The organism is Cobetia sp. L2A1, assembly GCF_009796845.1.
Lineage (GTDB): Bacteria > Pseudomonadota > Gammaproteobacteria > Pseudomonadales > Halomonadaceae > Cobetia.
Window position 1 is genome coordinate 2,304,878 of the sequence record NZ_CP047025.1, and the last position, 57,671, is coordinate 2,362,548.

Annotated in this window: 49 protein-coding genes (2 of these 49 running past the window's edge); 20 read left to right on the forward strand and 29 right to left on the reverse strand. The window is 59.6% G+C overall.

Annotated features, from left to right (window positions below; genetic code table 11):
- From GQR90_RS09915 to GQR90_RS09950, 8 genes are all read left to right on the forward strand, one after another.
- On the forward strand, window positions 1-927 hold the 3' portion of the coding sequence (locus GQR90_RS09915; protein WP_176426449.1) for an ABC transporter permease. It extends 192 nt beyond the left edge of the window; 927 of the gene's 1,119 nt are visible here — the last part of the coding sequence; its start codon lies off the left edge, out of view; its stop codon occupies window positions 925-927.
- 110 nt (window positions 928-1,037) lie between these two features.
- Complete coding sequence (locus GQR90_RS09920) at window positions 1,038-1,820, forward strand: ATP-binding cassette domain-containing protein (RefSeq protein ID WP_084209753.1); 783 nt, start codon at window positions 1,038-1,040, stop codon at window positions 1,818-1,820.
- Between the two features lie 118 nt (window positions 1,821-1,938).
- Entirely contained in the window at window positions 1,939-3,930 is a 1,992-nt protein-coding gene (locus GQR90_RS09925) for a bifunctional 5-dehydro-2-deoxygluconokinase/5-dehydro-2-deoxyphosphogluconate aldolase (RefSeq protein WP_158773964.1), read from the forward strand.
- On the forward strand, window positions 3,927-5,804 hold the full coding sequence (gene iolD / locus GQR90_RS09930; protein ID WP_158773965.1) for a 3D-(3,5/4)-trihydroxycyclohexane-1,2-dione acylhydrolase (decyclizing): 1,878 nt from the start codon (window positions 3,927-3,929) through the stop codon (window positions 5,802-5,804). The genes GQR90_RS09925 and iolD (GQR90_RS09930) overlap by 4 nt, the downstream gene beginning before the upstream one ends.
- A 119-nt stretch (window positions 5,805-5,923) precedes the next feature.
- Window positions 5,924-6,826, forward strand: a complete 903-nt coding sequence (gene iolE / locus GQR90_RS09935; protein WP_158773966.1) for a myo-inosose-2 dehydratase — start codon at window positions 5,924-5,926, stop codon at window positions 6,824-6,826.
- A gap of 55 nt (window positions 6,827-6,881) precedes the next feature.
- On the forward strand, window positions 6,882-8,384 hold the full coding sequence (locus GQR90_RS09940) for a CoA-acylating methylmalonate-semialdehyde dehydrogenase (RefSeq protein WP_088743396.1): 1,503 nt from the start codon (window positions 6,882-6,884) through the stop codon (window positions 8,382-8,384).
- 100 nt (window positions 8,385-8,484) lie between these two features.
- On the forward strand, window positions 8,485-9,327 hold the full coding sequence (locus tag GQR90_RS09945; protein ID WP_199269399.1) for a sugar phosphate isomerase/epimerase family protein: 843 nt from the start codon (window positions 8,485-8,487) through the stop codon (window positions 9,325-9,327).
- 147 nt (window positions 9,328-9,474) lie between these two features.
- Window positions 9,475-10,929, forward strand: coding sequence for a sugar porter family MFS transporter (locus GQR90_RS09950; RefSeq protein WP_158773967.1), 1,455 nt, complete (start codon window positions 9,475-9,477; stop codon window positions 10,927-10,929).
- Window positions 10,930-11,079: 150 nt separating this feature from the next.
- Here GQR90_RS09950 and GQR90_RS09955 read toward each other — a convergent pair whose 3' ends face one another.
- The 15 genes from GQR90_RS09955 to GQR90_RS10025 all read right to left on the reverse strand — a co-directional run bounded on the left by GQR90_RS09955 (window position 11,080) and on the right by GQR90_RS10025 (window position 28,838).
- Entirely contained in the window at window positions 11,080-11,502 is a 423-nt protein-coding gene (locus GQR90_RS09955) for a VOC family protein (protein WP_199269400.1), read from the reverse strand.
- 160 nt (window positions 11,503-11,662) lie between these two features.
- Window positions 11,663-13,168 (reverse strand): sugar porter family MFS transporter, encoded by a 1,506-nt coding sequence (locus tag GQR90_RS09960; RefSeq protein WP_158773968.1) that lies wholly within the window; start codon window positions 13,166-13,168, stop codon window positions 11,663-11,665.
- Between the two features lie 164 nt (window positions 13,169-13,332).
- The gene (locus GQR90_RS09965; RefSeq protein WP_158773969.1) at window positions 13,333-14,241 is read right to left on the reverse strand and encodes a TIM barrel protein; all 909 of its coding nucleotides are present in this window, start codon (window positions 14,239-14,241) and stop codon (window positions 13,333-13,335) included.
- Between the two features lie 101 nt (window positions 14,242-14,342).
- Window positions 14,343-15,545, reverse strand: coding sequence for a Gfo/Idh/MocA family protein (locus GQR90_RS09970; protein WP_158773970.1), 1,203 nt, complete (start codon window positions 15,543-15,545; stop codon window positions 14,343-14,345).
- A 113-nt stretch (window positions 15,546-15,658) separates the two neighbouring features.
- Entirely contained in the window at window positions 15,659-17,509 is a 1,851-nt protein-coding gene (iolD, locus tag GQR90_RS09975; RefSeq protein WP_158773971.1) for a 3D-(3,5/4)-trihydroxycyclohexane-1,2-dione acylhydrolase (decyclizing), read from the reverse strand.
- 370 nt (window positions 17,510-17,879) lie between these two features.
- Window positions 17,880-18,644, reverse strand: coding sequence for an SDR family NAD(P)-dependent oxidoreductase (locus GQR90_RS09980; protein ID WP_158773972.1), 765 nt, complete (start codon window positions 18,642-18,644; stop codon window positions 17,880-17,882).
- 60 nt (window positions 18,645-18,704) lie between these two features.
- Window positions 18,705-19,487 carry an HpcH/HpaI aldolase family protein gene (locus GQR90_RS09985; RefSeq protein ID WP_158773973.1) on the reverse strand — a complete coding sequence of 261 codons (783 nt, stop codon included), beginning with the start codon at window positions 19,485-19,487 and terminating at the stop codon, window positions 18,705-18,707.
- Between the two features lie 130 nt (window positions 19,488-19,617).
- Window positions 19,618-20,553, reverse strand: coding sequence for an SMP-30/gluconolactonase/LRE family protein (locus GQR90_RS09990; protein WP_158773974.1), 936 nt, complete (start codon window positions 20,551-20,553; stop codon window positions 19,618-19,620).
- Window positions 20,554-20,624: 71 nt separating this feature from the next.
- A complete protein-coding gene (gene araD, locus GQR90_RS09995) occupies window positions 20,625-22,352 on the reverse strand; it encodes an L-arabinonate dehydratase (RefSeq protein WP_199269401.1) in 1,728 nt (575 codons plus the stop codon).
- A gap of 123 nt (window positions 22,353-22,475) precedes the next feature.
- Entirely contained in the window at window positions 22,476-23,720 is a 1,245-nt protein-coding gene (locus GQR90_RS10000) for a Gfo/Idh/MocA family protein (protein WP_158773976.1), read from the reverse strand.
- A 480-nt stretch (window positions 23,721-24,200) separates the two neighbouring features.
- Entirely contained in the window at window positions 24,201-25,229 is a 1,029-nt protein-coding gene (locus GQR90_RS10005; RefSeq protein WP_158773977.1) for a LacI family DNA-binding transcriptional regulator, read from the reverse strand.
- A gap of 594 nt (window positions 25,230-25,823) precedes the next feature.
- Window positions 25,824-26,156 (reverse strand): hypothetical protein, encoded by a 333-nt coding sequence (locus tag GQR90_RS10010; protein ID WP_158773978.1) that lies wholly within the window; start codon window positions 26,154-26,156, stop codon window positions 25,824-25,826.
- Between the two features lie 72 nt (window positions 26,157-26,228).
- A complete protein-coding gene (locus tag GQR90_RS10015) occupies window positions 26,229-26,570 on the reverse strand; it encodes a hypothetical protein (RefSeq protein WP_158773979.1) in 342 nt (113 codons plus the stop codon).
- A gap of 598 nt (window positions 26,571-27,168) precedes the next feature.
- Window positions 27,169-27,744 (reverse strand): HD domain-containing protein, encoded by a 576-nt coding sequence (locus tag GQR90_RS10020; protein WP_233266216.1) that lies wholly within the window; start codon window positions 27,742-27,744, stop codon window positions 27,169-27,171.
- Window positions 27,741-28,838, reverse strand: coding sequence for a TauD/TfdA family dioxygenase (locus GQR90_RS10025; protein ID WP_158773980.1), 1,098 nt, complete (start codon window positions 28,836-28,838; stop codon window positions 27,741-27,743). Before GQR90_RS10025 ends, GQR90_RS10020 begins: the two co-directional genes overlap by 4 nt.
- A gap of 252 nt (window positions 28,839-29,090) precedes the next feature.
- Between GQR90_RS10025 and GQR90_RS10030 the strand changes: the two genes are divergently transcribed.
- The 6 genes from GQR90_RS10030 (at window position 29,091) to GQR90_RS10055 (ending at window position 36,988) form a co-directional block, all read left to right on the forward strand.
- Window positions 29,091-30,128, forward strand: coding sequence for a LysR substrate-binding domain-containing protein (locus GQR90_RS10030; protein WP_158773981.1), 1,038 nt, complete (start codon window positions 29,091-29,093; stop codon window positions 30,126-30,128).
- Window positions 30,129-30,433: 305 nt separating this feature from the next.
- Window positions 30,434-31,933: an ABC transporter substrate-binding protein gene (locus GQR90_RS10035; protein ID WP_158773982.1), complete on the forward strand. Its 1,500-nt coding sequence runs from the start codon at window positions 30,434-30,436 to the stop codon at window positions 31,931-31,933.
- Window positions 31,933-33,159, forward strand: a complete 1,227-nt coding sequence (locus GQR90_RS10040; protein WP_158773983.1) for an alkaline phosphatase family protein — start codon at window positions 31,933-31,935, stop codon at window positions 33,157-33,159. The genes GQR90_RS10035 and GQR90_RS10040 overlap by 1 nt, the downstream gene beginning before the upstream one ends.
- A gap of 10 nt (window positions 33,160-33,169) precedes the next feature.
- On the forward strand, window positions 33,170-34,105 hold the full coding sequence (locus GQR90_RS10045; RefSeq protein WP_233266218.1) for an ABC transporter permease: 936 nt from the start codon (window positions 33,170-33,172) through the stop codon (window positions 34,103-34,105).
- Between the two features lie 7 nt (window positions 34,106-34,112).
- Entirely contained in the window at window positions 34,113-35,012 is a 900-nt protein-coding gene (locus GQR90_RS10050; RefSeq protein WP_199269402.1) for an ABC transporter permease, read from the forward strand.
- A 23-nt stretch (window positions 35,013-35,035) separates the two neighbouring features.
- The gene (locus GQR90_RS10055; RefSeq protein ID WP_199269403.1) at window positions 35,036-36,988 is read left to right on the forward strand and encodes an ABC transporter ATP-binding protein; all 1,953 of its coding nucleotides are present in this window, start codon (window positions 35,036-35,038) and stop codon (window positions 36,986-36,988) included.
- Between the two features lie 377 nt (window positions 36,989-37,365).
- Here GQR90_RS10055 and GQR90_RS10060 read toward each other — a convergent pair whose 3' ends face one another.
- From GQR90_RS10060 to GQR90_RS10095, 8 genes are all read right to left on the reverse strand, one after another.
- Window positions 37,366-37,713, reverse strand: a complete 348-nt coding sequence (locus GQR90_RS10060) for a hypothetical protein (protein WP_158773986.1) — start codon at window positions 37,711-37,713, stop codon at window positions 37,366-37,368.
- Window positions 37,714-37,804: 91 nt separating this feature from the next.
- Window positions 37,805-38,155, reverse strand: a complete 351-nt coding sequence (locus GQR90_RS10065; RefSeq protein ID WP_158773987.1) for a hypothetical protein — start codon at window positions 38,153-38,155, stop codon at window positions 37,805-37,807.
- A 71-nt stretch (window positions 38,156-38,226) separates the two neighbouring features.
- Window positions 38,227-38,571: a hypothetical protein gene (locus tag GQR90_RS10070; RefSeq protein ID WP_158773988.1), complete on the reverse strand. Its 345-nt coding sequence runs from the start codon at window positions 38,569-38,571 to the stop codon at window positions 38,227-38,229.
- An 868-nt stretch (window positions 38,572-39,439) separates the two neighbouring features.
- Window positions 39,440-40,534, reverse strand: a complete 1,095-nt coding sequence (locus tag GQR90_RS10075) for an ADP-ribosylglycohydrolase family protein (RefSeq protein ID WP_158773989.1) — start codon at window positions 40,532-40,534, stop codon at window positions 39,440-39,442.
- A 265-nt stretch (window positions 40,535-40,799) separates the two neighbouring features.
- Entirely contained in the window at window positions 40,800-41,840 is a 1,041-nt protein-coding gene (locus tag GQR90_RS10080; protein WP_233266220.1) for an Ldh family oxidoreductase, read from the reverse strand.
- Between the two features lie 32 nt (window positions 41,841-41,872).
- The gene (locus GQR90_RS10085) at window positions 41,873-43,201 is read right to left on the reverse strand and encodes a TRAP transporter large permease (RefSeq protein ID WP_158773990.1); all 1,329 of its coding nucleotides are present in this window, start codon (window positions 43,199-43,201) and stop codon (window positions 41,873-41,875) included.
- Entirely contained in the window at window positions 43,198-43,713 is a 516-nt protein-coding gene (locus tag GQR90_RS10090; RefSeq protein WP_158773991.1) for a TRAP transporter small permease subunit, read from the reverse strand. Before GQR90_RS10090 ends, GQR90_RS10085 begins: the two co-directional genes overlap by 4 nt.
- Window positions 43,714-43,793: 80 nt before the next feature.
- Entirely contained in the window at window positions 43,794-44,852 is a 1,059-nt protein-coding gene (locus GQR90_RS10095) for a C4-dicarboxylate ABC transporter substrate-binding protein (protein WP_158773992.1), read from the reverse strand.
- Between the two features lie 338 nt (window positions 44,853-45,190).
- Between GQR90_RS10095 and GQR90_RS10100 the strand changes: the two genes are divergently transcribed.
- Window positions 45,191-45,799, forward strand: a complete 609-nt coding sequence (locus GQR90_RS10100; protein ID WP_158773993.1) for a helix-turn-helix domain-containing protein — start codon at window positions 45,191-45,193, stop codon at window positions 45,797-45,799.
- Between the two features lie 103 nt (window positions 45,800-45,902).
- Here GQR90_RS10100 and GQR90_RS10105 read toward each other — a convergent pair whose 3' ends face one another.
- The 5 genes from GQR90_RS10105 to GQR90_RS10125 all read right to left on the reverse strand — a co-directional run bounded on the left by GQR90_RS10105 (window position 45,903) and on the right by GQR90_RS10125 (window position 52,468).
- Window positions 45,903-47,423, reverse strand: coding sequence for a sodium:solute symporter family protein (locus GQR90_RS10105; protein WP_158773994.1), 1,521 nt, complete (start codon window positions 47,421-47,423; stop codon window positions 45,903-45,905).
- A complete protein-coding gene (locus GQR90_RS10110) occupies window positions 47,416-47,604 on the reverse strand; it encodes a hypothetical protein (protein ID WP_158773995.1) in 189 nt (62 codons plus the stop codon). The genes GQR90_RS10105 and GQR90_RS10110 overlap by 8 nt, the downstream gene beginning before the upstream one ends.
- Before the next feature lie 24 nt (window positions 47,605-47,628).
- Window positions 47,629-50,742 carry a c-type cytochrome gene (locus GQR90_RS10115; RefSeq protein WP_158773996.1) on the reverse strand — a complete coding sequence of 1,038 codons (3,114 nt, stop codon included), beginning with the start codon at window positions 50,740-50,742 and terminating at the stop codon, window positions 47,629-47,631.
- The gene (locus GQR90_RS10120) at window positions 50,720-51,232 is read right to left on the reverse strand and encodes a (2Fe-2S)-binding protein (RefSeq protein ID WP_199269404.1); all 513 of its coding nucleotides are present in this window, start codon (window positions 51,230-51,232) and stop codon (window positions 50,720-50,722) included. Before GQR90_RS10120 ends, GQR90_RS10115 begins: the two co-directional genes overlap by 23 nt.
- A 177-nt stretch (window positions 51,233-51,409) precedes the next feature.
- Window positions 51,410-52,468, reverse strand: coding sequence for a 2,5-dihydroxypyridine 5,6-dioxygenase (locus GQR90_RS10125; RefSeq protein ID WP_158773998.1), 1,059 nt, complete (start codon window positions 52,466-52,468; stop codon window positions 51,410-51,412).
- Between the two features lie 596 nt (window positions 52,469-53,064).
- Here GQR90_RS10125 and GQR90_RS10130 point away from each other — a divergent pair.
- The 4 genes from GQR90_RS10130 to GQR90_RS10145 all read left to right on the forward strand — a co-directional run bounded on the left by GQR90_RS10130 (window position 53,065) and on the right by GQR90_RS10145 (window position 56,524).
- Window positions 53,065-54,231 (forward strand): FAD-dependent monooxygenase, encoded by a 1,167-nt coding sequence (locus GQR90_RS10130; protein ID WP_158773999.1) that lies wholly within the window; start codon window positions 53,065-53,067, stop codon window positions 54,229-54,231.
- Entirely contained in the window at window positions 54,228-55,055 is an 828-nt protein-coding gene (locus GQR90_RS10135) for an alpha/beta fold hydrolase (RefSeq protein WP_158774000.1), read from the forward strand. Before GQR90_RS10130 ends, GQR90_RS10135 begins: the two co-directional genes overlap by 4 nt.
- A 109-nt stretch (window positions 55,056-55,164) precedes the next feature.
- On the forward strand, window positions 55,165-55,866 hold the full coding sequence (locus tag GQR90_RS10140; RefSeq protein WP_199269542.1) for a maleate cis-trans isomerase family protein: 702 nt from the start codon (window positions 55,165-55,167) through the stop codon (window positions 55,864-55,866).
- A gap of 25 nt (window positions 55,867-55,891) precedes the next feature.
- Complete coding sequence (locus GQR90_RS10145) at window positions 55,892-56,524, forward strand: N-carbamoylsarcosine amidohydrolase (protein ID WP_158774001.1); 633 nt, start codon at window positions 55,892-55,894, stop codon at window positions 56,522-56,524.
- Between the two features lie 129 nt (window positions 56,525-56,653).
- Here GQR90_RS10145 and GQR90_RS10150 read toward each other — a convergent pair whose 3' ends face one another.
- Complete coding sequence (locus GQR90_RS10150) at window positions 56,654-57,133, reverse strand: MarR family winged helix-turn-helix transcriptional regulator (protein ID WP_158774002.1); 480 nt, start codon at window positions 57,131-57,133, stop codon at window positions 56,654-56,656.
- A gap of 336 nt (window positions 57,134-57,469) precedes the next feature.
- On the opposite strand from GQR90_RS10150, the gene GQR90_RS10155 reads away from it, so the two are divergent.
- On the forward strand, window positions 57,470-57,671 hold the start of the coding sequence (locus tag GQR90_RS10155; protein WP_158774003.1) for a xanthine dehydrogenase family protein molybdopterin-binding subunit. Its footprint extends 2,090 nt past the window's final position; only the first 202 of its 2,292 coding nucleotides appear in the window; its start codon is at window positions 57,470-57,472; its stop codon lies beyond the right edge, outside the window.

The window sequence follows — 57,671 nt, forward strand, 5'->3', positions numbered from 1 at the left end:
GAGGTCTCCGCTCAGCTGGGGATCCTGGCCATCGCGGCGTCATTGCTGATGATCGGAGGGGAGTTCGATCTTTCCCTTGGCTCCATGATCGGCTTTGCCGGCATCCTGATCGCCATCCCTGCCGTGCAATACGGTTGGCCACTCTGGTTGGCCATCACCTTCGCCTTTGCCAGCGCCGTGCTGATCGGCTGGATCAACGGCTATCTGGTGATGCGCACCGGCCTGCCCTCCTTCATCGTGACCCTGGGGTTCCTGTTCATTCTTCGTGGCCTGGCCATTGGCCTGACGCGCTGGACGACCGGCCGCACTCAAGTCGGGGGCATTCAGGAACTGGCGGATCACGATTGGCTGGCCCCGCTCTTCTCCGGCGAGGTATTCACCGGACTCTTCAGCTGGATGGCGGCGCAGGGCTGGATCGCGACCAACTTCGCGGGCAACCCTAGCGTCACGGGAGTACCTATCTCCATCGTCTGGTGGATCGTGCTGGCCATCGCCGCGACCTGGCTGCTGCTCTACACGCGATTCGGCAACTGGATCTTCGCGTGTGGCGGCGACGTGAATGCCGCTCGCAACGTCGGCGTCCCGGTCATGAAGGTCAAGATCGTGCTGTTCATCTTCACGGCTGTCGCCGCCACCATCTTTGCCTGCCTGCAGGTGATGGATACGGGGTCAGCTGACACGACGCGCGGACTGCTCAAGGAACTGGAAGCCATCATTGCCGTGGTCATCGGCGGTGCTCTGCTTACCGGAGGCTATGGGTCTGCCGTAGGGGCCGTCTTCGGTGCGCTTATCTTCGGCACGGTCCAGATGGGCATCTTCTACACCGGGGTCAACACTGACTGGTTCAAGGTCTTTCTCGGCGCCATGCTCCTGATCGCGGTGCTGTTCAACAACTACGTGCGCAAGAAAGCCCTGGAGGCCAAGTGATGACTGCCAATGCCAACCTGCAACAGGCGCCGGAACAGACCACGACCGCCGCCGATCGCGCCAGAGGTAACACCCCGAAAGCCGCTGACACTCGCACGCCATTGATCGAGATGCAGGCCGTCGACAAGCACTTCGGCAATGTGGTCGCTCTCTCCGACATTTCGCTGAAAGTGTACGCAGGCGAAGTCATGTGCCTGCTGGGCGACAATGGCGCCGGCAAGTCCACCCTCATCAAGACCCTGTCAGGGGTACATGCCCCGACCCACGGTGAGCTGCTGCTCGAGGGCACCCCTGCCAACTTCACGACACCAGGTCAGGCGCTTGATGCCGGCATCGCGACGGTCTTTCAGGATCTGGCGATGATTCCCCTGATGTCGATCACCCGCAACTTCTTCATGGGACGTGAGCCCACCAAGGGGGTCGGCCTCTTCAAACGTGTCGACTGGGCATTCGCTGACCGTGTCGCGCGGGAGGAAATGGCCAAGATCGGGATCGATGTCCGCGATCCGTCCCAGCCGGTGGGTACCCTGTCCGGTGGTGAGCGTCAGTGCGTGGCGATCGCACGGGCCGTCTACTTCGGTGCCAAGGTGCTCATTCTTGACGAGCCGACCTCGGCACTGGGGGTCAAGCAGGCGTCCAAGGTGCTGCGCTATATCGCACAGGCTCGCAATCGAGGGCTCGGGGTCATCTTCATCACGCACAACGTTCATCATGCCTATCCCATCGGCGATGCGTTCACCCTGCTCAAACGCGGTACCTCTCTGGGTAGCTGGCGCAAGGAAGACATCACGCGTGAGGAAGTGCTCAACATGATGGCCGGCGGCGAGGAAATGGCCAGCCTGGATGCGGAACTGGCGGAATTCCAGCGGATGGACGCCGCCACGGTGGCCTGACACGGCACCATCGCGCCGGTCACGCTGCAGCAGAGACGTCGAGGCTGCTCCAACGCCTCGACGTGCACCGATTACTGTCAATGCCGGTCATCACCGGCCTATATCAAGGGACATGCCAATGACGCGCCACTCACCTCACTCACCTGACCTGGATGTCATCTGCCTCGGCCGCGTCGCCGTCGACCTCTATGCCGAACAGATCGGTGCGCGCCTCGAAGACGCCACCAGCTTCAAGAAATATCTGGGCGGCAGCTCCGGCAACATGGCGTATGGCACGGCACGCCTCGGACTCAACTCCTCGATGCTGGGTCGCGTCGGCAATGAGCAGATGGGCGAATTCCTGCGCGAGGAACTCGCCTCGGTCGGCTGCGATGTCAGCCATCTCAAACGTGACCCCGAGCGTCTGACCGGACTGGTGCTTCTGGGCATCAAGGACAAGGACCAGTTCCCGCTGCTCTTCGTGCGCAACGACTGTGCCGACATGGCCATTGATGAAGATGATGTCGACCCGGCGTTCATCGCTCGAGCCCGCGCCCTGGCGATCACCGGCACCCACCTTTCCACTCCCCGCACCCAACGTGCCGCCCGCAAGGCACTGGATGCCGCACGCGAGGCCGGCGTGAAGCGCGTGCTGGATATCGACTATCGCCCCGTACTCTGGGGGCTGACCAGCATCGGGGATGGCGAGACGCGCTTCGTCGCAGACGAGAGTGTCAGTCAGCACATGGCCCGTTGGCTGGGTGACTTCGACCTGATCGTCGGCACGGAAGAAGAGTTTCATATCGCGGGCAACAGCACCGACACGCTGGACGCGCTGCGCGAGGTTCGCCGTCACAGCGATGCCGTGCTCGTGTGCAAGATAGGGGCACGCGGCTGCGTCATCTTCGAGGGCGACATCCCACAACATCTGGAAGACGGCATTCTGGTCGAGGGTGTCAAGGTCGAGGTCATGAACGTGCTTGGCGCCGGTGATGCCTTCATGAGTGGCTTCCTGCGTGGCTATCTTCGCGATGAAAGCTGGGACACTTGCGGCCATTACGCCAACGCGTGTGGCGCATTGGTCGTGTCTCGCCATGGATGTGCACCTGCCATGCCCACGGAAGCGGAACTGTTCGATTATCTGAGCCGCCGCGAGTCCGTGCCACGCCCGGACCTTGATGATCATCTGACCCACCTGCATCGCGTCACCACTCGTCGGGTAGCGCACTGGGAGAGCGTGCTGGGGCTGGCATTCGATCACCGTCGTCAATTCCTAGACATGGCACGCGATGTCGAAGGCGACCCCGAGCGCCTGCCACGCCTCAAGCAGCTACTGGTAGAGGCCACCCGCAGCGCGGCGCAACAGGCCGGTATCCAGCGCCCTGCCATTCTCTGTGATGATGTCCTGGGACAGGATGCGCTCAATGACACGGCAGCACTGGACTGGTGGGTAGGCCGTCCGGTCGAGCTCCCCAGCTCACGGCCTTTGCGCTTCCAGCATGGTGATGACATCGGTAGCCAGTTGCGACGCTGGCCGCGCCACCACATCGTGAAGTGCCTCGTGTTCTATCACCCGGACGATGAGGCCACGCTGCGCCTCGATCAGGAAGCCCGCCTGCGCCAGCTGTATGACGCCTGCTGCATGTCGGGGCATGAGTTGCTCATCGAAGTCATCCCGCCACGTCAGGCAGACGCACCCGCCTGCGATGAGACCACCGTCCCACGTAGCCTGGAGCGTCTCTACAACCTCGGCATTCGCCCGGACTGGTGGAAACTGCCCGCTCTGACGACGCAAGGTTGGGAACGCGTCAGCCGAATCATCAGCGCTCGCGACGCCTGGTGTCATGGTGTCGTGCTGCTGGGGCTTGATGCGCCGATCGAAGAGGTCAAACGCGGTTTCGAGCAGGCAGCGCGTTTCCCGATCTGCAAGGGGTTCACCGTCGGGCGCACCTTGTTCACTGCCCCCAGCCAGGCCTGGCTGTCAGGCAGCATTGACGATGCGACCCTGATTCGTCAGGCCGCTGACAACTATCTCGACTTGATCACCCATTGGCAGCAGCTGCGTGATGCCCATTGCGGCGCAGCGGATGTCAGTCCTGCCACACCGCTCGCAGAAGGAGTCCTGCAATGAGCCCCGTTTTCCACTCGGCGGCGGCGCCGGATACCGTGCGTCTGACCGTCGCCCAGGCACTGGTGCGCTACCTGAGCCGGCAATACATCGAACAATGTGGACAGGAAGTCCCCTTGTTCGGTGGCTGCTTCGCCATCTTCGGCCACGGCAACGTGGCGGGTCTCGGCGAGGCCTTGCACGCCGCGGGCGATGATTTTCCCACCTATCGCGCCCACAACGAACAAGGCATGGCCAATGCGGCCATTGCCTACGCCAAGGCCAACAATCGCCGTCGCATCATGGCGTGTACCTCGTCCATCGGGCCTGGTGCCACCAACATGGTGACGTCTGCCGGGCTTGCTCATGTCAATCGGTTACCGGTGCTGTTCCTGCCCGGCGATACCTTCGCCAGCCGCGCACCGGACCCGGTGCTCCAACAGGTCGAGCACTTCAATGACCCGGGCCTGAGCGTCAATGACTGCTTCCGTCCCGTATCACGCTTCTTCGACCGCATCACGCGACCGGAACAGTTGCTGACCAGCCTGCCTCAGGCGCTGGCCACGCTGCTGGACCCCGTGGATTGTGGCCCTGCCACCCTGTGTCTGCCACAGGATGTCCAGACGCTTGCCTTCGAATGGCCGGAAGACTTCTTCACCCGTCGGGTGCATCACATCCGTCGCGCTCCCGTCGCTCAGGAAGAGCTGGTGGCAGCCCTGGACACACTGCGCACAGCCAAGCGGCCACTGCTGATTGCCGGGGGTGGCGTGCATTACAGCGAGTCGTGCGAGGCCCTCGCCACCTTTGCCCAGCAACACGGCATTCCAGTGGTCGAGACACAGGCAGGCAAGGGTGCCCTGCCCTGGGACCACGCTCGCAACATGGGCGCAATCGGTGTCACCGGCGCGGCCAGCGCCAACCAGCTGGCACGTGAAGCCGACGTCATCATGGCCATCGGATCACGGCTTCAGGATTTCACCAGCGGCTCTCGCACGCTCTTTGAAGCCGCCGGCCAGACACTCATCAACCTCAATGTCGGTCGCTTCGATGCCGTCAAGCATGGCGCACGGCAACTGCAGTGCGATGCCCTGCGGGGACTTGAGGCCTTGACGGCAGGGCTGGGTGACTGGGCCGCGCCAGACAGCTGGGTGCAACGCCAATCCGGGCTCAAGCAGGAATGGGAAGCGGTCCGCGAGAGCGTGATGGCTGATCAGGGGCTCTCGCTGCCAACCGATGCCCAGGTGCTCGGGGCCGTGAATCGTCAAGCGACTGAAGATACCACCGTGGTCTGTGCCGCCGGTGGCTTGCCTGGTGAGCTTCACAAGCTATGGGCAGCCACTGTCCCCGGCAGTTATCACGTCGAGTACGGGTTCTCATGCATGGGCTATGAACTGGCCGGCGGGATGGGCGTCAAGATGGCTCACCCATCGTGTGATGTGACCGTCGTAGTAGGAGACGGTAGTTACCTGATGCTGAATTCCGAGCTGGCCACCTCAGTGATGCTGGGCCACAAATTGACCGTCGTCGTACTCGATAACCGAGGCTACGGCTGCATCAATCGCCTGCAACATGCCACCGGCGGCGCCGGCTTCAACAACCTGCTCAAGGACTGCCGCACCGTTCCGGAAGGCGCCCCCAAGGTGGACTTTGCGGCGCACGCTCGTGCACTGGGCTGTCAGGCCGAACAGGTCACGGGGATTGGCGAACTGGACGCCGCGCTCGAGCGTGCTCGGGCCTCAGCGACAACCTACGTCATCGCACTGGACACTGATCCATTGCCCTCCACCCAAGAAGGCGGGCACTGGTGGGAGGTCGCCATTCCCGAGGTCAGCGAACGTACTGAGGTCCGTGACGCCTACCAGGGCTATTTGACGCAAAAACAGCAACAAGCTCACTAAGACACTCACAGGGTCGGGGGACAACAAACAGCCAGTCTCTCCGGCCCTGAAGCTACGCCATGCCGTTGGAGGCCACCGTGCCTCCCTGCACTCTCAATATCTCGAAGAAGGATACCGCCATGAGCATTCGCCTGGGCATCAACCCGCTGACCTGGACCAACGACGACCTGCCAAGCCTCGGTGCCGACACACCGCTGGAAGTCTGTCTCGGCGAAGGCCGCCAGGCAGGTTTTGCCGGTTTCGAGCTGGGCAACAAGTTCCCGCGCGAGGCGCAGGCCCTGTCTCGCGCACTCGGCGCGCATGAGCTGGCTCTCGTTTCCGGCTGGTATTCCAGCCGCCTGCTGGAACGCAGCATTGACGAGGAAATTGCCGCGCTGGATGACCACCTTCAGCTACTGAAAGCCTGCGGCGCGACAGTCATGGTGTACTGCGAGGTCAGTCGCTGCGTGCACGGTGACCAGGACATGCCTGTCTCGCGGCGCCCGGTCATGAACGATGCCGATTGGCAACGACTGACCACCGGGCTGGATGCCGTGGCACGCCACATGGCAGACCAGGGCGTGGAGATGGCCTATCACCACCATATGGGTACCGTCATCGAGAGCCAGGCCGACATTGAACGGTTGATGGCCTCCACCACACAGGTACGACTGCTGCTGGACGCCGGCCACCTGACCTATGCCGGTGGAGACCCCGTCACCATCGCCGAGCGCCACGCGGACCGCATCACCCATGTGCACTGCAAGGACATTCGTCTCGCCGTCATGGATAACGCCATCAACCGTGACAAATCCTTTCTGGATGCCGTACTCGATGGCGTGTTCACCGTGCCGGGGGATGGCGGGATCGACTTCGCCGCGCTGTTCGCCGTACTGGCACGCAAAGGCTACGGCAAGGATACAGAGCGCTGGCTGGTCGTGGAGGCCGAGCAGGATCCCTCCGTTGCCGACCCGCTGACCTACGCCACTCTGGGCTACCAAAACCTCTCCCGGCTTGCCCGGGACGCAGGCCTCATCAACTGATTTCACCCTTTTCAGACATCGCCACACCTCCTGAACAAGACGCAAAGGATGCCTCATGCAACAGTTACATCACTTCATCAACGGTCAGATCCAACCCGGCGACAGTGGTCGCAATGCGGCGGTCTTCAATCCTGCGACCGGTGAGCAGTCCGCCAGTGTCGCGCTGGCCAGCGCCGAGGAAACTCGCAGTGCCATCGCGGCCGCCAGCGCCGCCTTCCCTGGCTGGTCGAATACCTCGGCGCTCAAGCGCTCACGCATCCTGTTCCGTTTCAAGGCGCTGCTGGAAAAGCACAGCGACGAACTCGCCACGCTGATCTCCCGCGAGCACGGCAAGGTGCATTCGGATGCGCTTGGCGAGGTGACTCGCGGCATGGAAGTCGTAGAATTCGCCTGCGGCATGCCCCACCTGCAGAAAGGCGAGCACTCGCTGAACGTGGGCACCGGGGTGGACAGCCACTCTCTGATGCAACCGCTGGGGGTGTGTGCGGGCATCGCTCCCTTCAATTTCCCGGCCATGGTGCCGATGTGGATGTTCCCCATCGCCCTGGCCACCGGGAATACCTTCATCATGAAGCCGTCCGAGAAAGATCCCTCTGCCCCGCTGCGCATGGCGGAACTGCTGACGGAAGCCGGCCTGCCGCCGGGCGTGTTCAACGTCGTCAACGGTGACAAGGAAGCCGTCGATGTCCTGCTGACCGATGAGCGTGTCGAAGCCGTGTCATTTGTCGGCTCCACCCCGATCGCCGAGTACATCTATTCCACTGCCTCGGCACACGGCAAGCGAGTCCAGGCCCTGGGGGGGGCGAAGAATCACATGGTCGTGATGCCGGATGCCGATCTGGATCAGGCGGCGGATGCCCTGATGGGCGCGGCGTACGGCAGTGCTGGTGAGCGCTGCATGGCCATCTCGGTGGCAGTCCCGATCGGTGAGCAGACCGCAGAGCGACTACGCGACAAGATCCTCGAGCGCATGGCCACTCTGCGGGTGGGTCCGGGTGAGGTCGAAGGCCAGGAAAATGACATGGGGCCACTGATCTCCCGCGTACATGCTGACAAGGTCATCGAGTTCATCGACAGCGGTGTCGCACAAGGTGCGGAGCTGGTCGTGGATGGCCGTGACATCACGGTTCCCGGACACGAGAACGGCTATTTCGTGGGCGCGACCCTGTTTGATCATGTCCGCCCAGACATGCGCATCTATGCCGAGGAAATCTTCGGGCCGGTCCTGTGTCTGGTTCGTCAGGAGTCACTCGATGAGGCGATCGCGCTCATCAATGCCCACGAATATGGCAATGGCACGGCCATCTTCACTCGCGACGGTGATGCTGCCCGTCAATACACCACTCGCATTCAGGTCGGAATGGTCGGCGTGAACGTGCCGATCCCTGTACCGATGGCATTCCACAGCTTTGGCGGCTGGAAGCGCTCTCTCTTTGGCCCGCTTCACATGCATGGCCCGGATGGCGTGCGCTTCTATACCCGCATGAAAGCCGTCACCACCCGCTGGCCTGACGGTCTGCGCAGTGAAGCCAGCCACTTCACCATGCCGACACTCTGATCCACCACTCTCAGGGTCGGGCATGACAGCGTCATGCCCGACCGCTTTTCATCGCGCCTTGCCAGACCGGCAAGGCACATGACCGCCATGGAGGCACGTCATGACGCACAACATGAAAGTGGGTGTCTGTACCTGGACCTTCGGCCCGCTGCCGATCGAGGATATCTTCGCGCGGGCAGCACGCCTGGGATTTGACGGGGTGGAACTGCATGGCGATCTCGACGCCTTCACACCAGACATGATCCGCGCCCTTTGCCAGACCCATAGGCTGGAAGTGTTCTCACTCACGCCGGGAGATTGCGATCCCGCCTCCCCCGACGCGTCGGATCGCGAGGCTGCCGAGACCTACTATCGACAGCTGATCGACTTTGCCCAGGCGCTCGGCGGCGCGCGAGTCTCACTGCACGGACTCGTGGGGCGAATCCGTCCCGCAGATGGCAGTGATCAAGACAGCGAATACCGCCACCTCGTCGAAGTGCTCACTCCACTGTGTGACCATGCAGCAAGTCGCGAGGTGCCGCTCGTCTTCGAAGTTCTCAATCGCTACGAATCCCACCTCATCAACACTGCAGCCCAGTGTCGCAGGCTCATCCAGGACATCGGTTCTCCCCAGCTCAAGGTATTGCTGGATGCCTACCACATGAATATCGAAGAGCCTGACCCCGTGCGCGCACTGGCCGAGACTGGCGATCACCTGGGGCTTTATCACGTCGCCGACTCCAATCGCGGCGGTATCGGTCAGGGGCATAGTCAGCTGGCGGATCAATTCACCCAGCTGAGTGCCATGCACTATGACGGCCCGATCATCGTCGAGGCACCGGCCATGGGTCCTGACCCCTTCACGCCGGTCAAGACGGGCGATTATCTGACAACACTGGAAGATCAGTTGTCACGCAGTGTCTCGGCGCTTCGCCAGCATTTCGCGCTCGACGTACCTGCCTGAGCCTTCAGGCGCCTCACCTCCATGGAGTGATACCTCATCACCTGCATGGGCATAACAACATCGCGGGCAGCGAGTCACGCCAACCCACCCGTCTGCCTGTTGCCATCTGCGCGGGACGCCTTCACGTCCCAACGCTGGAGATTTCCCATGACTGCCAAGCTCTCGCCCGACAGGGCCGGACATTCCCTGTCACGTCAGCAACTCAGCTATCTGATACGTATCACGCTGATCGCCACTCTGGGCGGACTGCTCTTCGGTTATGACACCGGCGTCATCTCCGGAGCCATCGGCCCCATCGCTGAATATTTCCAACTGACACCCGCGGAAAAAGGCTGGGCGGTGTCCTCCGTCGTCATCGGCTGTATCGCAGGGGCCATCAGCGCCGGTTGGATCTCCATCCGATTCGGCCGACGCAAGGCCTTCCTGATTGCCGCCATCTTGTTCCTGCTCTCCGCCATCGGCTCTGCCACGGCGACTGATTTCCACTATTACACCCTGTGGCGCATCATCGGCGGGATGGCGGTGGGGCTGGCCAGTGTGGTCGCGCCGATGTACATCTCTGAAATGTCCCCCAGCCATCTGCGAGGACGTACCGTCAGCCTGTTCCAGCAGTCAATCGTCTTCGGACAGATGGTGGTGTTCTTCGTGAACTACTTCATCGCCAAGGGCATGGCCGAACACTGGATGATCGATCATGGCTGGCGCTGGATGCTCGGGTCCGAAGCCCTGCCCGCCTTGCTGTTCGGCGCATTGCTGTTCTTCATTCCGGAATCGCCACGCTGGCTGGTGCTGAGAGGTCATCCCGAGCAAGCCCGCAGCATACTGAGCCGCTTCACTCCTGCCGAAGACCTGGACCAGACACTCAACAGCATCATCACCTCCTATCGTGACTCCTCGCGGAACAATCTCATCAGTCTGCGTGAGCGCGGCCTGCTGGGGCTGGTGATACTCGGCGTCTTCCTCGCCAGTGCCCAGCAACTGACCGGTATCAATGTCGTCATGTACTACGCCCCGGACGTATTGTCCTCGGTGACCGCCAGCAGTGAGGATGCCCTGCTGCAGACCTCGATCATGGGTGTCACCTTCGTGGGCGGCAACCTGCTGGGGATGTTGTTGATCGACAAGGTCGGGCGTCGCCCACTGCTGATTGCCGGCAGTATCGGCAGCATGATCGGCATGTGTGCATTGGGCATCATCATCGGGCGAGATGCGGTGGGCTATGGCGCGCTGTTCGCGCTGATCGTCTACGTGGTGTCCTTCGCCATTTCCTGGGGCTGTGTCTGCTGGACACTGTTGTCGGAAATCTTTCCCAACGCGATTCGTGGACGCGCCATGGCGCTGGCCGTGGCTGGCCAATGGTTCGCGGGTTTCATTGTCACGCAGACCTTCCCGATGCTGCGCGAGAGTGACTGGCTCAACCACCTGTTTGGCAGCGGTTTCAGCTTCTGGCTCTATGCCGTGCTGACGCTGATGAGCCTGCTGGTGGTGTTGCGCTATGTACCGGAAACCAAGGGCAAGACCCTGGAAGAGCTTGAGAACATCACAGGCACTCGCCTCAGCAAACGTCGGCGGGCGCTCGCCAGCACAAGCTTGAGCAGCTGACGGCCATTGGTGACGCCCAGCGTCGCCTGGGCGTCATGACCCATGTGCCCAATGACACATGAGCTGCATGCCACATGAGCTCCTTGCCGACCACCTGATCACGTGGCATTGGCAAGGAGCTTTCCTGTAGGGATCCCGGGTGAGGAAAATTCAGCAGCACAGCACAGGGCACCCTCCTGGCATTGCACATGCGCTCAATACGCCATCTGGCCCACGAATCCCTACTCGATTACCATCCGGGTCATGCAGATGGATCGTCCTCCCCCAGGACGTCTCTTCGATTTCGGCTTCGATCCCCCATGCCCTGACATCCGCCAAGGCCTGTTCGATGTCGCTGACATTGAAGCGCAGCTTGGCGCTGCCTTGTTCTGGTGTCTTGCCGCCTTCAATGGCTTTTCCGCCCTGCTCGATCATCAGATAGCCCGCCCCATATGCCAGGCAGGTCAGCCTGAAACTGCCATCTTCCTTACTGAACATCAGTGGCAGTTCAAAAAGGCCCTGGTAGAACGCGACACACTCATCGAACCGCTCTGTATTCAATATCAGGCCATACCGTGCGACGTTATGCTTCATCCCTGTGTCCTCTGGAAGCAGCTCGTGGTTTCTTGAGCATGCCACCGATGACAAGGCAGGACGATGTCGCTTTCACAAGAATACGCTCCCGCCGGCGCATGAAGATTGCCAGCGGGAGCGTCGCGCAACAGAGTGATGGCAAGCTTTGAGCGCTGCTGTTTTACTCCGTTGTCAGCGGCAAGCCTTGACGCGCCAACCGGCGACGACGCTTGCTGAGACGAGTCCCGGTGATCCCTTCCAGCTCTTCCAGGGTCTTGCCCTTGGTTTCCGGCACGTAACGCAGCACCACCAACAGGCTCAGGAAGGTCAGCACGGCATATAGCCAGAAGCTGAAGCCACCACCGACGAGGTCATTGAGGAAATCACTCTGACGCATCATCGGGAAGGTCTGGGTGACGATGAAGCCCAGCAGCCACTGAGACGCGACGGCCAACGACATGGCACGCGCACGGATGGCATTGGGGAAGATCTCGGACACCAGTGTCCAGCAGACACAGCCCCAGGAGATGGCGAACGAGACGACATAGACGATTAGCGCAATCAGGGCACTGATGCCCGGTTCGCCATTGCCGATCACCACCCCGAGGAAGGTCATGCCGACGATGCTGCCCAGGCTCCCCGCGATCAGCAGTGGACGACGCCCGACCTTGTCGATCAGCAGCATGCCCAGCAGGTTACCGGCCACGAAGGTGACACCCATGATGGAAGTCTGCAGCAAGGCATCCTCATTGCTGGAAGTGACGGTCGACAAGACATCTGGCGCGTAATACATCACCACATTGATGCCGGTCAGCTGCTGAGCTGCAGCAATGAAGATACCGATGGCGACCAGGCCCAGCATGCCTTTACTGCGCAGCGAGACGTTGCGCTTGCTTTCACTGTGCTTGAAGGATTGTTGAATCTCCCCAAGGGTGCGATCGATGGCATCACCTTGATAGAAGCGCGCCAGGACCTTGCGAGCATCCTCGTAACGTCCCTTGAGCACCAGCCAGCGCGGAGATTCGGGAACGAAGGGAATCAGCACGGCGAACAGAATGGAGATGATCGCTTCAGACCCCAGCATCCAGCGCCAACCGTGATTCAGAATCCAGGTCTCCGCCATGCCCTTGGCGATGAAGTAGTTCACGAAGAACACCACCATCTGGCCAAAGACCACGGACTGCTGGAAAAGGCTGACGGTACGCCCGCGCATGTACCCGGGCGACATCTCGGAGATGTACATGGGCGCCATGACACTGGCCATCCCCACGGCAATCCCCCCGAGGATGCGCCACCAGATATAGGCATCGAAGGTGCTCGCCAGACCGGAGCCCAGTGCCGATGCCGTGAACATCAGCGCTGACAGCATGAAGACAGCCTTGCGGCCATAGGCAATGGACAGGCGTCCGGCGATGAGTGCGCCACCGATACAGCCGATGACGACGGAGGAGACCGCCCAGCCCTTCTCGGCAGCGGACAGGTCAAAATACTGCGCGATGGGTCCGATGGCGCCAGAGATGACACCCGTGTCATAACCGAACAGCAAGCCACCCAGGGCGGCCACCAGAATGATCTTGATCAGGAAGACAAGCTGCGTTGGCGTCAGCTTTTCTTGAATCTTGGGTGAGGCGGGATTGGCTGATGCTGAGGAGGTAGCGGTATCGCTACCGGGGTGCGAAGTGGGCATGACGACCTCTCGTGATCGATTGTTATAGTATTACGAGAACTGCTGAGGCAGATGTGGCTCGAGCGATCGCGGTACCTGTCGCACCACGTGATCGAGACAAGTCATTGATGTATCTTGCGTGCCCTGCCGCCTTCTGGCGTGATGGCGGCAGGGCTCTCTGCAGATCAGGCTTCCGCCAGACCTTTCTCCAGAATGCTGCGTTCGATGAATTCACGGCTCTCGCGGGCATTTTCCAGCGCGCTGTTGTCCTTGGTCGGATCGACGTCCTGCTCGACGGTGATCCAGCCTTGATAGCCGATGGACTCCAGGCTCTCGCGAACCGCGTCAAAGTCGACGCAGCCCTGCCCCAATGGGCAGAACACGCCCTGGCCGATGGCGGTATAGAAATCGATGCCATCCTTCACCACGCTTTCCAGCACTGGGGCCTGAATATCCTTGAAGTGGATATAGGCGACGCGCTCGCCGTAGGTGCGAATCAGCTCAGCCGGATCGATCCCCGCGTAGGTGCAATGGCCGGTGTCGATGCATAGCTTGACCAGGTCGGCATCCAGCTCGGCCATGGCACGATCAACTTCATCGCGATACTCGATATAGGTGCCGGCGTGCGGGTGAAGTACGGGCGTCACGTCGTATTCCTGACAGATCTCGGCGACCTGACGGATAGTGACCATCATCTCGTTCCACTGCGCATCATTGAGGCGGGTAGCGGTTTCCTGCTGGCCAGCCTCATCGGTGCGCGGCGAGCTGACATGATCGATGATGACCATATAGTTGCCCTGCTGAGGCTTCAGGACTTCACAGGTCGCGCGGGTGTAGTCCAGGATTTCCTGACGACGGGATGCATCGTGCAGATGCTTGAAGATGGTACCGGCGATCAGCTCGAGCCCGCGACTGTCCAACGCGGACGCCAGCGCCGCCTGTTCCGTCGGCATGTAGTTGAGTGGCCCAAGCTCAGTGGCCTTGAAGCCAGCACCGGCGATCTCATCCAGTACGGTCTGCCAGCTGGGGTTGGCCGGATTGCCGGCAAACTCGATACCCCAGGAACACGGTGCATTGGAAAGCTTGATTTGCATGATGTTGTCCTTGTCATTGTCGTGCGAAGTGCCAAAGGCATGAGACGTCTCGCGGGCATCCATTGGCGTGGAGGTCCCACGAGACGGGTATCACTGTCAGGTCAGAAGGCGACCCAACGGTTATCGTTGTCAGAGGATTCCACGCAGCACTCGAGGAGACGCACTCCTTCGATGCCAGCATTGATATCCGGGAACCACAGAGACTCCAGTTCTTGCTCACTGAGCCCCAGCGAGTCTGCACTGCGCCCGTCACGGCGTGCCTCGGCGGTGTGCATGGCCAGCGCATAGCGGTGATAGACATTGGCCCAGGACTCGAAGAAGCCTTCGGCATGGCCGCCTCCGATGCGGTTGCTGTTCACTGCTGCATCACCCTCGGCCAGATAGCCCATGCCGCGCTCCAGAATGCGCACCGGCTCGCCCTGCACTTCCAGGCGCAACTGGTTGGGATACTCATCCCACCACTCAATGCTGGCCTTCTCTCCCACCACACGGATTTTCTGCTGATGCATGGAGCCCGCATTCACGGCGCTGGCCCACAGCGACCCCACCGCGCCGTTCTGGTACTGAAGCAACACCTGAGCGTTGTCTTCCAACGGCGCACGCGAGGCCACGAAGCTCTGGCGATGGCACATCAGGCGTTCGACCTTGAGCCCCGTAATGAACTGGCCGGCATAGAAGATGTGCGTGCCCAGATCCCCCAGCACATAGGTCGGCCCGGACACAGCAGGACTGGTGCGCCACTTGGCACCACTGCTGACCTGCTCGACCGGCTGGCTATGGAAGCCATGGGCAAATTGCATGTTGACCATGCGGATCTGGCCCAGCTCACCCGACTGCACCATGGCGCGTGCCTGATGCAGCATCTGATAGCCGCTGTAGCCGTACATGACACCGAACACCAGACCGCGCGCCTGTGACTCGGCCTTCAGTTCCTCGGCCTCGGCGACCGTGAAGGTCACCGGCTTCTCGCAAATCACGTGCAGGCCTGCCTTGAGGGCTGCCAGGCTGATGGCATGGTGGGTGCTGTTGGGCGTGGCGATGCTGACCGCCTGAATGCCATCCTCGCGGGATGCTTCCGCCTCGAAGAGGCTGGCGTAATCCGGATAGCAGCGTTCAGGGTCCAGCCCCAGATTGGCGCCGAACTCACGGCCACGCTCGGCATCGAGATCGAAGGCACCGGCGACCAGTTGGAACAAGCTGTCACGGTGGGCGGCGGCACGGTGGGAATGGCCTATCTCGCTGCCGCGTCCACCACCGACCATGGCCCAGCGCAGCGGTGCAAGATTGTGCTCTTCATTGAACATCGGTAACTCTCCTTATCACGTGCATGGCGGCCTGCGATGGGCGCGGTCATGACGAGGTGGCTATATTGTGGCGTCCCTGGCGAGTCGCCGAAGCACGCTTGATTGGCAACGAATCAGAGTCCGCGACGCTGATGGACTCGTCCGGCATTCATGTTGGCGATACAGTCGGCATCGACGTCCTCACGCACGACCTCGGGTAGCCCCACATCCCACCAGCAATCACAGGAAGACCACTTGCTGGAATCGATATCCACCACGATGACGTAGGTACGCGGGCTCTCCTTGGCGCGCTGGTAAGCCGCTCGGAAATTGCTGATGTCATCGAGATGTTCACCGTGAGCGCCCTGCGCCTGGGCATGCTTCAGGAAGTCGACACGCACCAGCTCGTCGGCCTGAGTGCGGCAATCGGCCAGCATGTTGTTGAAAGAAGGATTGCCCGTGTTGTTTTGCAGCTTGTTGATGACGGCGAAACCGGCGTTGTCGCAGACCACCACGATCATCTTGTGACCGGTGAGCACCGAACTGTAGATGTCGGAATTCATCATCATGTAAGAGCCATCGCCGACCAGCACCACGACCTCGTTGTCGGGATTGGCGATCTTGGCGCCCCAGCCGCCCGCCACTTCATATCCCATGCAGGAGAAACCGAACTCGATATCGAACTTGCCGAGCTGCTTGCTCTGCCAGTTCATGTTGAGCTCTGCCGGCAGGCCACCGGCGGCCGTCAGCACGGTATCGCCGGGCTCCTGCACGGCATTGACGCTGGCAATGACCTGCGCGTAGGACGCCATCTGACCCGGCACGATCTCGCCACGATTGGCACACAGCGATTTCCACTCAGCGACTTCGCGCTGCGCCTTGCCGAGCCAGTCAGCAGACGCCTGCCATTCGCCAAGGCCGGCATCCAGGCGTGCCAGGGTATGGCGCGCGTCACCGATCACCGCCAATGAGCGATGCTTGATCGCATCCATGTGGGCGACATTGACGGCAAGGATCTTGAGATCGGGATTGCGGAAGACCGACCAGGAGCCCGTGGTGAAATCCTGTAGCCGCGTGCCGATGGCTACCAGCACGTCGCACTCACCTGCCATGGCATTGGCCGAATTGGAGCCGGTGACACCCAACGGGCCAGCATTGCAGGGATGGGATTGCAGCAGGCAGGACCGCCCGGCGATGGTCTCGACCACCGGAATATTGCGGCGCTGAGCAAACTCCGCCAGCAACTGATTGGCCGCGGAATAATGCACGCCACCTCCGGCGAGAATCAGCGGCTTTTCGGCTTTCTCGAGAAGGGCAATGGCTTCCTCTACCGCGCGGGTATCCGCTTCAGGACGGCGAATGTGATGCAGACACTCCTCGAAGAGTGCTTGCGGGTAGTCGTAGGCCACCCCCTGGATGTCCTGAGGCAGCGAGATGAATGCCGGGCCACAGTTGGCCGGGTCCGTCAGGGTCGCGATCGCCGCAGGCAATGACTGGATGATTTGTGCGGGATGGGTGATGCGATCCCAGTAACGAGTCACCGGCTTGAAGGCATCGTTGACGCTCAGGCCAGGTTGATGAGCATGCTCGACCTGTTGCAGTACCGGGTCCGGCAGCCGGCTGACGTGGGCATCACCGGCGAACATCAGTAGCGGAAGACGGTTAGTATGCGCAATCCCTGCCGCAGTGATCATGTTGGTGGCACCCGGCCCGATGGAGGTGCTTGCGATACCGATGCGCTGACGCTTGTTGGCCTTGGCATAGGCGACAGCGGCCACTGCCATGGATTGCTCATTCTGGCCCCGCCAGATGGGAATGATGTCCTGAATGTTGTTCAGCTGCTGACCGAAACAGGTCACATTGCCGTGACCGAAGATGGCGAAGCCACAACCGAACAGCGATTCGACCTTGCCATCGATGACGATCTTCTGGGCGGCCAGATACTTGGCAATGGCTTCGGAGACGGTCAAGTTCATGGTGTTCATTCTTCTCTCCCGATGAGCGTATGGCGTTGTTGTTAGGGGTCTGTCAGGCGATGGCGGCGATCCATCATCGACATCTCAGGGGCTGCTGTGTGGACGCTCTGCGCCCCATGTCGGAGCCGCTGTCCTGCGTCGTTGGATTGACATTAGCAGCGCTTGAAAACGTTTTCATCTTCAAATCAAAAAAAAGTGCCACTCTTGGATCAAAGTTCAATAAGAGGAGCTGCATATGATTGAGAACTGCTATCTGATTCCCTCTCAATCACTCATTGCGCTATCGATCATTGTGCTATCGATCCTCTTGCTGACTGACATGCCATCAAGACATCATCCGCCAGCCTCTTCCCCTGATCCTTGACCCGTCAGACAGCCACTAGACCAGCCCACCATCCACGATATAGGTCTGTGCGGTCATCATGCGGCTGTCGTCAGCGGCCAGAAACAGCACCATCCGTGCGACATCTTCAGGCTGGACACGCTGGTGCAGGCTCTGATTTTCCAGCACCTGACGCTCAAGCTCCGGGTCCCACCACAATGCCTTCTGCCGCTCGGTGATGATCCAGCCAGGCAGCACGGTATTGACGCGAATACCGGCATCTCCCATGTCACGGGATAGCGTTCGCGTCAGGCCGATCGTCGCTGCCTTGGCACTTGAATAGGCAGAGATGTCACGTGAGCGTCGCAGGAAACTGGGCGAACTGAAGTTGATGATTGAGCCACCACCAGCGGCTTGCATGCCGGCAAATACCGCCTGGCAGGCGAATACCACATGTCGCAGGTTGGTGGCCTGAAGATCATCCCAGGTCTTAACGTCCAGCTCCGCCAGCGGAACACGCGTATCACGTGCCGCATTGTTGACCAGTGCGCCGATGCTGCCGAAATCCTCGGCCGCTTCCTGGATCACCGAGCGCAGCTGCTCGATATCCGTCACGTCACAATGGCGATAGCGAACTTCAGCCCCACATGAGCCAAGACGTTCAGCCAGGGCATTGCCGGAAGCATCATCAATATCGATGAAGCTGACGCGGGCCTGTTGTTCACAGAAGTGCTCGACGAGGACGGCGCCGATACCACTGGCACCACCGCTGATGAACACATGCTTACCTTCAAGGCTGGGATAGCGTGCAAATTGACTCATGGTCTCTCTCCTTTGATGACGCCGCGTACACAGCGATGCTGTGAAAATTGATGGACCCGTTCAATAACCTTCCTGGTGATGCGTCGTGCGCTCCATGGCCTCAAGCAGCGTACGGGCCCCCGTGGCCAGCAGCCGAGCATCAGACCCGACCGTCACGAGATCACATCCACGTGTCAGCATGCTCCTTGCGTGGGCGGCACCACCGTTGTGGATACCCACCCGCTTGCCTTGACGACGCGTGCGCTCGATCAGCTGCTGGATCAAGTCATCCATCGGTCCGTCGGGATGATCGAAACCCGGTGTAAACCCGTGCGTCAGTGCAAGGTCTGCGGGACCGATATAGATACCATCCAGCCCTTCAACGGCCAGTATTTCCTCAAGGTTGGCGACACCCTCTCGGGTTTCGATCATGCCCAGCACCAACATCTCGGCATTGGCATGGGTGGCATAATCCGCACCACCGTAAAGCATGGCGCGGTGTGGTCCGAAACTGCGCATGCCCAGCGGCGGATAACGACAGGCGGCCACCAGTGCGCGCGCATCCTGGGCATTGTTGATCAAAGGGGCGATCACCCCGTAGGCACCGGCATCCAGTACCTTCATGATCAGACCCGGTTCGAGACTTGGCACTCGGACAAGCGGGACGGTGTCGGTGGTGGAGATGGCTATCAGCATCGGCAGCAGATCAGCGTAATCGATCAGTCCATGCTGCATGTCGATGGTCAGGCTGTCCCACCCCTGATGGGCCATGATTTCGGCGGCGAAAGCACATGGCAGCGATAACCAGCCATTGACCACGCCCTCACCTGACTGGAAGCGTTGCTTGAGTTGATTGAGACGCATGGTGTTCTCCCGGGAGCGGCTTGGCCATGAGGCAGCAGGCTAGCCCTGAACAGGACTGAGCGGTTGGTGACAAGGCAGAGGGGCACTGGCATGTGGACAGTGATTCAGGCGAAGGGGCCTAGGCATGGGCTCATGGGCACGACCCCACGAGCGTCTTGCGATGCAGAGATGATGCCTGCGTGCCAGCGCCGCCAAAGACTGCAATGGGCACTCCCGGCACATCCACCTCTACCGCGAAGACACTGCCAGAAAGCGGCGCCTGCTTGAGTTCATCCGGTGTCATGCCCTTGCGCAGCGTCGTGATGAAGAGTGTTTTCATGTCAGCCCCGCCAAAGCACGGCATGGTAGGACCAGGCACCGGCAGCCGAACCTGGCGTGCCAGGCGTCCCTCTGCATCCCAATAATTCAGTACCCCGCCAAAGACGCCCGCACTCCAGTAGCCGCCCGCCATGTCGAAGGCCCCGCCATCAGGCCGGCCATGAAGAGCCGGATCAGTCACGGCAAAGACACGCGGTGACTCGATCGCACCACTTTCAAGGCAGTAATCGGCGGTATAAAGGGTGTCTCGACGAGTGTCGCTGAACATCATGCGACGTCCGTCAGCGCTCCAGGCCAGGCCATTGGCGACAATGAAGCCAGACTTGAGGTGGCTCGAATTCCCAGCAATATCAACGCAATAGAGGCTGCCGAGTGGCCGCGACCGCTCAACCTCATCCATGCTGCCGATCACGAAGCGTCCGTTGGGCGCGACCTTGCCATCATTGAAGCGAGTCTCAGCACGTGGCTCCTCGCTTGGGCAGCACAGATATTCCAGCTCACCATTCGCTGGTGAAAAGAAATACAGCCCGGAACGCATCGCGACGATCAGTCGCCCCTCTACACTGCGACCAAAGGCGCCGAGTGTTTCCGGCATCGGCCAGCGCTGCTGCTGTCCGTCGCTCAGACGATAGCGCTCAATACTTGGTGCATAGAGGTCTGCCCAATAAAGACACCCCTGGTCTGCGTCCCACACGGGGGACTCCCCCAGCATGGCGCGACTCTCGATCAACAGCTCCACTTCCGCCATATCCGCCTCCTTGCACCTGCGATGAGCACGTCGTTGCTGAAGAGATTTGTGCGATCCATCTCGCTTGAGGCTCAGTAGATGTCCGGTTCAGGCGTACTGCCCGGTGCGCCATTGGCAAAATCGAAGTCGCACCCTTCATCCGCCTGAGTGACGTGAGCCTTGTAGAGCGAGGCATAGCCATGAGGATGGCGGTCTTTTGGTGGCTGCCAATCCGCCAGTCGACGTTGTATCTCGTCTTCCTCGACCACTAGATTGAGGCTGCGATTGGGGACATCGACAGAAATGATGTCACCGGTCCGCACGATGGCCAGTGGCCCCCCCACTGCTGATTCCGGGGCTACATGCAGGATGCAGCTGCCATAGCTGGTACCGCTCATGCGCGAGTCGGAGATCCGCAGCATGTCGCGTACGCCCTGCTTCAGGAGCTTGGCGGGAATCGGCATCATGCCCCACTCCGGCATGCCAGGGCCGCCTACCGGCCCACCATTCTTGAGCACGATGATACTGTCAGCCGTCACCGGAAGATCTTCATCATCGATTCGCGCCTTGAGATCGGCAATGTTCTCGAATACGTAGGCAGGCCCCTGATGCACGTGAAGACGCGGATCTGCAGCGGTGGGTTTGATGATGGCACCCTTGGGGGCGAGATTGCCGGTAAGTACTGCGGTACCGCCAGAGGCGTTGACCGGATTCTCGAGCGAGTGGATGACTTCCGGACGCCAGACCTGCGCGCCCTCGATATTGTCACCCAGTGTGCGGCCGGTCACCGTCATTGCAGAGAGTGTCAGCTCAGGCGCGATGGTGGTCATCAAGGCCGGCAAACCCCCGGCATAAAAGAAGTCTTCCATCAGGTACTCACCCGATGGCTTCAGGTTGAGGACCAGCGGCACACGCCGCGAAATCTCATTGAAGCGCTCCATGGGCAGAGAGAAACCAAGACGGCGCGCCATGGCGACAATGTGAATGATGGCATTGGTAGAGCCCCCGATCGCCATGTCCACCGCGATCGCATTGTCGAATGACGCCTCACTCATCACATCGGTGGGCTTGAGATCTTCCCAGACCATCTCCACCGCACGCTTGCCGCTGGCGTAGCACATGCGGTTATGGTTCGCGTCCACCGCAGGAATGCTTGAGGCCCCCGGCAGGCTCATGCCAAGCGACTCACCGATCGACATCAGCGTGGCTGCCGTACCCATGGTCATGCAGGTGCCCGGTGAGCGTGCGATACCGTTCTCGATCTCGCTCCAATCGTCATCAGAGACATTGCCGATGCGACGCTCGTCCCAGTACTTCCAGACATCCGTGCCGCTACCCAATACCTGGCCACGATAGTTGCCACGCAGCATGGCACCGGCAGGTACATAGATAGTGGGCAAGTTCATCGAAATGGCCCCCATCAGCACGCCCGGTGTGGTCTTGTCACAGCCACCCATCACCACTGCCCCGTCGACGGGATAGCTGCGCAGCAATTCCTCGACTTCCATGGCCAGCATGTTGCGATACATCATGGCGCTGGGTTTCATCAGCTGTTCGCCGAGTGACATGGCAGGCAGTTCTACCGGAAAGCCACCTGCTGCGGTGATGCCGCGCTTGATATCCTTGACGCGTTCCGGAAAATGGGAATGACAGGTATTGAGATCATTCCAGGTATTGATGATGGCGATGACCGGCTTGCCGACAAACTCCTCTCCCCAATACCCCATCTGCTTGACGCGTGACCGGTGGCCGAACGAGCGTAGGTCATCTTGCTTGAACCAGCGATTACTGCGCAGTTCGTCGACGGATTTCTTGTGCATCATGGCCTCCATGGGCGAGGAGAATTGAACGGGATGTCGATCTATCTCACGGCGCAATAGATATACCGCCAAGAGATGATTCGGGATCAATCAATAGACGATGATCGAGGTGGCATCAGGAAATCAGCGGCGATCCATCTTGACCCACTCCCCGTTATGCTGACTCGAGGACAGTGCTGCGGCAGCAAACTCTACCCCACGTACACCACTGGCCAGGTCTGGATACCACTGCGCCAACGGATGCGGTGTCATCCCACGCTTTCGCGCACTGATATCCTCGAACAGATCTCGGTACAGCGAGGAGAAGGCTTCGCGATATCCTTCCGGATGACCGAAGGCCACGCGGGAAATGCGGGTGGATGCCTCATGCAATCCCTCAGCCCCCTTGGAGAGCAGGACTGGAGCGCCTTCAAGACGTCGATGCAACAGCTGATTGGGTGTTTCCTGATGCCATTCGAGGCCCCCAAGGCTGCCGAAGATCCGGAAGGTCAGGCCATGCTCTGCACCCGCTGCCGCCTGGGTGATCCACATCATTCCTCGCGCACCATTGGCGTAGCGCATCATCAGATTGGCGTTGTCATGCGCCTCACGCCCCGGCACGCAAGCAACCACATCAGCACTCAGCTCTCGTGTTTCAAGACCCGAAACGAACTCGAGCATATGGAAGGCATGGGTCGCGATATCATTGAGAATCATCGACTCCCCCGCGATGGCCGGGTCCATGTGCCAATCATGCCCCGCACGTTCAGCCTCTGTCAGACTAGCCAGATGCCCCTGCACGTAATCGCACTGCAGCTGGCGAATCTCGCCCAGTTCACCGTTCTCGATCATGGCCCGCGCCTGGCGCACCATCGGGTAGCCCGTGTAGCCATAGGCCAGACAGAAACAGCGCCCGACCTGTGCCGCCAGTGACTCAAGCTCATGCGCCTGCTCGACACTATTGACCAGCGGCTTCTCGCAGATCACGTGAAAACCAAGCTCGAGTGCCAGCCTGGCCAGTGCAAAATGGCTGTCGTTGGGCGTCAGAATGGCGATGACTTCGGCGCCATCATCGCGGGCTGCTTCCTCGCGCAACAGTGTCTCACCGTCGGTATACCCGCGGGAGACATTGAGCTGTTCTGCTTGGGTAAGCGCCCGAGCCGGATGCGAAGACAGCGCTGCCGCAACCAATCGGTACTGGCCATCCATCTGAGCCGCCGCACGATGCACCTGACCAATGAACGACTGCACACCACCACCGATCATGCCCAGCCGCAGGACGGGTTGAGATATCCCATCGTCATTGGATCGAGAAGCACCGCTTACAACAGTGTCGTTGGCCAGAGGCGTGCTTGGATCGATTGATGCTGAGACTGAACGGTGGATCATGCGGCGTACCTGCCTTGGTTGCTGAGTCGGTGTTCTACTCGGTGAGGCGCGCTCCTGTGGCGCCGTGCTCGAAAGAAAGACTAGCGTAGCGCCACTCGCTTTGAAAACAATTTCAATCCGATTTAGACCAAGGGACGAGAAGAGGAAATCCGGTGCAACCGAGGTGACACTCTCATGCATCAAGACCCACGCCCAAGGCTTGAAGCCTCAGGAAAGTCATGGCCATGACGAGACAGGAAACGACAGGAAAACTCTTGGCAGGTCAGCGGCTGACATGAGGTGTGACACAGCACACTTCAGCATGCTGCCGGGCGGCGACATGCCATGAAACATAACCCTCTGAACGGAGGTCATCGGGGATAGCGGCAATGGCAGAGCAAAGAGGTGGTTGAAGAGGCTGTTGAGGATATACCGAAATTCGGAGAGTCATGACGAGGAGAATGACAGGCTCCTGGCAGGAAAATTCTGCCATGGTGCTTGTCAGTCAACGCTCTCGGTGGAGCCACGCTGAATGATATGGCACGGCATGATGACACGAGTGGGGGGCAAGATACCGCGCTTGATGCGGGCGAAAAGCAATGACACCGTCTTGTCGACCATTTCACTGAATGGCTGGCAGATGGTCGTCAGGTCGTAGGACTTGCTCGACGCAAACCGGATATCGTCGACACCCACGATACCGACTTCTTGCGGGATTCTATGAGAAAACTCATGACGAATGGCATCCATGCCACCACAGGCCATGATGTCATCGAAAAAGAAGATACCGTCGGGAATGATGTCTACATCGGTAAGCAGATCACAGGTGGCCTCATAACCGGCATCGTAACTGTGACGATGACCTTCTCCCACCCCATAGGAGTGTAATCCACGCCGTTCAAGCTGTTCGATAAAGCCACGCTTTCTATCCAGCGTAGCCTGCTCCTTGGTGGAGGCACCCACGTAGGCAAGGCGACGATAACCATGATCGATAAGATGATCAGCTGCCATCCGGCCGATTTCGACATCGTCACAGGTCACCACAGAAGCTCCTGAATCCTCACCGTCGCGGCCAAAGATGGCGACCGGCGTATTCTGCTGGGCACAGGCCTCGACCAGTTCCGGAGGCAAGGAGGCCGACGTGACGATCAATGCATCAACGTGATACTCCATCACCAATGACACGGCCTCCGAGATACTTTTCTCGGTATTCACATTGATCAGTAACGTATGGCAATTGTGTCGTTGGATGGCGGCGGAAAATTCACTGAGAATGGCCAGATACACGGGATTTTCAAAGTTGGTCACGAGGATCCCGATCAGGCTTGATTGCGACTTGATGCCGCGTGCCAGACGATTGGGCTTGTAGCCCAGGCGCTCCGCCACCGCCAGAATACGACTGCGCATTTCGGGAGAGCTGCTGCCTTCAGGATTCATGGCACGTGATACCGCTGCAATCGAGACATTGGCCTCTTTGGCCACATCCGTGATCGTGACGCGCTTTGAAGATGATGGGTCCTGCTTGCTCATGCTCTCTCCCTGCCCCGTGTCGATATCGCGTCCAAAAGGAATACCAAAATACGTGGATTGCGCATCATTGCCCGATGCCCGCGCCACGATAATGAAGGAAATCTTCCAAGGGAATAGCGGCTGTCAGCCAAATAGACTGGTATTAGAACGCTCGTTTATCTTAACGCGCCAGAGAATGAGAATGAATATGAAAGTCGATTTCTCTCACGCGCACAGGTCGTTGGGGCAACAGGTGAATCATCGCTCTGCGTCAATCCGCTTCAAGACGTTAAGGGTTACACCACATCGTTGTCACCGAGGACAGGCAGGCTGACGGAACTGACACCCACAAAAAAGCCCGCCAGGGGCGGGCTGCGAATGCCTGGACAAGACATTCAGGACAGGTAAAGCATTTGAGCAAGAGGTCTGTTGATCAGCCAGAATGCTTGCTCAAGTGCTTTAGCAATATTCTAGCGCGATGCCTGACAACTGACCGTCCAAAGGTTCAACGTCGGTCAGCATTTCATCAAGTGCTACTCGTGTTTCATCAATCAATGGCATATCAACACTCTGCTATTTTTCATGCTGACGTATCACATCATTACAGCACGGGATTCAAACGCGCTCATTGATCGATTGCTCTACACGAGTCGCGGCGACGCTCTTGCCAGCATCATTCTGGTATTCAGAATGCTGTGAGACGACGCTACGATTCTGACCTTCAAGTTCTGCACTGATGGATTGTTGCAGACGGCCCGCGGCAACGCTCATACCGGTATCTGCAAATGTCTCCTGGGAAACGCCAGCCTGCTGTGCGACGCCCTCATTCAAGGACTGGCTGAGAGACTGTTGCACGCGCTGTGCTGCAGGGCTGTCGTCGGCGGCCAACGCCGCGGTACTGAAGGCTGTGAGTGCTGCAACGGCAAAGAGTGCCTTGATGGTTTTCATGTTCAATCACCTCAATCATATCGATGTGTTATCGCGGACAAGTCATTCAATTCAGCGAGAAGCTACCCGTCATCAGACGGTGGCATCGCTCAGAGCATTCTGGACACGGGTGGCAGACACGCTCTTGCCGGCATCATTCAGGTGTTCCTGCTGCTGTGAAGCGACGGTGCGACTCTGGCCCTGCAGCTCGGCGCTGATGGACTTCTGGAGACGGCCTGCAGCAACGCTCATGCCAGTGTCAGCGAAAGTTGCCTGTACCGTGGGAGTCTGCTGGACAGATCCTTGGCTCAACGGCTGGCTAAGCGACTGCTGAATGCGCAATGCAGCAGCACTATCATCAGCGGCAAAGGTGGCAGTGCTGACGGTAGCCAAGGCAACGGTTGCGATCAGTGTCTTGAGGTTCAGAGTTTTCATGGTGTGATTCCTGTGCTGTCCCGGGCATTGATGCCCTTGTTTTGATGAGGCTGTGTTGTCTGCCTCGTGAGGTGTGTCGCCCCAGAAATAATACTCTTGAACAATTCTTGTATTATTTCTGTACAACCGAGCAGGCGCAGTCATGCTGTTATCACGCTGCCAATCGGAGAATGATGCCAGCCGATCACTACTGCCTGTTCATGTCCCTGACCATCCAACCTTCTAGGTCGGACTCATACGATCTATCTGATGCAATCTTTCTACTGCCAGAGCCACCGAGTATCGCGTGGTGCATCTCTGTCGTTCTTGATGATTAATACGCTGACTGCCACCTCTTGGATGCGGTTGAGGCGAAAGATTTTGAAATAAATCTTGTGGGCACCGCTGCATCGCGAGTGTTCGTCCAGGAAAGTCTCATGCCAGAAAGCCCGAGAGACAGGTGTCTTTCGGGCTTTCTGATGACAGGCAATGACGAGAAGAGATCGGCAATTTCAAAGAGGTGGCATCACTCGGTATCAGCGACACTTGCGCATCATGCACTCCATCATGGCAACCACCTCCTGGCAGCGTTCACCATCAAGCGCAGTCATCCCGCCCGTCATCCAGCCGCCAGCACCCAGCGCTCGAGCATCGGCTTGTAATAGGCGAAATCCGGGGTTTGCATGGCCGCGACCTTGGCGGCGTCGTCCAATCGACGCACCGTGAGGATCGCCTCAAGCTGAGTCTGTCGGGCAAAGGCCTGCACTTCCTGCTCATTCATTGCACCGCCCTGCAGCGCCAGACTGTCCAATGAGGCCTGCGACAGGCAGGCGCGATAGCGGGGTTCCACTGCGACCAGATAACGCTTGGCCGCCACGTGCTGGCGAACCGGCTCGACGATCTCGGCCGGATAGTAGTGCGCCAGCCAGTCGGCACCACTGACCTGATGGCGATTGTCCTGGCCATTCATCAAGACTTCCGGTGGCAGTGCATTGGCATAATGTCCTACGTCATGCAGCAAGGCTGCCAGAATCACCGACTCCCCTTCCCCCTGCTGCTCAGCAAGGTGCGCCGCCTGCAACATGTGCTCGGCCATGGTCACCTCCTCCCCCAGGTAGGAGTCCGCACCATGCAGCGCGAAGATCTCTTCAATCAACATCACGATACTTTCTGCGCTGGTGGGCTGAATCATCATCGGGCGTTCTCCAGCAGGTTGAGGGTGGAATACAGGCTATCAAGATCGGCGTAGGCGCCCTGCAGGTGACGATTGCCACCCGCCATGAAGGCAGTACGCGCATGCATCACGCGGCTATTGTCGAACAGCAGACAATCTCCTGGCGCCAGGCGCAGTCGTATGGCCTGCTCCGGCTGATCGATCACGCGTGCCCAGTCGTGATAGGCACGATAGAAGGTACGTTGCTCCTCAAGCGGCAGTGGCAGCGAGGCAATCGAGCGATTGTTGTAGCGCACCTGGCGGATGTTGCCCGTGTGGTCGGTCTCGATGAACGGCACCCAGCTTCTGAGATCAGCATGTCCCGCATCATGGAAACGGAATGGCACCCGCGTACGTGTCAGCAGCGCGAAACTCTCGGGCGCCAGTTCGCGCAGGCGCTCGGCGGCAGCGAAGCCATCCACCAGCAGGGTCTGGCCGCCTTCCACCTCGTTGCTCAGACAATGCAGCAGCTGAATGCTCGGCGCCGGATCACGATAAGGGTTGTCGGTATGCGCCCCGAGCCCGAGATTGCTGAAGGCGAGATTGCTGGGCGAGACCTCAGTACGCACATCGAACAGCTTGCCGTAATTGGTTTCGCGCACATAACCAAACTGGTCGATCACCTCGAGCACCTTGCCCTGCTCGACAGGCACGCCGCGCAGGCACACCACACCACTGTCGCGGACACAGGCCAGCGCCTTGCCACGCACATCTCGCTCAGCGGTGAAATTGGCCCACTCGACATGGGCGACCGTGTACTCACTCCCCTGCCAGAGCATCTTGTGTGCACTGCTGCGCTCATCGGGGAAGCCGACGCTCAGGGCAGCCAGCTCCACGATTGCATAGCGAATCTCGCGAGCATTGCTCAGTGTCACTCGCAGGATGTCACCTGCCTCAAGCGTCGCCTCGCTGATGGCGGCGTCCCAGTCGAGATCCAGCACGCTGTCCAGACGCTGGCCATTGGCATGGCGACGGGCGGGATCATGGTCTTGCAGCCACAGCACATGCTGGGAAAGGGTCTGACCATCATCCAGAGTCAGGTGAAGCTGTTCGGCGTCAAACGCGAGGCGAGGCATGCAGAGTCTTCCTGTCTGTCGAGTGCGATCACAAGCCGCAAGGCACGGCATGACGAACGGGCATGGCGAACGCTCATGTCAAACGAGCGATCCTCCAGTGAATGCACGTCATGCTAGTGAACGCAGACAAGTGGCCATAGCGAGACTTTCTGACGGCGAGCCTTAGTTTTTATGCGAGCAGATTGTCATGCCATCGTCATGCACGGCTGCAAGAATGAGCGCCCGGCCGCATCGGCGGCAGGATCTGCAGTCATGGCTTCAGCACCAGCCGCTGATGCGGCGACTGGCTCAGTCCTGCTGGAGTTCTGTATGTCGCGTCCTGCCTATCATCCTTCGCAGCGCCTCTCTCAGCGCCTGCCCCTCTTCAATGCCCTGACCGCCTTCGAGGCCACCGCGCGCCTCGGCAGCCTGACCCGCGCCGCCGCCGAGCTGTGCATTACCCAGGGCGCCGTCAGTCAGCGCGTCAAACTGCTGGAAGACTTCCTCGCTGTCAGTCTGTTCGTGCGGCGTGGCAATCGCATCGAGCTGACCGATGAGGCGCATGCCTATCTGCCGCTGGTCAGTGGCGTGTTCGAGACCCTCAAGCGCGGCACCGCCTCCCTCTTCCAGCACGATGAGCAGCAGAGCCTGACGCTGCGCTCCAATCATAGCTTCGTCGAATATTGGCTGATCCCCAGACTCAAGGACTTCCAGCGCCTGCATCCGAACATCCAGATCACGGTACTGCCGCACAACCAGATACTCCCGGACGAGCAGCCCGACGTCGATATCGAGATCATCAATGGCTACGGCGGCTGGTGCGGGCGCGAGTACGAGAAGCTGGCCGATGAGCAGTGGGTGGTAGTAGCCAGTCCGGCCTTCCTCCACCCCTCCCTCGCCCCCATCGCTTCCCCTTCAACCCCACTCGACGAGCTGGCCCGCGCGCCCAGAATCGAGTGCATCGGCTACCGCGAAAGCTGGCTGGACTGGTTCCGGCTGCAGAAGTTTCGCGGCCACGTCGCCCCTGCCGGCCTGCAATTCGGCAATGCCAGTCTCGCGATTGCCGCTGCGGTCGAGGGGCACGGCTTCCTGCTCGTCCGCCAGTCCTTCGTGATGGACCTTATCAAGGGCGGGCGCCTGCAACTGGTGCACGCCTTCCGCATGCCCAGTGCCAGCAACCAGTACCTGCTGGTGTCTCCGGAGCGTCGACATGCCCCGGCCGTCAACGATTTCTGCGCCTGGTTGCGCAGCACCATGCACACCACTCAGGCCAATCCTGCCGGCATCGAGATGCCTCCCCAGCCCCGCTAGTACGGGGAGGAAGGCGCGACCCTCAGAATTTCTAAGGTACAGCCGCAGTTTTTGTCGCGGCCAGCGGCAGGCATCTGTCACGGAAACGTCATCATCTGCGCCAAAGATGACGCCTCAAGACGACAGCGCTGACGCAGACCGACCGCCCCGGCGAGCTGCGCTACGCCCAATTTATCGGCCTAGCTGTCGGCCTGAGCCAGTTCGCTGTCCCTGGCTCAGCTTGCTATCCCTGACTCGGTTTTTCCTGAACCTGTTTGCTGTCCCTGACCACCGTGCCTGACCACTGCCCTTGCCTGGAGCCTGACATGAAGAAGCCCTTGATCGCCGCCATCGGGCTTGCCGCCTTCGCCCAACTGGCCGTCCCCCAGCTGGCCCATGCCGAGACACTACGGACCCCGCACTGGGTCGAGTTCAGTGGCAAGGAGTCACTGGACCCCATCTCCCCGACGCGTTTCTACTCGGCCAACCAGCTGATCTACAGCCGCCTGGTACGTCAGGGCAGCAAGGGCGAGCCGGTGTCGGATCTGGCCTCCGAGTGGCAGGCCAATCCCGCTGCCGATGAGTGGACTTTCACGCTGCGTGACGGGGTCAGCTTCCACAACGGCAAGGCGTTGAGCACTGATGACGTCATCTACAGCTTTACTCGTCTGCTCGACCCCGAGCGCGATGCCCCGGCGCGTGCGGCACTGTCGATCATCCAGGAAGTCAGCGTCAATGAGGCCGGCCAGATCGTGTTCCGCCTTAGCCAGTCCCATGCTGACCTGCCGATTCTGCTGATGGATTACCGCGCCAAGATCGTGCCGGTCGGCTTTGATGATGACACCTCACTGCAAGGCATCGGCACCGGCCCCTTCAAGCTGGTCGAATTCGATCCGCAGGGCACCACCACATTCGAGGCCTTCGCTGACTACTGGGAAGGCGCACCGAAGCTGGATGGCATGGACCTGATCGGCATCCCCGATGACAACGCCCGCACCCAGGCATTGCTGGCCGGCCAGATTGACTGGTCGGGCTGGAACGGCGTCAACGCCCAGCAGCTGCGTCTGTTCTCCAGCAACCCGGCCTATCACTATGATTCCATCGCCACCGGCGACTGGCGTGGCATGGTGTTCCGCGCGGACGACGAGGTCTTCCAGGATGTGCGCGTGCGTCGCGCACTGCGTCTGGTGGCCGACCGTGAAGAGATGGTCAACCTGCTGTTCGGCAAGGGCGGCGCCACCATCACCTGTGACAATCCGGTCTGGAACGGTGATCAGTACAAGCTGGCGCAGCAATGCCCGCAGGACCTGGACACCGCACGCAGCTTGCTGAACGAAGCGGGCTATGCCGATGGGCTGGAAATCGACGTCTATACCAGCGGTGTCGACAACTACTTCCGCCCGATGACGGAGCTCTATCAGCGTCAGGCAGCCGAGGCTGGCATCACCGTCAACGTGCACAACGTGCCCGCCGCGGATTACTGGAACACCGCCTGGATGAAGAAGCCGGCCTTCACCACGGCCTGGGGCCAGCGTCCCACCGATCAGGTACTCAACGAAATCTTCCAGAGCGAGGCCAACTGGAACGAGTCAGCCTACAAGAACCCCGAATTCGATGCTCTGCTCGCCAAGGCACGTGCCACCCTGGATGACGCGGCACGCACCGAGCTCTATCACCAGGCCCAGGCGATGCTGACCGAGACCGGCGCGACGCTGATTCCCTTCCACCTCAACAACAATCGCGTTATGAAGCGTGAAGTGCATATTCCGGCGGTCGAACACTTCGCGATTCGCTGGCACCTGGTCGACAAGCAGGGAGAGAGCTGATGTCCCGCCCTGGCCTTATCCTGATTCTGATGGACGGCATCAGCAGTCAGCGCTTCACCGAGACGCGAGCGCGCCTGCCGCATCTTGATGCCCTTGCCAGAGACGGCCTGCTGATCGAGCGCCTGGGTGCCGATACCAATGCCAATTCGATGCCCGCGCGAGCGGGCGTCCTGACCGGGCAACCGGCCCAGGTGCACGGCATCTATTCCAACGGTATCCATTGCCCTGGAGCTGCATCTGACACCGACTGTCATGGCACAGGTGCCAACGTTACTACAGGGCATTTCCGCCCTGCAGCCGTCGAGGACCTGCGGGGTGAAACCCTGCTTGAGGCCGCGCGTGAGGACGGACTGCGTGTGGCAAGCTTAGGTTTCGGTCTGGCCCGCCCCGAAAGCTGTGACTGGTATCTGTCGCCCTGGTGGGAGGAAGGCGCCCTGCGCGCCAAAGGCATGACCGCGCCGCGTCTGAATCATTGGGATGCCCGCAATGACGCTCTGATGCGCGCGATGAGCAACGACCAGCAACTGCTCAATGAGGCACTTTCACTGATCGAGCGTGAAACACCGGAGCTGGTACTGCTCGAACTCAACACCCCCGATTACTGCCTGCATGTGCATGGCAATGATGACGCGCTGGTCGATGGGGCCCTGATGATGGTCGATGCCCAGCTCGGCAGCCTGCTGGCCGGCCTTGCGGCCGCCGGCAAGCGCGAGGCCTATCACCTGTGCGTCTTCAGTGATCATGGTCATGCCCCGGTCCAGCAGGCACTGGTAGCGGACCGCCTGCTGCCGGATGTCGCGCTGCAATGTGATGGCGGCCTGTTACTGGTGGCCGGTGAAGATGGTGAGCGCCAACGCGAGCAGGCCGCACGCCTGGCCGAGTTCGGCGTCATGCCACTCGAGGCGACCGACTTCCTGCCTCCGGACGTGAACCACATACAGCTCTATCAGGCACCGCCGGGCATGAGCTTCGAACCCGCCTGCAAGCATGCCCATCACGCAGAGCTGGTGGCGGCCCCCGGCTATGTCTCCACACATGGTTTCGGGCCAGGGGCTACGTCAGATCAGCGCTTCGCCATCCTGCATGGCCCTTCGGTGGCGCCGGGGGAACGCCTTGAACTCGAGTCACTGGCACTCCACCCGCGCCTACGCCAGGTGCTGGGCCTGCCGCCCCTCGGTGAGCACTCCACGCCACACCGAGCACGCGATCTTCAAGAGGTAAACTGAGATGTGGGCAATGCTGTTGCAGCGCTGCCTGTATGGCGGCTTCACGCTGGTCTTCGTGGCCTGCGTGGTGTTCTGGGTGATCGAGATGCTGCCGGGCGACTTCTGCGTCAACTATCTGGGACGCAGCATGACTCCGATCAATCTCGCCCAATGCCGCGCCGAGCTGGGGTTAGAATCGCCGGTAACGACGCGCTTCGTCAGCTGGTGGGGGCAGTTGCTGAGTGGTGATTTCGGCACCTCGCTGACCAGTCGCGCACCGGTCAGCGATACCTTGATGCCGCGTCTGGCCAATACTTTGCTGCTGGGCGGCATCGCGACAGTGATGGCCATCCCGCTGGCTATCCTGCTAGGGCTGGTCGCGGCACTCAAGCGCGATAGCTGGATCGACTCCAGCCTCTCCAGCCTGGTGCTGGTCGCCATGACGGTGCCGGAATTCATCAGTGCCACCCTGCTGACCCTGGTCTTCGCCATCTGGCTGCCGTGGTTCCCTGCCATCACCGTGGCCGGTGCCAATGAGAGCCTGTGGAACCTGCTGCCCGGTGCCTGGCTCCCCGCCATCACGCTGGCGCTGGTGGCCATGGCACACATGATGCGCATGACCCGCTCCAACACCATCAGCGTGATGGACAGCGACTTCATGAACATGGCACGCATCCGCCAGCTGCCGCGCTGGCGTCTGGTGATCCGTCATCTAGCCCCGGCCGCCCTGCTGCCGACCATCAGTCTGGCCGCCATGACCATCGCCTGGTTGCTGGGCGGCGTGGTGATCGTCGAACAGGTCTTCAACTATCCGGGGCTGGGGCGCCTGATGATCTCGGCCATCAATGACCGGGACATGCCGGTGGTGCAGGCCTGCGCGCTGGTGCTCTCCGTCACCTATGTACTGTGCAATCTGATCGCCGACATGCTGGTCATCGTGCTCAATCCCAAACTCAAGACAGCCTGAGTCACTCATGAACGCTTCTTCCTCGACGATCGCACGCAGCCCGCGACTGGCCATGGCCAGCCTGCCGGGTCAACGTACCCTGGCGCTGCTGTGGGCCAATCGCCAGGGCCGTCTGGGCCTGGTACTGATCGGCCTGCATCTTCTACTGGCTATCGCTGGCCGTTGGCTGGCGCCCCATGACATCTCCGCGGGTGACAGTCTCGCCTCGCTGCTGCCCCCCAGTGCCGAGCATTGGCTGGGTACCGACCAGCTCGGCCGTGATGTCCTCAGCCGCACCCTGGCCGGGGGCCGCGAGGCCATCTTCACCTCACTGCCAGCCGCCGTGCTGGCCGTAGTATGGGGCAGCGCCTGCGGCATGCTGCTGGCCATCCTCGGCGGGCGGGTCGAGAACCTCGCCATGCGACTGGTGGACGCCCTGCTGTCGATTCCCTGGCTACTGTTCCTGTTGCTGGTCATCGGCGTGATGGGCCCCGGTCCGCTGGTCTTCATCCTGACCCTGGGCATCTTCTATGGCGTGGCGGTGGTGCGCGTGATGGTCACGGCATGCCGCGAAGTGCTGTGCCTTGACTATATACAGGCCGCACGACTGCGCGGCGACAGCCTGATGCGCCTGCTGTGGCATGAGATCAAACCCAACGTGCTCGACACGATCCTCGTCGAGCTGGCAATGCGCTGGTCCTGGGCATTGCTGGCCTTCAGCTCGCTGTCGTTTCTCGGCTTCGGCGTCTCACCGCCGACCCCGGACTGGGGTCTGATGGTCGCCGATGGCCGCGGCTTCATGTCCTTCGCGCCCTGGGCCGTGCTGCCGCCCATCGTGGCGCTGTCCAGCCTGATCATCGCCATCAATCTGGTCGCCGACACGCTGGCCAAGACACTGGGCATCGACCGCGCGGGGCGCCCCGAATGACGCCGAATTCCAAAGGTCATGCCATGACGGATAACGCCGTGATCTGCATTCGCGATCTCAATATCGGCTTCCATGATCGCCAGCAGACCTGGCGACCCGTGCTGCACGGTATCGATCTGACCCTGGGCCAGGGCGAGATTCTGGGGCTAGTGGGCGAGTCCGGCAGCGGCAAAAGCACATTGGCCACGGCCATGCTGGGCCTGTTGCGTCGGGGAAGTCTGGTGCGCACTGGCGAGGTGAGTATCGCCACACCTGCGCCCGCCTCTTCCGCCACGGCTCACGATAAGAGGAGTCAAGACAAGGGCAGTCATGACAGGAACAACCCTCTTCACGACAAATACAGGTCGCTGAGCTTTCATCATCAACCGGGGCGCTGGCTGGGCGAACTCAAGCTCGGACTGGTGTCCCAGCATGCCGAAAAGGCCATGACGCCTCACCTCACGCTCGGCAGCCTGCTGTGCGAGACGCTGCTGTCACAGGGCGTGAAAGGCAAGGCGGCGCGCGAACAGCAGGCCGTGGCATGGCTGCGACGCGTCCACCTCCCTTATCCCGAAGTGCTGATGCAACGCTATCCGCACCAGCTCTCCGGCGGGCAGCAACAACGCGCCAGTCTGGCGTTGGCACTGGCGCAACGCCCGCGAGTGCTGGTGATGGATGAGCCGACCACCGGGCTGGATGCAAGCACCCAGAATGAGATTCTGGCGCTGTTGGCCTCGCTGCGCGCTGAGCTGGGGATGAGCATCGTCTTCGTCAGTCATGATCTGGGCGCAGTATCTCACCTGTGTGACCGCGTCGCGGTGATGTACGCTGGTCAACTGGTGGAGGTCGCCGCGACTCGCGACTTCCTGAGCGGGCCGCGCCACCCGTATGGGCATGCACTGGTGGCCGCGACACCGGGCAGTCAGTGCTATCGACCTGACGCCGCGCTGGAAGGCACGCCGCCCCTGGTGGGAAGCGCCATCAAGGGCTGTGCCTTTGCACCGCGCTGTACGCGCGCCAGTGAATTGTGCCGTGACAGTGTGCCGGCCTGGCAAGGTCGCTACGCCTGCCATCATGCGCTGGAGAGTCATGAATCAGTGGAAAGAGCGCGTGCGGAGAGCGGAAAAAGTGCGGAAAGTGACGCAACGACCGATGAGCGGGCGGATAGCGTGAAGCGCGACTCGCAGCCAGCCACGTCACTGGACGCCGCGCCGCTGCTGGCCGTGGAGTCACTGAATCTATGCTATCGCACGCCCGGCTGGCTGGCACGCCTGCGCGGTGAAGCGGCATCACTCACCGTCAGCGATGTGGCATTCTCGCTGCAGCAGGGCGAGACGCTGGCCTTGATCGGCGAATCCGGCAGCGGCAAGACCTCAATTCTCAAGGCGCTGGCCGGCCTGCTCTCCTCCGTTTCCGGGCAACTCAGTCTGCGTCAGGAGTCATTGGCGGGACTTGTCGCCGAGCGACGCCCGGTGCAGCGCCAGAAGATCCAATACATCTTCCAGCATGCCAGCACGGCACTGAATCCTCGTCTGACCGTGTTCGAATCCCTCGCGCCGGTGCTGTCTCGCTGGTTAGATCTCAGTGGAGATGTCGCCCGCCAGCGTGCCCAATCGCTACTGGAAGAAGTTCGCCTTCCCGCACTCTACCTGGACCGTCTGCCCAACCAGCTATCGGGTGGCGAGCAGCAGCGCGTCGCCATCGCCCGCGCGTTGGCCGCCGAGCCCGACATACTGCTGTGTGACGAGATCACCTCGGCACTGGATGTTTCGGTTCAGGCCACCATCATTCGCCTGCTGCAACGCCTCAAGCGAGAACGCGGCCTGAGCCTGGTCTTCGTCACCCATGATCTGGGGCTGGTCAGCCATTTCGCGGACCGCGTACTGGTGCTGCGCAACGGCCGCACCGAACACCTGGGAGATGTCGCAAGCCTCGCCAAAGCTAATCTGCCGCCGTATGTCCGGACACTGATGGAGGCCAAGCTAGTCGCGGCATGACCCTCCTCCCTGTCCCGGCTGCGAATCACGCTCCCACAACGAAAAAAGCCCACCAGTGGTGGGCAGGGAATGTCGGGACAGGACATTCAGGACAGGAAAGCGTTTGAGAAAGGGTTCTGTGTTCCACAACAGGCCAGTGCTTCGGGACTGTTCAAAACACTTGCTCAAGCGTTCTTCTTTCCTACTGTTGGCGTTCTGGGGCTCTGACCGTCACGACGTATCACGCTTGGTCACGACGGTCAGTAAGTACCACTAGCAACTGACAGGGGTAAGGCGATGGCATATAAGCATCCTTTACTGTCTTGCTGTCTTTGCAGGGCCAGCTTCACGAGATCAACCGGAGAAGACCCGACGTCGGTCTCACACGGTCATCCCCTTCAAGCGCTTTCGTTCAGTGCTTTCTCGACACGTGTTGCAGAGAAACTCTTGCCAGCATCGTTGGTGTTGTCCACGGAATCACTCGCCAATGCACGAGTATTGCCCTGGATACCACTATTGCTGATGGAATGCTGAACACGGCCGGCAGCAGCACTCATGCCACTATTGCTGAAACTCGTGTGATGCAGCGTTGCTTGATGTGTCGCCGGCTGGGCCTGACCCATGATGACGCTGTCGCTGAGAGCAGCACGGACACGTGCATCGGCAGCGCTGTCATTGGCATTGGCAACGCCAGTGGCTGCAACGGATAAGGCGGCGATAGCGAAAAAGGTATTGATGGTTTTCATGATCATGCTCCTCAACACATGCAGTTTTGCATGGCGTTACGACTTGATGGTGATGGGTAAAAGGAAAGTGGCTGTCACTTCTCGATCGATATCAGACGTTGCTGTCGCTCAATGAGTTCTGCACGCGAGTGGCAGAGACACTTTTGCCTGCGTCATTCGCGAAATCCTGGCTATCGCTAGCCACTGCACGAGACTCACCCTGGATACGCTCAGCGCTAATGGACTGCTGGACACGACCGGCAGCTGCGCTCATGCCAGTGTCAGCGAAGCTGGCCTGACGCAGCGCAGACGACTGAGCCGCAGGCTGGGCTTGACCGACAATGACATTGTCACTCAAGGCAGCGCGTACACGGGCATCTGCAGCACTGTCACTGGCATTGGCGGCGCCAGTAGCGGCAACAGACAGGACGGCAACGGCGAATAGGGTATTGATGGCTTTCATGGTCTTGCTCCTCGATAAATTCAGATGATCAGTTCAAGTCAGGGGGACTAGAGTGGCGTGATGGCCAGTTATCAGACGCTGCTATCGCTCAGGGCGTGCTGTACACGGGTCGCGGCGACACTCTTGCCAGCATCATTGGCGACGTCATCACCGCGCAGATGCATGGAGCGATCATTGCCACGGATCAGGCTTTCATCGAAGGCGTACTGGAAACGGCCTGATGCGGTGCTCATGCCAGTCTCGGCGAAAGTTGCCTGAGCGGTCGGCGCCTGCTGCACAGCACCTTCAATCACGTGCTGGCTGACGGACTGCTGGACACGCTGCGCGGCCGGGCTGTCGTCTGCGGCGAGCGCGCTGGTGCTGACGGTGGCGAAAGCGATGGCGGCGATCAGTGTCTTGAGGTTCAGAGTTTTCATTAGGATTTTCCTTTGATGTCCTGGGCGATGGTGCCCTTATGGTGATAAGGCCAGTCTTTGCTGTGCCTCGCTAACTTGTTACCAGACTAATATTTATCTCGGTACTTAACTAGCCATGCTACTGGAAGCTCACTGTTTCCCAAAAAGCAACTTCAGGTTCAGGCGAGGTTGGATGTCAGGTGAAGACCATCGTCCGAGACACTTTCCTCCAACAAGCATTGAATCGCTTTCGTATAATTATCGTACAACCTAGAGTGTGTAGATTTGCTGCAAGACACTCTGAAATTGCTGCTTGTAGAGGTGACTTCCCGCCTCTTTCCCTATCGACTTTAGTCACGACCCTCGAGAATCTTTCAGGCCACTTCCCTACTGCCTCATGACTCTGAAACCCGCTCCGTTGTGCTTGTAGACTAATACGCCGAGCGATTCATTCTGGATGCGGTCATTCGTCAAAAACTTTGGGATATCTTGACAAGCAACGGTGAGAATTCAGAAATTCCCTTTATAAAGCGCGTTTCCTCAATCCTCTGGAATGTGCACATTGTGGACGATGGCGAACAGAAGACATATCCCCGCAGTGGAACAGCATTGATTCCCACAAGGAATCAATTGGCACTCATCTTGAATTCCTATCGAACGCTCCACGGATTGCTTCACCACAAGTCATGCAATATCAATCACTTGCGAAACCAATATGTCATGCAACCTTCATAGGCCCGTGATCCAGGCATGTCCACACGGACGCAATGACAGGGAAAAGACCCAAAAAAACGCGGTGCAATCCAGGGATTGCACCGCGTTTTTTTCTACCTTGCTTCTCGCCCCTTGGCTTTTGGTCCCAGCTATCATGATGCTGAATCATCAAGCATCAGTAGCCCGGATACTTCTCCCAAACCCACTCTTCATCCTTGCCGCCACCGCCCGTGGAGAGATTCCAGCGGCTACAACCATACAGATCATCTGCCATTTCACGGATGACATCGCCAAGCTCCAATGGCTCGCGCCAGCGTTCAGGGATCACTGCCTCCCCCCATAGCGCGCCCAGCAGATTGCCAGTGATGGCTCCCGTCGAATCAGAATCACCATCGTGATTGACGGCCATTTCGATGGCATCTCTGAAGGTATCAGCCTTCATGGCGCAGTAGACCGAGATGGCCAGCGCCTCCTCCGCTATCCATCCAAGTCCCAGCTGCTCGATCGCCAGCTCGGGAGCGGTATCTGATTGCCCCAGTGACCGCGCCAGCACCAGCGCCGTCAGTGTCTCTTCATGGCGAGGCTGCTGCTCCAGGATTCGACAAGCGACACCCAACGCTTCTGTCAGCGAATCCCCTGCGACCAGTTGCTGAATCATGACTGCCAGGACACCACCGGTCAGCTGGCCTGTCACATGTCCATGGGTCAGCGCTGACACTTCCACACCCAGCGCAAAGCTCATCTCGGGAGACGCTTCCATGGCATGCGCAAACAAACCTACCGGTGCCACGCGCATCACCCCACCGCAGCCCTTACTGTCATTGCGAGCCTCATCACCGTAATGACGCATCTGCCTGAGTGCTGACAGGCATGTCATGCCGGGCGCTCGGCGAGAGTGAAGCGCTGGCTGCTTGATCAGCCACCCGCTGTCCAGCCACTCCTGCTCTGTATCCATGCTCGTCCGCTCCCCTTGGGTAAGAAGCCAGCGTTCATAGGCACTGCTGACGACACTTCGCTGTGATGACACTCCTCTGAGACATCCCCGCACATGGCTACGTAGCAAGCCCTCGGCGGTAAACAATGTCATCTGCGTATCGTCAGTAATCCGCCCCAGTCCGCCGTATGCCGGCGCATATTCTCGAATCCCCGCCGATCCGAAGCGAGACAGAATCTCGTGGCGCGACATGAACTCCACAGAGGCGCCCAGCGCATCCCCGACAGCACCAGCGAGCAAACATCCACGAAATCGCGATTTCAACTCAATCGTCATACGCACCTCCCAAACACGAGACAGGACAGCCACAGATAACGCCTGACCAGAACGACAAGATCGCCGGGTAGCTGTTGACGCTATCAGCAATGATGAACAAGGCGATAATACGGCTGGAAAAGTGCTGCACATTATCAGGCAGGACTGGATAGGGACCCAGGGATGAAGAAGCGTGAGCACAGCACCAGAAAGGCCGCCTGAAAAGGCGGCCTTTCTGGTGCATCAATACAACGATAGCGTGTACCTCGTGACTATCACGCGGCCATCACAAGATCAGCTTCATGACATCCTCGTACAAGGCTCGGCTGAGAGTAACCCCCTGCGCTTGATGTGTCTGACGCGCCTTGTAACGGCGTTCGGATGCCAGTCGTGCTCCCTGCTGCTTGACCATGTCGAACAACCTCTCGGAGCGCAGCATGTGTTGCTGGGTATTGCCGCCCGAAAGGCGCGCCGGGTCCATCGCGATGATCAGCTCACCATGATACGGCAGGCTTCCCTTGCCTTGATCATGCTCCGTGGACTCGATGCTGAGCATGTCACCGATCAGCGGGCCGGCAATCAATTCGACCATGATCGCCAGCGCCGAGCCCTTGTGCTCTCCGAAAGGCAGCATCGCCCCGTGGTCCAGTACCTCGGTGGGATCCTGCGACGGCATTCCCTCTCGATCGACGCCCCAGCCCAGCGGAATCTCATCACCCTGACGACGATGCAACTCGATATCACCGCGTGCAATGGCGCTGGTGGCAAAGTCGAACACGTACGGGTTGCCGTCTCCACGCGGCCAGCCGAAGGCGATGGGATTGGTCCCCAGCAGCGGTTGACTGCCGCCATGAGGTGCCATGTAGGACTGGGTCGGATTGCAGGCAATGGCCACCAGCCCTTCACGCGTCAGTCGCTCGATCTCGACCCACAAGGCTGTCGCGTGGACACAGTGATTGATGGCGAGAATGGCAATGCCATTGGCTTTCGCCTTGCTGACAAGCTCAGGTGCCCCCTGCTGAAAGGCCAGGGACGAGAAACCGCCCTTGGCATCTACCTTGACGACGGAAGGCGCCGCATCCTCGACGACCGGCACAGCCTTCGGCATCACGCCGCCATTGTTCAGTGTCGCGACAAACCCCATCAGGCGATAAAGACCATGTGAGCGGCTCCCTGACATTTCAGCAGCGACCAGTGCTTCGCTGATGGCCTCGACATGCGGCTTGCTGAAGCCATGACGAGTCAGCACCTTGTGGCACAACGCCTTGAGCTCTGCTTCACCAAGATTGATCTCCGCCCCACCCACGTGCTGCATTGCTTCACTCATGCGAATTCATTCCTTTAAAGAGTCGAGGAGCCTTACTTCCATGACGGCCCGCTGATGGCATCCGGCAACCACAGCGCCAGACCCGGGAATGCCAGGATCAACGCCAGGACCAGAAGCTGCAGGAATATGAAAGGCATTACGCCCTTGTACATATGCTTGAGGGTCACTTCAGGCGGCGTAATGGCTCTGAGATAGAAGATGGAAGGTGCCAGCGGCGGTGTCAGATAGCTTGTTTGCATCACGATCAGGAACGCCACGCAGAACCAGATCTCATCAAAGCCGAGCAGGCCGATGACCGGCATGGCCACGGGGATGACGATCAGGACCACCGAGATCATGTCGAGCACGAAACCGGCCAGGAAGGCGATCAACAGAATGGCACCGAGAATCAGCCATGGGCTCATGCCGGTATCCAGCAGCAGCGACTGGACGGTCGCCATCCCGCCGGAGGCGAAGAAGACACCGGCGAACATGTTGCCGCCCAGCACGATCAGCAGAATCATCGCGGTGATGTTGAGTGTGCGTATTGCCGCGCTCCACAGGATGGACAGCGTGAGATTGCGATACCCCAGCGCCAGCAATACGGAGCCGAGCGCCCCACAGGCCGCCGCTTCCGTCGGCGTGGCGATGCCCATCAGAATCGTCCCCAGCACCACCATGATCAGACTCATGGTCGGCAGCAGCGCACTCAGGGTAATAGTGAGCAACTTGCCCCACCCCGGGTGCTGCTCATCCTCTTTGAGTCGCGGCGCGAGCGCAGGCTTCAGTGCGCAGACCACGACAATATAGAGAAGGAACAACAGCGCCATCAGCAGGCCTGGGATCAGCAGACCACTGAACAGTGAGCCGACGGAAACACCGGCGACAGGTCCGAGAATGACCACGGTGATGGATGGCGGAATCGCCGTGCCCAATGAGCCACTGGCACAGATGGTGCCGGAGATCAGCGACTTGTCGTAGTGATGCTTGAGCATGACAGGCACGGCGAGCATGCCGATCACCGCCTCGGTCGCCCCGACGACGCCACTGGCCGCCGCGAAGATGGTCCCCATGATGACGGCTCCCACCCCCAGTCCACCCGGCATCCGCCGTGTCCACAGATGGATGGCACCGAACAGGCGCTCGGCAATGCCGGAATTCTCGAGCATTGCGCCCATGAAGATGAACAATGGCACGGCGGCGAGAATGGAGTTGGACGCCGTATCTTCAATCTTGGTCAACAGCTGATAGGCCGCGGCATCGCCGAACTGGGCAACGCCAAAGACGGTTGCAACGATGATCATCGAGAATGCGATCGGAAACCCGAGCACGATCAGCGCGATGAGTGCGGGGAACATGATCAGGCCAAGAATGTCGCTCATGAGTGCGCCTCCACAGCGTCATCGTGGCCAAGCAGCGTCGCCAGCAGCTTCAGCATCTCCGCGACCACCTGCAGGGCCAGATAGACGAAGCCCAGCCACCAGACACTGAAGACCGGCCAGACGACTGGATTCCAGGCAGAACGTCCAGAACGCTCACTCGAAGAGAATGCCTCGATCGCATAGAACGAGAGCTCCCAGACCAGCCAAAGCAGGACCGGAAGAAACACTCCATAGCAGGCCAGGTGAGCACCCGCTCTCAGGCGTGGTGGGAAGTTCTGGCTCAGCACATCCACGCTGACGTGCTGCCCGACACGCAGGGCATTCGCCATGCCCAGCATGAAGATGGCGCCCATCACCATGTAGCTGACTTCAAACGCCCACAAGGTGGGTTTTCCCAGCACATAACGACTGAAGACTTCATAGACCAGCGCGAGCACCAGCGGCAGTATCAAGACAGCCCCCAGATACCCCGCCCAGCGGGTCTGGCGCTCAATGACAGCGATAATTTTCATGGCAACCTACCGGATAACAACAGGGAGAGAGCACAGGCGATGTTGCTATCGCCTGTGCCATGAACGTGTGGCGAAGCGTCTTAGCGCCCCATCTCCCCGATCGGCAGACGGTAGTCCTGCCAGGTCGTCATGCTCTGCTTGAAGTTGCGCTGCGACTCCAGCACACGGGCAAACCATTCGTTGTCGGCAGCCTTCTCATCTTCCCAGGCACGTGTTTCCTCGTAGATGGCATCAATGAAGGTTTGATCCAGCTGCACGATTTCATTGGGGCCCTCCTTCAGTTCCTTGAAGGCCGCGAGATCAGCAAAGGAGCTATCCAACCACGATTCGAACACGCTCAACTTGCCGGCGAGACGCAATTGATTCTGCTGGGCCTCACTCAGGCCATCCCAGGCATCGACGTTCACTTCACATTCAAGAATGCCGCCCGACTGATGAATACCGGGCAAGATGACGTACTGGGCCACATTCTGGAACCCTGTCGGCTTGTTGAGCTCCGGGCTGCCCCACTCCGCGGCATCGATCACGCCGCGATCAAGCGCCGTATAGATGTCACTGCCCGCCATCACCACGGTAGAAGCGCCGAGGCGCGAGGCGATTTCCGCCCAGGCCCCGGACGTTCTCAGGCGCAGCCCCTGGAAATCTTCCAGCGTCTGCACCTTCTTGCTGGAGTGCAGGAATATCTCGGTGCCCAGGGTCGAGCACGGGAAAGCAACGACACCGAAGACTTCACGCCGGAAGGCTTCGTAGAGTTCAATACCGCCCCCCTCATACATCCACAGCATGAACTCTTCCGGCGTCAGGCCGCTGGAATGCCCTGCCAGAAGTGCAGCGGTAGGATCGGTCCCGTAGTCATAGTTGATGTAGTTGTGGCTGATCTGCGCGACACCGGACTTCACGGTATTGGTCACGCGAAGCGCTCCCCCCAGAGTGCCGCCCGGAAACACCTGAATGCTCACATCACCGTTGGTCAATTCATTGGCATAGTCGGCAAAGGTCTTGGCATCTCGCTCGAGCCAGGGCCCACCACCCCAGGGAGTCGCCATTTTCCACTCGATGTCAGCGGCCTGCACCGTGGCAGTTGCCAGCAAGCCAACAGTGATACAGGTGCTGAGAATGTGTCTCTTGAAGTTGTACATTGTTGTTCTCCCGAGATTATTTTAATTAGAGTGCGGTGCTGATGCAGGACTGCCAGTGGCCGCGACCCTCCATGACACGTCATGGCCTCAGACGAGACACGAGAACCGCGAGCGACCTGTGCGCGAAAATCCGACCCTGCACGAGAATTGCATATACGCAATATTGCGTCAAATATGGATATTGCCTCGACATTCATCGCGATCGGGCTCTAAATATCTCTGCAAGCAGACACCGAGCCTGGAGCTGCATGGTTCAGCACCAGTCGCGGCCCAGCCCGAACATGACCTGTGATGCCTGAATGTTTCACACCCTGACCATCACGACGGAGCGACACGATATGCCCACTCACCAGGAACAGCCGCCGGTACTGAAACCTCGAAAACGACAGGCCGGCGCCATTGGTGACAACCTCAAGGCGTTACGCAAGGCCAGAGGATTGACTATCGCCAGCATGGCGCTTTCCTCGGGAATTTCCGCCGCGAGCATCTCGCGCATCGAGAACGGGCGTATTTCCCCGACGTTTGAAGTCATCGTGAGTCTTGCCAAGGGGCTGGAGGTAGATGTCAGCGAATTGTTCTATCACGCGGAAGAACACGCCTTTCGTGGCTGGCTGGCGCTCACGCGCGCTCAGGAGGGCGAAGTGGTGGAGACCCCCAACTATCGCTACCGTCCGCTGTGCAACAACGTGGCCTCCAAGGAATACATGGTGCTGGAAACCACGATATTGAATCGGAATCTGGCGGAGTTTGGCGATCTTCAGCGTCACGCAGGGCAAGAGCAGGTCATCGTCACCAGCGGTGAAGTGACCGTCTGGACAGAACTCTATGACCCGATTGAACTCGCAGTCGGTGACAGCCTCGCCTTTGACAGCACCCTGGGGCATGCCATCACCTACAACGGGGAGACCCCCGCTACGATCACCTGGGTATGCAGCGCTCATGCCTGAGGGTAGCGAGTATCGTGTGGGTGACGGCAAATGAATGATGCCAGAGACAAGAAAGCCCCTTTCGGGGCTTTCTTGTCTCTGCAATGAGATGACGCGACTGCCGTCAGTCCTTGGCGTACTTCATGGGCGCCGCATGGGAAGGAGTCGCCGAGGCACCCCGCTTCTTCTTCAACTCATCCGTGATGGCCAACATGAACTCATCTGCGGAGGAAGCATGCGGCTGAGTGGCAAGACTCACGCCAACGAACAACACGCTGGAGACGATGATGCCCCAGATGCCAGCAGGCAGGCCGAGCAGTGAGTTGCCGGTGGCGTACATCGCCAGCACGAAGATGGCAGTACCGATGACGCTGACCAGTACGCCTGCTGCCGTTCCGCGCTTCCAATAGAAGGCGCCGATGATGGCAGGCACTGCCGCGACGAGTCCCGACGATGCGGCAACCGACAGCACGGCGATAAGATCGAGCTTGAGCTCGGCAAAGCCTAGCGCCATCAACGCAATCAAGGGGACCACAATCTTGCCGACCATCAACTGACGCTTCTCACTGGCAGCGGGATTGAGGTTGGCATAGACATCACGCGCAAGCATCGATGATAGCGTCAACATGATGGAGTCAATGGTAGAGACGGCGGCAGCCATGATGCCAATCAGTACGATGACACCCAGCACCGGCGGCACGAATCCAGAACTCAGCAACGATGCTGTTGCCAGGTCAGCGCTCTCAAGGCTTGGGAAGGCGACCAGCGCAGAGAACCCCCACAGCACCGATACCAATGTGTAAATAAGGCCGAATACCAGGAATCCGAGCAGCATCTGTCGCATGGCCTTCAACGAGGATGGCATGAACAGGCGCTGACTGACTTGCGGATTGGAGAGACTGAAGAAGAACCACGGAATGGTAAGCCCGAGGAAAGTTACGAAGCTGAACAACCCCGACCCCGGCACCGTCAATGACTGCGGTTTCTCAGTGGCCAGCGTATCAAACAGGGTTCCAAAGCCACCGAGTCCCTTGATCACCAGAAACGCGACCAATGTAGAAGCCACAATCATCATGATGGCCTGCAATGAGTCAGTCCACATGACTGAACGAATGCCCGCGACGTAGGAGAAGAAGATAGCAATGGCCGTCGCCATTACCACACCCGTGGTGAAATCAATTGCACCGTTGGTTGTCCCCTGAAGCAAATAGCCTACGCCCGCCAGCTGCACTGCCGCGTAAGGAATAAGGAAGATACAACTGGCAATCGAGACTGCCATGGCGACGTGGCGGCTGTTATAACGCCGACCCAGCATCTCACTTGGCGTGACAAAGCCAAAGGCCTTGCCCACTGCCCAATATTTGGGACCGAAGATGGCAACGAGCGACACACCGGCAAAATAAATGATCTCGAATCCCAGTGCGCCGACCCCACCGGCATACGTCAGTCCTGCCAGCCCTACCATCATGAAGGCACTATAGGTCGTTGCGCTGTAACTCATTGCCGAGACAAAGCCGTTCATCTGACGATTGCCCAGGAAGTAGCCCGACATGCTTTCCGCACCCCCTTGGCGCGCTAGCAATGCAATCCCGACGGCAATCAACATGTAGATGGCGATGGACCACCAGATCAGTGACTCAGTCATTGCTGTGCTCCTCGAAATCCTTGGTGATATAGAGGTTCACGGCGATGACGATCACGCCCGCCACCGACCAGAACAAGAAACTGCCGTACCATGCACTCACATGGGTCAGTAACGTATAGGGCACTACGTAACAGAGCAGGACCAAGGCCCATATCAGCCATATCCATTTACTTCTCTTCATGATCAACCTCTTATTGTTGTCGTCTTAGGGGTGAGATGATGATGCGCTGTGGTGTTCCTTGCGTATCGCGGATACGCGCTGCTCAACGTCTTGCCAAGGGGAGCTGTCAGGCGCGAAGCGTGCCTGCAGATACTGCGTCAGCGTGGTGACCTGGGTGTCGGTGAAGCTGCCGGAGAAACCGGGCATGTTCCCGATACCAGGGGCGTGCTCAGCGTGCACACCGCCCAGGATGGCATGGAGGGTATTGTCGGGAGAGGCGCTGTGCAGATTGGTGTTCAATGCCAATGATGTCGTGGCACTGGAGAAGGACGGCACCAGCTGCTCGGCATGACAGGAGGCACAGGCGCCATCGAACAGACGTTCACCTGCCTCCCTCTCCGCAGGACCTGTCTGCGACAGCGCAACTCTGGCCGCAGCATCTTGCAGCATGACCGGACTATCGCCAGCCGGTGCCTCCATCTGTGTCGCGACATAGTGCGCGATGGCACGCACGTCATATTCCGGCAACTCCGCCAACCCCGCCACCACGGGCGCCATCGGCCCGGAAGCCACACCATGCAATGTCGACTTGCCTTCTCGCAGATAGTCATAGAGCGACGCTTCGCTCCAGGCAACTGGCGAGTGATTGAGCGTATTGAGTGCCGGCGCTTCCCAGCCGTCGATCATCGCGCCCGCCAGATAGTCCTTGCCACCGCGCTCAGCCCCCAAGGCATTGCGGGGTGAATGGCAGGCACTGCAATGCCCCAGCCCTTCTGAAAGATATGCGCCACGGTTATAAAGCTCGCTTTGCGCGGGATCTGGCATGAAAGGGGTGGTGTCGTGATAGAGCGTATTCCAGCCAGCGATCAAGGCGCGCTGGTTGAACGGGAACGTCAAGTCATTGGCGGGAGCGCTGGCACTGACCGCCGGTTGTGCCATGAGATAGGCATACAACGCCTGCATGTCAGCATCACTGACCTTGGCAAAGGCGGTGTAGGGAAAGGCAGGATAGAGATGATGTCCTTCTCGACTGACTCCCTCACGCATCGCACGTCTGAAGGCATCGTAGGACCACTGCCCGATGCCCGTGGCCTCATCTGGCGTAAGGTTAGTGCTGTAAAGCGTGCCAAACGGGGTATCAAAGCGATGGCCGCCAGCATTTTCAGTGCCGCCTTCTGCCGTGTGACACGCGGCGCAATCTCCGGCGGCGGCGACCAGTCTTCCGCGCTCAATGGTATCAGCCGAGTAGAGAGTGGCTGAGGGCCTCGCGATGGGGGCAATGGCCCCCTTCCATGGCCAGGCCATGACGACGGTGCCCGCGACCGCACTGGCAGCCGCCGTCAGCACCGTGCTCTTCACCCAGCCTTTGCTCACGCGACGTTCAGGCGAGCTTTTACGCCTCTGAACCCGAGCATCGTCTTTTTGCGGCCGCCCCTGCGTAACATCGTGAGCAGCGTCGCGTGATTTCAAGGCAGCCCGTACGCGTTTTGCCGTGAAAGGCGGCTGCCTGAAACGCACACCAGTCGCGTCGAACAGGGCATTGGCGATCACGGCGACCCCAGGCGACAGGTCTGCCGACTCGGGCAAGAGCGACAGCGTATCGTCAGAGGTTGAGGCGTGGTGACTTGAGTCGCAACCCGTTGAAGCAGCGATATCACGTGCCGAAGTGCCAGCGAGTGCAATCGTTCTGCTGCCGAGCTTATCCGGCGAGGTATTCACCACACGCTTGCCATCGCCCCACTCATCAAAGGCTGGCTCGTGGCCCAATACCGAAAAACGCTCACCCAGCACCCTGGCCTGCAGGGTCTGCTTCAGCCGCGCGGTATCCACGTCAGCGCCGGCGTCCTGACCGACCACCAATCGCGTCAGAGTCACATTTCCGGTAATGCGATTGACGTCAACATCGGCAATCCAGGCAGAACGCACGCCTGACGCCAGTCGATGACTGGCATCAGGTCGCTGGGAGTAGGCAAACCCCCGCCCCGCCAGCAGCTCCTGCGGCTTGTCTTCCATCCCATCGCTCGGCGGAGTCTTTCCCCACCCCGCACGCTGTGACACGGAGTGGATCAGCTCAGTACCACGCACATCTTCCATATAGCGCAATCGCAGCGCAATCGGGTCTTCATCACTGGCATGTGCCACCTCATCCAGGAACGACTCACGTGCGAAGACTTGCTGGATATCACCAAGACCCTCAAGCGCACTTCCTGCCGTTACACCGCCATTGCGCGCCGAGAGTGTCTCGTCGGCAAACTCATAGGGCGAAAACAGATCAATGCCATCCAACTCGTCTTGATACGGGTCTTCGTCGGCCTCTGATGCCACCTGACGATTCCCTGGCCACGCAGGCAAACGATCCGCCAGCAGCACCCCGACCGCTGGCACCTCACCAGTGAGGTGCGCCTGCTGGTTGCGATACTGCACAATCTCGCCATCACGCTTGCGCGCGGCACTGATGGAAATCCGCTGTGACACCCCCAGCGCCTTCACATCCCGGGTATAACTGGCGTCCAGCCAGACCGCGACAGGACAGCCTAGCGCATGCGACATCAGGGCAGCATCGACCGCAGCATCATCGCCACAGTGCCGCCCCAACCCACAAAGACGTGCCGAGGTCTCGCTGACCACGTGGATCTGGTGCGCCAGCATCCCCGTTGCGAATGCGAGATCTTCTTTCAATAGCGCCGCAGTAACAGTCTGCGCCCAGACATGGAGGCCATTAGTGGTGCAATCCGCCAATATCCAACCCGGAGCGTCACCCCACCCCATGCGGCTGGGCCAGCCATAGTCGTGATGATGGACGTCGTCTTGCGACGATGCCTGTGCCACTGGACTGCGGTCAGACAAGGCAGGCGCCCCATCCGTCACAGAGGACTGCCAGCGGGCCGTGAGCTGACGTGCGGCGTCTTGCGCTGCTGACAAGGAGTCCGCCACGATGCCAATGAAATTGGCCTCCCGCACGATCTGAAAACTGCCATTGGCATCTGAATCAGCACTGGACGTGATATCCAACAGCTGATCGCACACGAACTGATTGCCATCCCAGGCATACTGCGGGGGGCGCACTACCACACCGTAACGCGCACGATGAATGAGCTCGCCGGGACACCCTACGAGCGCTGAAAGTGATGGGAGTTCACTGCGCTGACGCTGACTCATCTGCCACCCCCTTCTTGATGGCGATAGCATTCAAAATCACCGCACGCTGGGCGGCTGCCAGGATCTCGACATGCGTGCCGCAGCGACAGAGGTTGTATTCCAGCGCCGCGCGCAGCTGGGCGGCTGTCGCATCAGGCTGGCGATTCAGTACGGCGCGCACGGTCATGATCATGCCATTGAGGCAATAGCCACACTGAGCTGCCTGGCAATCAATGAAGGCCTGTTGCACCGGGTCCAGCTGCTCATCATTGCCCAATCCTTCAAGCGTCGTGACCTCGCGCCCCACCACCGAGGCCACCGGAATGATGCAGGCCCTTGCGGCCATGCCATCCACCAACACGCTGCAGGCACCGCACTCTCCCAGCCCACAGCCATACCTGGGGCCGTTGAGCGCCAAATCATTACGCAGCACATTGAGCAGCGGGATGTTCGGAGACACCGACAACTCATGGGTTTTCTGATCAACCGTCAACGTCAGTGTCTGCGTCATGGGACTCATCATTATTGTTGGGTGGTTCGGGTTCTCTCGGGAACCTCAATTATGCATTGCCAATCCCGCGGAGGGGGCGCCTCTTGAGCCGATGCCCTCCATAGCCGCCAATCTCTGCACTTTTTCCTGCTTTCTGCTTACCGCACCCTGCTTGCTGCCAACTCTCATCAAGGCATGTCACTCAGATGACAATGAGCCCTGCGGCGCCACGATCTTGCCCTCTTCCACCATGGCGTTCCCGTCCAGAAAGACGGAGCAATGTCGTAGCGGAATATCCATGTGGCAGGGGGTGTTGCGCGGCCCACCCACTTCGGTATTGGGCCCGGTCGAGAACAGGAAATTACCCTCGAAGGCACGTGCATCCATGCCAATGGCATCGTTCTTGTCGTGCAACCCCAAGGCCGTCCACTGGGCTCGAGACTGCAATCCCCAGCCGATATGCGAGAAGGCGTAGACATCAGGATCCTTGAAATGGGCCATGTACTCGCGCAGGTATTCCGCATCAAAGCCGCCATGGATCTTGCGGATGAAGCCCTCGCTGATTTCCAGCGTGATCGGCTTGTCGCGCACGTAGGTCTTGAACGGCAGCAGAATATCGCCGATGTCTATCACGATCGTCCCTTCAGCACTGCCCTCGTTGGGCCAGGAGAACAGGAAACCACTCGGCCAGTGGTCCCAACGTCCCGGAGCATCGGCAAACCCGTACTCACTCACCACTGGGTATTGACCAAGACTGGCCGTGAAATCCGTGCCTGCCTTGGAAGTCACCTTGAAGGTGGAGGCCTGCTTGAAGACATCCGCTGCAGCCTCGACTCGTCGCTTGTCATCCAGGCTGGGCAGCATGCGTGCCAGCATTTCGGGTGGTTCGACCGCCAACAGGATTCGCGTGCCGGACTTGAGAATGGCCTCCTGCTCTGGTGAGTGCAGCAGCATCATGGTGTCCACGACCAGATCTGCCGCCATCAGCGCCTGCTGGGCGGCTGGATGATTGGTCAATGCGGTATGCCCGACATAGGCCGTGAGATCATTGCCGACCGCCGTTCGATGATTGAACGACGCCAATTCGACGATATAGGCCTTGGCACCAAGGCGCTGCGAGGCCTCCATGGCCGCCGCCACGATCATGGCATTGGAGTAATGGCTTTTGAGAATCGCCACGCTCTGGGTGTCATCCACCTTTGACAACGCGAGAACGTGCTCAAAATGTTGGGTCAATTCGCTTTGACTGACGGGCATTTCACCACCTCTTGTTCTGTTCTCGATGACGTGTCATTCGTTTGTGGCGGGTGCCGTCACTATTGCGCCAGCACCTATTGCGTCAGTGCCTCTTGCGCCAGCACGTACTGCCTCGGCACCACGTGGATCAGTTCCTGCATCGCCCGCTGACATCTCGTAGGCCTGTCGCGACTTCGCACTCGCACACCTTTAGTGCAATGCCGGATTGCCACCGTCCAGATCGGTGCAAACCCTCTCGCCATTTAAAAACGTATACACGCATATATTCCAGTGACTACAACATATAGCACCGGCACTTGCAGGTTGGCAAGAATTAATAGAATTCACGAATAAATGCCACAAACACACATAAAACAGCCAGATAAGTGGAAAATCCGTAAGCCTATCGTGAGGTTTATCGACAATTTCCATTTTACCAATATCGTGCTTGACCCACTCATTAATGGCGTATACGTTGTTTTTACAGAAATCGTCACCTGATGAATCAATGGCCCGAAAGCTCGAAGGACGATGAAAGAAAGCCTGCTTTCTCATCATCTCGCATGCACGACAAGCCGGACGGCCAACCTACAACAAGACCAAGAGGAAACGTCGAGATGACACAGAAACCCACGATTGCCGTGATTGGCGCTGGGCTCGGGGGCGCAGCCGCTGGAGCGCTACTCCAACAGGCCGGCTATGACACCAAGGTGTATGAACAGGCTCCCGGATTTACGCGACTGGGTGCTGGTATTCACATGGGCCCCAATGTCATGAAGGTGATGCGACGAATCGGCATCGAGGATTCGCTGAACGCCATGGGGTCACATCCTGATGAGTGGTTCAGCCGTGATGGCAGAACAGGCGACTACCAGTCACGCATCCCCCTGGGCGAGTTTGCGCACGCGCAATACGGGGCGTCCTATATCACCGTGCATCGCGGCGACCTGCATGAACTGATGGTAAGCGCCCTTGATCCACGGCAACTGCACTTCAACAAGCATCTGGTCGATGTCGACGAGCGCGATGACAAGGTGGTCATGACCTTTGCCGATGGCACCACAGAAGAAGCCGACATCGTCATTGGCGCAGATGGTGTCAACTCGCGTATTCGCGAGAAGCTGCTGGGGACGGAAGCCCCGACCTACAGCGGCTGGGTCGCCCATCGCGCCATCATCTCGGCGGAAAAGCTCAAGGCTTACGATCTTGATTTCGAAGCCTGCGTGAAGTGGTGGTCAGAAGACCGGCACATGATGGTCTATTTCGTGACAGGCGATGAGAAAGAGTACTACTACGTCACTGGTGTCCCTGAGCCGGAGTGGAATCACGGCACCTCCTTCGTCGAAAGCTCCCGCGACGAGATGCGCGCGGCGTTCGATGGCTACCATCCCACGGTCCAGGCACTGATCGACTGCACCGAGACTGTCACCAAGTGGCCATTGCTGGAGCGCAATCCGCTGCCGTTATGGCATGAGAACCGCCTCGTCCTGCTCGGCGACGCCTGCCACCCGATGAAACCGCATATGGCACAAGGCGCCGCCATGGCCATTGAAGACGCTGCGATGTTGGTGCGTTGCCTCGAAGAAGTCGGCGCTCATCAGTATCAGGAAGCCTTCGAACTGTATCGCCACAATCGCTTCGAGCGGGCCTCCCGCGTGCAACAGGTCTCCCATGACAACACCTGGCTTCGAGAAGACGAAGATCCCGCCTGGGTGTTTGGCTACGACGTCTATGAAGTCCCCCTGAAGCAGCCAGCCACTTCCACCGAGGAGCATGTCGCATGAGCAGCACCTATCTCCATGGCGCAAACGTCCAGGCCAATGGCATCCGCCAACACTACCTGCGCTATGGCGGCGCCTCCTCGCCAACATCTGATGGTGCACCACGCCAGGCATTGGTACTTGTCCCCGGCATTACCAGTCCTGCCATCACCTGGGGGTTCGTTGCCGAGCAACTCGGGCAGCATTTCGATACCTACGTGCTGGACGTACGTGGCCGCGGCCTGTCCTCCACAGGGCCTGAGCTGAATTACGACACTGACACCTGTGCCGATGACATCATCGAATTCATCAAGGCATTGGGGCTCAAGGACGTGATTCTGGCAGGACATTCCATGGGCGCGCGCTTCGCGATACGCGCCGTGACACGTGGCGCGAAGGATGTCAGCAAGCTGGTATTGATCGATCCACCGGTGTCGGGGCCAGGACGTCGGGAGTACCCCAGCAAGCTGCCCTGGTATGTGGACTCCATCCGCGACTGCTCCCTCGGGGCGGATATCGAGACCATGCGCGGCTATTGCGCCACCTGGAGCGACGAGCAACTGATGCTGCGCGCGGAATGGCTGCATACCTGCTTCCCCCCCGCCATCGTGCAGGCCTTCGAGGAATTCCACAGCGTGGATATCCATCAGGATCTACCGGCGATCGCGATACCTACCTTGCTGATGTGTGCCGGCAAGGGAGGCGTCATTCAGGAGGAAGACAAGCAAGAGATACAACGCCTGCTGCCGAGCATTCGCATTACCCATGCGCCGAATGCTGGCCACATGATTCCCTGGGATGATTTCGACGGCTTCTTCGAGGCCTTCGAAGACTTCCTGACCCGATAACTGCACAACTCCATAACGACAATAAAGGATGTCCGTCATGCCCCAGACGCCTTCCACGATGGCCAGACCCTACCGTATCGGCCAGATCGTCCCGAGCTCCAACATCACGATGGAGACGGAAATACCGGCCATGCTGCTGGCCCGCCAGCATATTCGCCCGGAACGCTTCACCTTCCATTCCAGCCGCATGCGCATGAAGACAGTCGCCAAGGAAGAGCTGGCCGCCATGGACGCACAATCCGATCGCTGCGCACTGGAGCTTTCGGACGCAGCCGTCGATGTCATGGGCTACGCCTGCCTTGTCGCCATCATGTCGATGGGCCCGGGCTATCATCGTGAATCACAGCAGCGCCTGCGCAAGTGCACCGCCGAGAATGGCGCAGACACTCCGGTGGTCACCAGCGCCGGTGCACTGGTGGATGCTCTTGAGGTAATAGGCGCCAAGCGCGTGGTGGTCGTGGCTCCTTATATGAAGCCGCTGACGGAGATGGTCGTGAACTACATCCGCGAGGAAGGGATTGATGTGGTGGATTATCGGGCGCTGGAGATTCCCGACAATCTGGATGTCGCGCGCCACGACCCGGACAACCTGCCGGCCATCGTTGCCAGCATGGACCTGAGCGACATTGATGCCATCGTGCTTTCCGCCTGCGTTCAGATGCCCTCTCTGCCAGCCGTCGCCAAGGTCGAGGCTCTGACCGGAAAGCCGGTCGTGACAGCGGCGATTGCCACCACGTATTCCATGCTGAAATCACTGGGACTGGAACCAATCGTGCCGGGGGCGGGTGCTCTGTTGTCAGGGGCTTATTGAACACAAGCAATGAGGAAGTGCCGGCATGCGATCACAAGACGTGAATGACAACTACAAGGGTGTCTGGGATGGGCGCCTTGGCTTTGGCCACAAGGCTGCCTTGCTGGTGGTGGACTTCATGCAGGGCTATATCCTCCCCGAGTCGCCACTCTATGCACCCGGGGTGGTGGAGGCCGTGGCGAGGATGCCACGCCTGCTGAAGCAGGCCCGTGCATCGGGCATCGAGATCATCCACACCAACATACTGTACTTGGCACCGGAACAGCGCGATGGTGGACTCTGGGTTCAAAAGGCGCCTGTCATGCGTCATATGGTACCTGGCAGCCCCTACGCACGATTCTGTGAAGAAGTGATGCCGCAAGATGATGAGTTGGTCATCACCAAGCAATATGCCAGCGCTTTCTTCGGCACCTCATTGGCGTCGACACTGGTGGCGATGGGCGTGGACACCCTCATCCTGGTGGGCTGTTCGACAAGTGGCTGCATTCGCGCCACCGCAGTGGATGGCGTGCAGCACGGTTTCAGAATGATGGTGGTACGTGAATGCGTCGGTGATCGACACCCGGCTCCTCACGAAGCCAATCTGTTCGACATCGACAGCAAGTACGGCGATGTCATCTCGCTAAAGGAGACGCTTGAGCACTTGCAACAGGCGTAACGGAAAATGCCCAGCCTTCCATGGCTGGGCATTTTTCATTGCAACGCTTGCGAAGCCAAGAGGCCAGGAGGCCAAGTGATCAATGCATCGACTGGATGTCGATTGACGCTCACGGTGCCCGGGGCTATCTCAGGGCGTATTCATCTTCTCAAGGAGATGCAGCAGTGCGATGCGCTCGGCGGGATTGAGTTTGCCCATCGTCTGGTCGGTGATCTGATGTGCCACCGGAATCATGCTCTCGACCAGGGCTTCCCCCGCGTCAGTGATCGCGACCATGACCTTGCGCTGATCCGCAGGATCAGTCGCCAGCGTCACCCACTCACGTGCCTTGAGACGCTTGATGACGCCCCGAATGGTCGCGGGATCGATATCGGTTGCCCTGACGATCTCCGTCAACGAACTGGCTCCACGCTCCATGACGGTACAGAGCGTCACGAACTGGATAGCCGTTAGCTGTGAGTCGCTGCAGTGACGCTGAAAGATGGCCGTATGGCGCTGGTAGGCCTTGCGCAGCAAATGGCCGACTTGCTCAGAGAAATCATAGCCCTGCTCTGCCGGGGTCTGGTGCTCACCGGTCCGTGACGCTTTATCTTGTGTCTCGATGGTCATGCAGCATCCTTGAGGAACACACATTGCTTGCCAGCAATACGTTTGCCGACAGCACTCTTGCTGCCAGCTCACTTCTCGCGTGACAGCGGCCGACACGGGATATACCCGCAGCATAAGGTACACACCTTACCCGCGCAGTGTATTCGATACGCTTGCATTGCAACACCATTGGCACAAAAGCTAGACGATACAATACGAAAGGCGGATATTCATACTGATTCTCTCGGTACCGTGACGCGCGACATTCCTCATGCATACGCCACAAATCACGCAACCGCTGGGCATGGAGGCCGCGACATCCTCCCACAATAAAAACACATCCAATAGAGAGCTGACATGACTCGCGCATTGCTGCCTGACCGCCATGAACTTCTCACGGGCACCGACATGCTGGTGGTCTATCGTGACCCTGTCGTTCCTCCCAAGCCCGCCCCCGGACAACCCGGCACACACTCCAACTTCGTGCCCAACGAGCCGGAACTCTTCATCGCCCTACTCGAAGATGGCCAGGTCATGGCGTTCAATGGCCATGTCGATC

What these genes read in the sequence shown, in the direction of transcription:
- GQR90_RS10040 (WP_158773983.1), top strand. Translation starts at nt 31,933, where the DNA reads ATGTCCCGCCCTGGCCTTATCCTGATTCTGATGGACGGCATCAGCAGT.
- GQR90_RS09970 (WP_158773970.1), bottom strand. Translation starts at nt 15,545, where the DNA reads ATGTTCAATGAAGAGCACAATCTTGCACCGCTGCGCTGGGCCATGGTC.
- GQR90_RS09985 (WP_158773973.1), bottom strand. Translation starts at nt 19,487, where the DNA reads ATGCGTCTCAATCAACTCAAGCAACGCTTCCAGTCAGGTGAGGGCGTG.
- GQR90_RS10025 (WP_158773980.1), bottom strand. Translation starts at nt 28,838, where the DNA reads ATGCCTCGCCTCGCGTTTGACGCCGAACAGCTTCACCTGACTCTGGAT.
- GQR90_RS10115 (WP_158773996.1), bottom strand. Translation starts at nt 50,742, where the DNA reads ATGAGTCAGCGTCAGCGCAGTGAACTCCCATCACTTTCAGCGCTCGTA.
- GQR90_RS10070 (WP_158773988.1), bottom strand. Translation starts at nt 38,571, where the DNA reads ATGAAAACTCTGAACCTCAAGACACTGATCGCCGCCATCGCTTTCGCC.
- GQR90_RS10055 (WP_199269403.1), top strand. Translation starts at nt 35,036, where the DNA reads ATGACGGATAACGCCGTGATCTGCATTCGCGATCTCAATATCGGCTTC.
- GQR90_RS09950 (WP_158773967.1), top strand. Translation starts at nt 9,475, where the DNA reads ATGACTGCCAAGCTCTCGCCCGACAGGGCCGGACATTCCCTGTCACGT.
- araD (WP_199269401.1), bottom strand. Translation starts at nt 22,352, where the DNA reads ATGCACAAGAAATCCGTCGACGAACTGCGCAGTAATCGCTGGTTCAAG.
- GQR90_RS09965 (WP_158773969.1), bottom strand. Translation starts at nt 14,241, where the DNA reads ATGCAAATCAAGCTTTCCAATGCACCGTGTTCCTGGGGTATCGAGTTT.
- GQR90_RS10095 (WP_158773992.1), bottom strand. Translation starts at nt 44,852, where the DNA reads ATGTACAACTTCAAGAGACACATTCTCAGCACCTGTATCACTGTTGGC.
- GQR90_RS10020 (WP_233266216.1), bottom strand. Translation starts at nt 27,744, where the DNA reads ATGATGATTCAGCCCACCAGCGCAGAAAGTATCGTGATGTTGATTGAA.
- GQR90_RS10005 (WP_158773977.1), bottom strand. Translation starts at nt 25,229, where the DNA reads ATGAGCAAGCAGGACCCATCATCTTCAAAGCGCGTCACGATCACGGAT.
- GQR90_RS09940 (WP_088743396.1), top strand. Translation starts at nt 6,882, where the DNA reads ATGCAACAGTTACATCACTTCATCAACGGTCAGATCCAACCCGGCGAC.
- GQR90_RS10050 (WP_199269402.1), top strand. Translation starts at nt 34,113, where the DNA reads ATGAACGCTTCTTCCTCGACGATCGCACGCAGCCCGCGACTGGCCATG.
- GQR90_RS10110 (WP_158773995.1), bottom strand. Translation starts at nt 47,604, where the DNA reads ATGAAGAGAAGTAAATGGATATGGCTGATATGGGCCTTGGTCCTGCTC.
- iolE (WP_158773966.1), top strand. Translation starts at nt 5,924, where the DNA reads ATGAGCATTCGCCTGGGCATCAACCCGCTGACCTGGACCAACGACGAC.
- GQR90_RS10100 (WP_158773993.1), top strand. Translation starts at nt 45,191, where the DNA reads ATGCCCACTCACCAGGAACAGCCGCCGGTACTGAAACCTCGAAAACGA.
- GQR90_RS10105 (WP_158773994.1), bottom strand. Translation starts at nt 47,423, where the DNA reads ATGACTGAGTCACTGATCTGGTGGTCCATCGCCATCTACATGTTGATT.
- GQR90_RS10135 (WP_158774000.1), top strand. Translation starts at nt 54,228, where the DNA reads ATGAGCAGCACCTATCTCCATGGCGCAAACGTCCAGGCCAATGGCATC.
- GQR90_RS09980 (WP_158773972.1), bottom strand. Translation starts at nt 18,644, where the DNA reads ATGAGTCAATTTGCACGCTATCCCAGCCTTGAAGGTAAGCATGTGTTC.
- GQR90_RS10000 (WP_158773976.1), bottom strand. Translation starts at nt 23,720, where the DNA reads ATGATCCACCGTTCAGTCTCAGCATCAATCGATCCAAGCACGCCTCTG.
- iolD (WP_158773965.1), top strand. Translation starts at nt 3,927, where the DNA reads ATGAGCCCCGTTTTCCACTCGGCGGCGGCGCCGGATACCGTGCGTCTG.
- GQR90_RS09955 (WP_199269400.1), bottom strand. Translation starts at nt 11,502, where the DNA reads ATGAAGCATAACGTCGCACGGTATGGCCTGATATTGAATACAGAGCGG.
- GQR90_RS10035 (WP_158773982.1), top strand. Translation starts at nt 30,434, where the DNA reads ATGAAGAAGCCCTTGATCGCCGCCATCGGGCTTGCCGCCTTCGCCCAA.
- GQR90_RS09990 (WP_158773974.1), bottom strand. Translation starts at nt 20,553, where the DNA reads ATGGCGGAAGTGGAGCTGTTGATCGAGAGTCGCGCCATGCTGGGGGAG.
- GQR90_RS10065 (WP_158773987.1), bottom strand. Translation starts at nt 38,155, where the DNA reads ATGAAAGCCATCAATACCCTATTCGCCGTTGCCGTCCTGTCTGTTGCC.
- GQR90_RS10010 (WP_158773978.1), bottom strand. Translation starts at nt 26,156, where the DNA reads ATGAAAACCATCAAGGCACTCTTTGCCGTTGCAGCACTCACAGCCTTC.
- GQR90_RS10015 (WP_158773979.1), bottom strand. Translation starts at nt 26,570, where the DNA reads ATGAAAACTCTGAACCTCAAGACACTGATCGCAACCGTTGCCTTGGCT.
- GQR90_RS10045 (WP_233266218.1), top strand. Translation starts at nt 33,170, where the DNA reads ATGCTGTTGCAGCGCTGCCTGTATGGCGGCTTCACGCTGGTCTTCGTG.
- GQR90_RS10080 (WP_233266220.1), bottom strand. Translation starts at nt 41,840, where the DNA reads ATGAGTGAAGCAATGCAGCACGTGGGTGGGGCGGAGATCAATCTTGGT.
- GQR90_RS09960 (WP_158773968.1), bottom strand. Translation starts at nt 13,168, where the DNA reads ATGCCCACTTCGCACCCCGGTAGCGATACCGCTACCTCCTCAGCATCA.
- GQR90_RS09945 (WP_199269399.1), top strand. Translation starts at nt 8,485, where the DNA reads ATGACGCACAACATGAAAGTGGGTGTCTGTACCTGGACCTTCGGCCCG.
- GQR90_RS10150 (WP_158774002.1), bottom strand. Translation starts at nt 57,133, where the DNA reads ATGACCATCGAGACACAAGATAAAGCGTCACGGACCGGTGAGCACCAG.
- GQR90_RS10140 (WP_199269542.1), top strand. Translation starts at nt 55,165, where the DNA reads ATGGAGACGGAAATACCGGCCATGCTGCTGGCCCGCCAGCATATTCGC.
- GQR90_RS10075 (WP_158773989.1), bottom strand. Translation starts at nt 40,534, where the DNA reads ATGACGATTGAGTTGAAATCGCGATTTCGTGGATGTTTGCTCGCTGGT.
- GQR90_RS10060 (WP_158773986.1), bottom strand. Translation starts at nt 37,713, where the DNA reads ATGAAAACCATCAATACCTTTTTCGCTATCGCCGCCTTATCCGTTGCA.
- GQR90_RS10125 (WP_158773998.1), bottom strand. Translation starts at nt 52,468, where the DNA reads ATGCCCGTCAGTCAAAGCGAATTGACCCAACATTTTGAGCACGTTCTC.
- GQR90_RS10090 (WP_158773991.1), bottom strand. Translation starts at nt 43,713, where the DNA reads ATGAAAATTATCGCTGTCATTGAGCGCCAGACCCGCTGGGCGGGGTAT.
- GQR90_RS10030 (WP_158773981.1), top strand. Translation starts at nt 29,091, where the DNA reads ATGGCTTCAGCACCAGCCGCTGATGCGGCGACTGGCTCAGTCCTGCTG.
- GQR90_RS10120 (WP_199269404.1), bottom strand. Translation starts at nt 51,232, where the DNA reads ATGACGCAGACACTGACGTTGACGGTTGATCAGAAAACCCATGAGTTG.
- GQR90_RS10085 (WP_158773990.1), bottom strand. Translation starts at nt 43,201, where the DNA reads ATGAGCGACATTCTTGGCCTGATCATGTTCCCCGCACTCATCGCGCTG.
- GQR90_RS10145 (WP_158774001.1), top strand. Translation starts at nt 55,892, where the DNA reads ATGCGATCACAAGACGTGAATGACAACTACAAGGGTGTCTGGGATGGG.
- GQR90_RS09925 (WP_158773964.1), top strand. Translation starts at nt 1,939, where the DNA reads ATGACGCGCCACTCACCTCACTCACCTGACCTGGATGTCATCTGCCTC.
- GQR90_RS09920 (WP_084209753.1), top strand. Translation starts at nt 1,038, where the DNA reads ATGCAGGCCGTCGACAAGCACTTCGGCAATGTGGTCGCTCTCTCCGAC.
- iolD (WP_158773971.1), bottom strand. Translation starts at nt 17,509, where the DNA reads ATGAACACCATGAACTTGACCGTCTCCGAAGCCATTGCCAAGTATCTG.
- GQR90_RS10130 (WP_158773999.1), top strand. Translation starts at nt 53,065, where the DNA reads ATGACACAGAAACCCACGATTGCCGTGATTGGCGCTGGGCTCGGGGGC.